Below are 50,733 nucleotides of genomic sequence, written 5' to 3' on the forward strand. Positions count from 1 at the left end.
AGATCGGCGAACGCCTGGGCATCTCCCAGATGCACGTCTCCCGCCTCCTGTCCCGCACCCTGACCCGACTGCGCACCCAACTCCTCGCCGACTGAGACCCGACCGAGGCCCGTGGCACCCGCCGAACGCCGGCGTCGCCGCATGCGCGACCAGGTACGGCGGACCGTCCCACGCACCGCATCGTTCGAGTCGTTCCGATGAAAACGGGCACCATCGCCCCACTGCCGATCCGTCCGCGGACGACCGACACCCTCGGCCATCCCCATCGCCGGAAGGTGCCCCATGAGCACCCGGGAGAACACGCAACACCCCGACGGCGCCGACACCACGGCCCCGGGCGATGCACCGGCCCGCAAGCAGCGCCTGCGCCGGCGGCTGGAGCGCCTGCTGGGCATGGCGGCCACCGAAGGCAACGAACTCGTACCGCTGCGCAACGGTGATGCGATCTTCCCCGCCATGCTCGAAGCGATACGCGGCGCCGAGCACACCATCGACATGATGACCTTCGTGTACTGGCGGGGGCGTATCGCCCGCGACTTCGCCGCCGCGCTCGCCGACCGGGCCAGGGCCGGTGTGCGGGTGAGGCTGCTCCTCGACGGCTTCGGCGCCAAGGAGATCGAACGAGACCTCCTTGACGCCATGGACGACGCCGGCGTACAGGTGGCCTGGTTCCGTAAGCCGTTGTGGCTGTCGCCGTTCAAACAGAACCACCGCTGCCACCGCAAGGCCCTCATCGTCGACGAGCGCACCGCCTTCACCGGCGGCGTCGGCATCGCCGAGGAATGGTGCGGGGACGCCCGCAACCCCGACGAGTGGCGCGACACCCACGTCAAGGTCCGGGGCCCGGCCGTGGACGGAATCGCCGCCGCGTTCGCGCAGAACTGGGCCGAATGCCACGACGAACTCTTCGACGACCGCGACCGCTTCACCGGACACGACCAGGTCGGGAACTCGATCGTCCAGGTCGTGCGCGGCTCGGCCGGCGTCGGATGGCAGGACATGCAGACCCTCATCCGCGTCATGCTCACCTCCGCCGAGCAACGATTCCGCCTGGCCACCGCCTACTTCGCCCCGGACACCTACTTCGTCGACCTGCTGTGCGCCACCGCCCACCGCGGAGTCGAGGTGGAAATCCTGCTCCCCGGCCCCCACACCGACCAGCGTGCCTGCCAACTCGCCGGCCAACACCACTACGGCAGGCTGCTCGACGCGGGCGTGTCCATCCGCCAATACCAGCCGACCATGATGCATGCCAAGGTCATGACCGTGGATGGCGTGGCGTCGCTGATCGGCTCGACCAACTTCAACCGCCGCTCCATGGAGCACGACGAGGAAGTCATGCTCGCCGTCCTGGACGAAGCGTTCACCGCAGAACTGGACCGGGACTACGACGCGGACCTCGAACGCAGCGTGACCATCGACCCGGACCGCTGGCGACGCCGACCCGCCGGACAACGCCTGCGGGAGGCGGCCGTCGTCCCCATCAGACGTTTCCTGTAAGCACCCGAACCGATCGTCCGGGGTGTCCTGGGCGGTACCCGTCCACATGCACAGGGATGGACACCACCACGTCGCGCCGGCCGGCGCCGCACGGCGGGACCACACACGCGAGTCGGCCGGCCCGGGTGCGTCAGTCCCACGAGCGGGCCGCCGACCGCGGCCTGTGGGGTGCGGCGTCCCGGACTCGCTGTCGAGCGACGGCGCGCAGCCGGCGCACCAAGTGCGCGTGATCAACCCTGCGGCAGCGGTAGGTAGTGAACGGTCCACCTGCCGACACCGGCCTGATGCCTCGTTTCTCGTCCGGTGGCGTGCCTGCGCGGCACTCGGGTTGTGGAGCGGCCGGCGATCATCCGCGCGCTCGCCGATCTGGTCCGCGCCCTACGGGGGTGGGGCACGCCGCCGACCCGGCTCGTCGGAGACGGGCACGCCCCACCGTGGCGAGTCCGCCTCCGCTGTTCAGCCGATGACCGGGCCACGGCACTCGGTTTCGCCGGTGTACTTGTGTACCCGTGTGCTTGACGGCAACGGGGCTGGTGCTCAGGCCAGGCGCAGGCGGGCGAAGCTCTCGGCCGAGCGGATCGCCGAGTTGGACGCGTTTGGGCATGCGCTGGACGTGTGGCGGCCGGGGAGGATTGTGGTTACTCACGATGAACCCCCTTCGGCGGCAGTGCGAAGCCCACGCGCGTCCCGCCGCGTTCCCCCGCGACCAGGTCCATCTCGTCACCGAGCGCCGCCCGGTGCTCCACCAGCTACTGCTGGCTGCGCACGTCGAGGGCGATCGCGGCGTCGGCCCGAGTGCGTCCGTACAGGACGCCTCCGACGATGCCGTACGGGGTGAACGAGATCTCGTCGTCGCTCTGTTGCCACAGGATGCGCCCCGATGCCGGTTCCCAGGCGGTGCTTCGTGCACTGTCCGTTTCGGCGCCTTCGCCGCCCAGGCACCACGCTGCCCGTCGGGTCGGCGACCAGGACGGAAAGCGACTTCGGGGAGGGGCCGGTGGCGGTCAGCGCGCCGGTGACCGGGTCGTACAGGCCCACGAGTCGGCCCGAGGGGCGCTTCATCCATGCGATGACCAGTTTGCCGTTCACGGTGCCGACGACTTCGGGTGCGTAGGTGGAGTGAAGTTCCAACGGGTCGGCGTTCGCGGGTGTCGGGATCGTGTCGGTGTCCCATCGCCGCGAGCCCGTCGCGGCGTCGAACGCGACGAGCCTGCGGTGTCGGCTCAGGGTGTCGTCCTGTCCCAGGCCTGGACGGTACGCAGGGAAGTTTCCCTGGAGAGGCCGTCGGAGGGGACGACCCGCTCTCCGCGCACGACGATCGCCGGCTTGCCCAGCCAGGTCTCGCCCGTGACGACGCCGTCCAAGGTCAGGGTCTTGCGCACATTCCCTGTGGTGGTGTCGCGCAACTCGATGACAACTCCCCCGCCGCTTCCGGGATCCGACGAAAACGGTTTGTCGCCGGGAACGCGCCCTGGGTGCGCGAGGGCGATGACGGTTCGGTCGCCCAACGCGAACATCGGCGGACTCGCCCGGGCCGCGTCCCGGTCGGCCGGCTCCCAGGATCACAAGGGCTTGGCCTCGAGACCGGGCAGGGCCGTTCCCTGGTAGGCGGGTTCGGTACGCGCCCCCGGGCGATCGGGCCGGGCGGCTTCGGGCCCGCGCCCGGGAGAAGAGGTACAGGCCGACGATATCGCGACCAACGCGGTGCCGAGCACCGCCGCAGTCACCGCATCGGCGATCCGGTGCGGCCGCCCGTCCAGGCCAATGTGGTGGCGGTGGCCGTGGTGTTGGCGCGCCGCGCCGGGTGGGGCACGGACGATCTCGTCGGGCGGGTGCGCGGGCTGTGGATACGGGCGAGGATGGCCACAGGCGCGGGACGTCCGGTGGGCGGGTTCGACGACCGGCTCGTCCTGGCCGACCTGGAGGTCCACCCGGCGCTCGACGCCGACTGCGCCCGCGACCGGATCGATGCCCTCCCCGCGTACGTGTCACGGGAGTTGGACGGACCGCCGGCGGGGGTCGTGGCCGCGGCGCGAGCCGGGCGCAGCGGTGTCGCGGTCCTCGTGGTGGGATCGTCCACGGGCAAGACCCGCGCATTGTGGCTGAGCGAGGCCCGGCACTACCTGGGCCGGGTGGTCTGCCTCACGCGCCGCGCCGATTATGCGGTGCCGATCGTCCGGTGCCGATCGTTCGGCGACCCGGCCGAGGCCGGGGTCACAGGGTCCACAGGCCCTTGGTGAGGGTGGTGGTGCCGCCGGCCAGGGCGAGCCATTCGGAGGTACGGGCGGCCAGGAGGCGGCCCGGCACGGCGCCGGCGGCGAGGGCGGTGATCGTGGTGGCCCACGCGGGGGCGGTGAGGCGGGGTGGGGTCTTGGCGGCCAGGGAGAAGACGTTGACCACGACGCCGTAGAACTGGGCGTTGGGTACGAACCCGGCCGCCGTCCAACCGCCTTCGGCCCGTCGGTCTCGGGCGGTGAGGATCTCGTCCGCGAGGCGCCGGGGCCGCCCGCTTTCACGGACGAGGACACGGCACCGTCGGGCGGGGCCACGTGCGGCGCCCACAGCAGGTCGTTCGTGCGCAGCGGCGCCTTGTCGCGAGTGCTCATGACCGTTCGACCGCTCCGAACGGCCCGACCCCTCGACCCGCCCGGCCGGCACGACCACGTCGCCGCGTGCCTCCGCTCGCGCCGGTCCCTACGGCCAGACGACCGCGCCGTCACGCACCACCAACGGCTCGGCCTGCCGCGATTCATGGAACCGGGTCCACCCCAGATCGACACCGCCGTCGAAGCGGAGATGACGATCACCGGCCCTGGCCGCCAGCCAACCGAGCAACTCGCCCAGGAGATCGAACTCGTCCGGGTGGATCTCCTGCCGACTGGTCAGGGCCCACCTTCCGTCCCGCCGCCGAAGCAGAACCGACACAAGCGCACCGCCTGCCTTGTACGCCTCACCGTGACTGCCCAGCAAAGGCTCGGGCCGGTCCTCGACGACAGGCGCGCCGTCATCACCCTCGTACACGAACGAAAACCCGGTCACGATGTGAAGCATCTCCGGCTTCGGACCGAGCCCCAAGTGCCATCGGAGCTCGGTGAGCTCGTCCTCGGACAGTTCATCGCGCAGGTCCACGGCGAGCACGAGCTCGAAAATGTCGGCCATGGACGCACACGCTAGCGTCCGCGTGCGACCCCCCACCTACCTCCACCGATCGCTCTACCGACGCGGCGACGTGCCTACCCCCGCGAGCGTGTCGACGACCGCCGCGGGCGCTACGGCCCTCGCGAAAGAACAACTCCGCGCCGGAGGTGTCCCGTCTGTGGTGTGGCGGCACTCGACGCGACGCGACGTCCGATCCGGATCCGCGAACACGACGTTGTGCGCGATCCGGCCGCCGATGACCGTGAGGTACCGCCGGTATCTTCGGAACTGCGTGGTGATCCGGACCCCGGCGGCCGAACGGGCGCCGCCGCGGCGTGCCGGGCGCGCGTCCGCGGGTCCTCACCGCGATTTTGGGGCGAGGAGCCGCCGCAGTGCCGTCGGTGTGTGGCCGAGATATTGGCGCATGGTTCGGCAAAGGTGTGCCTGGTCGGAAAAGCCCAGGTCGGCGGCGAGGGTGGCGAGGCTTTCCTCACCGGCGTCCAGACGGTCGAGGGCGCGGCCGACGCGGACCCGGTTGCGATAGCTGGTCAGGGAGACTCCCAACTCGCGGGTGAAGGCGCGGCTCAGCCGGTAGGGCGAGGCGCCGAGGAGTTCCGCGAGCGGCAGCAGTCCCTCGGAAGCGGGATGGGCCTCACCGATCGCCCGCCGGGCCGCGGCGACGAGCGGCCCCTCGTCCCGGCCGGGGCGTGCGCCGGTCGGGACGGCTCCGTCGACGGCCTGTCCGACGGTGGCGGCGAGCAGTGCGAGAAGTTCCTCCGTCACGGCGTGGTCCACGTCGCCGGTGTGGGCGGAGGCGAGGACGCGGCGGTGGGCCAGGTCGAGGCGGGCGTCCACGTACACGCTCTGCCGAGCCGGGCGGGCGTCCTCACCGGCCAGGGCCGCCCACAGGGTGGGCGTCAGGCTGATCGAGGTGCACTCGTCGCCTCCTTCGGCCGGGTGTGCGAATCGCTCCTCCTCGCCCGGTACGCCGAGATATGCCACGGTCGGGTCGACCTCGGCCGCGGTGCCGGCCGCCTGCCTCCGGAACCGGCCGCGCCGCACGAGCACCAACCGGTAGTCCGCACGCACCTCCGTCTGTGACCAGCGGGTGTGGTCGTCCCGGCACCTGACGGTGGTGACGCGGAAGTCGGGCCGAGTGGCGAGGACCGTGGTGGTGAGCACTGTCGAACGCTACGTCCGAGGTCGGACAGTCGTCCCGCGCAAGGATCTTCAAGACCGGGAACGGGTGTGCCAGGCAAGCTCGGCGATGTCGTACTCGACGCCGCACCACACTCGAGGAGTCGCCATCATGTCCGTTCTCGCGCAGATCAGCACCGTAGTCGTCGATTGTGATGACCCGGTTCGGCTCGCCGAGTTCTACAGCAGGGTCACCGGTTGGGAGATCACCCACAGCGGCGAGGACTTCGCCTCCCTGGGCAACGGGGATCGCCCCGGCCTGGCGTTCGCACGCGTCGAGGGCCACCGGGCCCCCGATTGGCCCCACGATGCCAAGCACGCCCACCTCGACCTCACGGTCGTCGACCTGGAAGAGGCGACCGGCCGAATCCTCGCCCTCGGGGCGTCGAAGCCCGCGTTCCAACCCGGCAAGGACCAGTGGGTCGTCCTCACCGACCCGGAGGGGCATCCGTTCTGCCTGACCACCGGTTCCTGACAGGTCCCCCGCAGAAGAGGCGCACATGGCTCACAAGGCCGCCCCGGTCCCGACGCGCGGGTAGAGCCCTCGCGCCGGGGGCCGGACCGAGGGGTGTCTCGGTCCGCCCCCGGCATTGCGACCACTGGCCGACCAGGCACCTGTCGTGAGGCCATTCCCGTATTTCGGCCCCATCCGGCCTCCGCCCGGGGTGGTTCAGCCCGAACGGGCGAATCCCGGGACCTCGGTGTCCTGCGCGTCCGCACTCGCGGCACGGTGCTCGTACTGGGCGAGTGCCAGGCCCAGGCCGAAGAAGGTGGGCGCCCATTCGCCGACGAAAATGCCCCAGCGGTCGGCGCGTTCAGCGTCCTCGGTCTTGTTGCTGACCAGCCACGACGCGAAGGTCAGGCCGATCGAACCAAGCGCCGCGGTGTACGCGTGCTCGCTTCGCAGGCCCATCTTGTACAGCTTCTTGATGATCACGACATCCTCCGGGATCGGTGGGGTGTGGTGTGGTCATTCGCTGCCCGGGCGGGCGCCGGGATCGTCCGTGGTCGCGACCGGACCGTGTACGGCCGCCGGCATCGGGGTACGTGCCGCGGCCGCGGCGACGGCGCCCGATGCCCGCCCGGACGCGATGGCTTCGCGGGTCGCGTCCTCGCGGGCCGCCTGTTCGGGGTGCCGGGAGCGCCAATAGGGATTGTCGTGCGGAAGGTTGCCGCTGACGCGCCCGTACAGGCCGAAAGTGAGCACCATCAGACCGACGCAGAAGCTGAAGATCACGTTGGGCATACGGAAGGCGAGGATGTTGGCGTCCCTGCCGATCAGCCCGAGATTCACGAAGCCGCTGAGGATGAACGAGGCCCCGACCATGATGTTCAGGGTCGAGGCCAGGTTCCCGCCGATCACCGCACCGGCGATCAAAATCGCGCCGACGACGACGGAGATCGTGCTCAGCGCGCCATTGGTGCTGAGCCCGGCGACCCGGTCGCCGGAGGTGTCGAAGAACGTCAGCTGGTCGGCGAATCCCAGGGCGCCGAACACCAACAGCACCATGCCGGTGAAGCCGGCGCCGAAACGGTAGACATAGGCGAGCCGGTGGTCCACCGGCATCTCGTCGGACAACTTCACAACCGCCTCCAATGTGTGAGGCCCCCTACCGCAATGGTTCGCACCATCCGCAGCTTGCACAAGTTGCATCGTTAATGCATCGTTTTTCGGGACCTCGACCATGGAGGGAGGCTTTCCCGTGTCCGAACCACCGCTGTCCGAACCACCGCCGCCCGCGAGCATCCGCCCCGGCGATCTCGAACAGGAACTGGACCTGACGGCCGGCGCGGCCGCGAGCAGGCTCGGTGTGGCCGCCACCACCCTGCGCTCGTGGGACCGGCGATACCACCTGGGCGCGAGCCGGACCAGCGCCGGCGGGCACCGCCGCTACTCACCCGACGACATGGCCCGCCTCCGGCGCATGTGCGCGCTGGTCGCCGACGGCGTCCCGGTCGCCGACGCCGCCCGCGCGGTCCTCGGCGGCGGAAAGGCCGGCCCGACGAAACAACGCCCGGCCGGGCGGTCCGGGGGAGGTCACACCTTCGCCGTCGGTACCCACGCAAGCCGTCAAGCCCGCGGCCTCGCGCGCGCCGCGATGCGACTGGACGGCGCGGCCGTGCACGACATCCTGGACCGGGAGATCACCGAGCACGGCGTCGCGGCCACATGGGAGAACCTGGCCCAGCCGGTGCTGTACGGAATGGGGCGCAAATGGGAAGGCGGGAGAGGCAATCGGGACCCGAACACGTACGTGGAGGTGGAGCACCTGCTGTCGGAGTGCGTGCTCGCCGCGCTGCACCGCGCGTGTGGCCGCAGCCATACGACCGATGCACGGGGACCGTGCGCGTTCGGCAACCGCGGGGTGCTCCTGGCCTGCACGGACAAGGAACTCCACACCCTTCCCCTGCACGCCCTCAACGCCGCACTGATCGAGCGCGGGATTGCCACGCGCATGTTCGGCGCCGCCCTCCCTGCCGACGCCCTGGGCCGGGCGATCGCCCGTACCCGACCCTCCGCGGTTGTCCTGTGGTCCCAGAACCCCGACACCGCGGACGCGCGTTCCCTCGACCTGCTGCGCGACATCCCCGGCACCACCGTGCTCGCCGCGGGCGCGGGTTGGGGCGCGACGTCGGCCCGCGGCACCGTCCGACTGACCAGCCTCACGCAAGCACTCACCGTCCTGACCCCGACCCCGACCCGCCAACCGCACCGCCCAGCGCCACGACGCTCGACCGGCAGCCACACCACCGAGCCTTCCGGGCCACCGAACGGTGCCCTACGCCGCGACGGCGCCTGACAGTCGCGCCGCCAGTCGACCCGAGCGGCGGCGGAACCGAGGCGGGCCTCGCGCTCCGCGATCCGTCGCGCGGGCGCGGACATGTCGAAGGTCCGGGTACGACGGCCGCGTCGCATGCGAGGCGGCCGTCGTGTGCCGGTCGTGTCGGCGGTCAGCAGATCCGGGGCAGTTGCTCCCCGATCGGCATGTCCAGTACCCGCGTTCCGCCCAGCCCGGTACGCGCCACCACCATCCCCGGGTGCGCCGTGACACACTCGCCGATCACCGCCGCCCCCGTACCCAGCGGATGCGCCCGCATCGCCGCGAGCACCGCGTCGGCGTGCTCGCGGGGAACGAAAGCGACCAACTTGCCCTCGTTGGCCACATACAGCGGATCGAGGCCCAGGATGGCGCACGCGTTGGCCACCTGGGATGGCACCGGGACATCGCGTTCGGTGATCTCCACCCCGACTCGGGCCGCCGCCGCGATCTCGTTGAGCGCGGCCCCCAGACCGCCCCGGGTGGGATCGCGAAGCACGTGCAGGTCCGGGGTGACCGCGAGCATGGCCTCGACCAGACCGCCCAGCGCGGCGCAGTCGCTGCGGATCTCGACATCGAACTCCAGGCCCTCGCGCACGCTCATCACGGCCACTCCGTGGACGCCCATGTCGCCGCTGACGATCACCACGTCCCCCGGGGCGGCGCGCTGCGGGCGCAGATCGACGCCGGCCGGGACCAGGCCGATCCCGGCGGTGTTGAGGTAGATGCCGTCCCCGTGTCCGGCCTCGACCACCTTGGTGTCGCCGGTGGCGATCTCGACGCCGGCGGCTCGGGCCGCGTCGCCGAGCGCTTGGGCGACCCGCGCGACGACCGCCGTCTCGACGCCCTCCTCCAGGATGAACCCGACGGACAGATAGGCCGCCTTGGCGCCGCTCATGGCCAGGTCGTTGACCGTCCCGTTGACCGCGAGATCGCCGATGCCGCCGCCGGGAAAGAACAGCGGTCGAACCACGAACGAGTCGGTGGAGAAAGCCAGCCGGGCCCCGCCGAGGGTAACCACCGCGGAGTCGGCGAGCGAGGCGAGCACGGGCCCCCCGAAGGCGGGGGCGAAGACGTGTTCGACGAGTTCGGCGGACAACGCGCCGCCGCCGCCGTGTCCGGTCACGATCCGCGGATGATCGCGCAACGGGGCCGGACAGGTCCACCCGGAGAAGTCCGGCGCGGAGGGCACAGCGGCTACGCGAGACCCCGCGATGGGAGCGAGGTCGGTGAGTTCAGCCAACGGGGGTCGCCTCCCGGGACGCGGCGTCGGCGGCGTCGAGCCGACGGTAGAGGTAGTAGGCGGCGCACGCGCCCTCGCTGGAGACCATCGTCGCGCCGAGCGGATTGCGCGGGGTACACGTGGTGCCGAACGCCTCGCACTCGTTGGGCTTGAGCAGGCCCTGCAACACCTCACCGCTGCGGCACTCGGCCGGTTCCAGGGTGTCGATCCCGGTCACCTCGAAGCGGTATTCGGCGTCGTAGTCGCGATAGCGTGAGGACAACCGCCACCCGCTGTCCGGGATCACCCCGATGCCGCGCCAGGCCCGGTCGGTCACCTCGAACACGTCGGCCAGCATCGTCTTCGCGGCGGGATTGCCCTGCTCCCGCACCGCCCGGGCGTACGCGTTGTCCACCGTGTGCTCGCCCCGCTCGAGTTGGTGGATCGTACGGCGGATGCCCTCCAGGATGTCCAACGGCTCGAACCCGGTGACCACGATCGGCACACGATGCCGCTCGGCCAGTTCCGGGTACTCCTCCACACCCATCACGCTGCACACGTGCCCGGCCGCCAGGAAGCCCTGTACCCGGCAGTCGGGCGAATTCATGATCGCCTCGATCGCCGGCGGCACCCGCACGTGCGACACCAGCAGGCTGAAGTTGCGGATGCCCAGCCGCTTGGCCTGATACACCGTCATCGCGTTGGGTGGTGCGGTGGTCTCGAAGCCGATGCCGAAGAACACCACCTCCCGGTCGGGGTTGTCCCGGGCGATCGTGAGCGCGTCCAGCGGCGAGTAGACCACTCGCACGTCACCGCCCTCGCTGCGCACCCGGAACAGGTCGCGATCGGTACCCGGCACCCGCAACATGTCGCCGAACGAGCAGAAGATCACCCCCGGGCGTGCAGCGATGGCCAGCGCCTTGTCGATCACCTCCAGCGGCGTCACGCACACCGGACAGCCGGGCCCATGGATCAACTCCACCTCGGTGGGCAGCAGTTGGTCGATGCCGTGCCGAATGATGGTGTGCGTCTGGCCGCCGCAGACCTCCATGATCGACCACGGCCGGGTCACCGTCGCCCGGATCTCGTCCAGCAGTCGTCGACCGATCTCCGGGTTGCGGAACTCGTCCAGGTACTTCATCGCCGGGCCTCCTTCGACACAACACCGGGGATCGGGTCGGGAACGACCACGGCTTCGGGCGGGACGAACTCTCCGGACGCCGCGCCGGCCGTCTCCCAGGGATCGCCGAACTCCTCCTGGAGCAGCCCCAGTCGGTCGAACAGGGCGAGCGTGCGCAGTGCCGACTCCTCGTCCAGCCGTTGCAGGGCGAAGCCCACGTGCACGATGGCGTACTCGCCGACCTTCAGGTCGGGGACATACTCCAGGCACACGTCCTTGACCACGCCGCCGAAGTCGACGAGGCCCATCCGGGTTCCGTCCCGTTCCTCGATCTTCGTCACTTTGCCGGGCACCGCCAGGCACATCGGTCTCTCCTCGTCGTGCGACAACGACCACGCTCGCGCGTCGTCGACTCATGGGTAATCGGGCGCACGCTCACCGGCGGCTCGGCTCGGTCGGCGCCCGCCGAGCGGCCCCGACCAGCACCTGGCCCAGCGCCAGCCCGCCGTCGTTCGGCGGCACCAGGCGATGGCGCAGCACGGTGAAGCCCCTTTCGCACAGCGCCCGTCCGCAGGCGGAGGACATGATCGCGTTGGCGAAGACGCCGCCGGTGAGCGCGACCGGGGTCGGCCCGTACCGCTCCCGTGTGTGCTCGGCCACCGCGACCACCAGATCGACCACCGCGCGGTGAAAGCGCGCCGCGAGCAATTCCGGGTCGCGGCCGGCCCGCAGGTCGGCGATCGCCGCCGCGAACACCGGGCCCGGGTCGGCGATGAGGGGATCGGCCTCGCCGTCGCCCGGAAGCAGCGCGAACGTGTACCCGTGAACCGATCCGGGCCGCCGAACGGCCGCGCCCTCCAACTCGATCGCCGCTTGTGCCTCGTAGCCGGCCAGGTGGCAGACGCCGATCAGCGACGCGAACGCGTCGAAGAGCCGGCCCATGCTGGAGGTGGGCACACAGTTCAGGTCGCGTTCGAGTTGACGCGCCAACACCCGGCGTTCCTCGTCGGAACCGGCCCGCACACAGGGCAGATCCTCGGACCACTCGATCCCGGCGGCGTACAGATGGGCCAGCGCCATCCGGTACGGCCGGGCCACCGCGGCGTCGCCGCCGGCCAACGGCACGTAGCGCAGGTGCGCCACCCGCTGGAAGTCGGCGTAGTCGGCGAGCAGGAACTCGCCGCCCCACACCGCGCCGTCGTCACCGTAGCCGGTCCCGTCGAAGGCGACGCCCAACACCGGTGCGGCGCCGTCCAGTTCGTGTTCGGCCATCGCGGCGGCGATGTGCGCGTGATGGTGTTGGACCAGCCGCACCGGCCGTTGGGCCGCGGCACGCCGGGCCCACCCGGTGGAGCGATAGCCCGGATGGCGATCGGCGACCAGCACTTCGGGACGCACGCCGGTGATCGCGCCCAGGTGTTCGATCGTGTGCTCGAAGGCATCTTGCGTGGCGAGGTCGTCCATGTCGCCGACATGCCCGGACAGCCACGCCTCGCGGCCCTCGGCCAGCGCGAACGTGTTCTTCAGGTCCCCGCCCACCGCGAGCGTCGCGGGCACCTCCACCGGCAGCCGGATCGACAGCGGCGCCCAGCCTCGCGAGCGCCGGACGAACAGTGGTTCGCCGTCCACCATCCGCACCACCGAATCGTCCAGCGGCACCCGGATGGGTCGGTCGTGGGTGAGCCAGCCGTCCGCGAGTGTCGCCAGCCGAGTCAGCGCGTTGTCGTCGTCGGTCACGATCGGCTCGCCGGCCGCGTTGCCGCTGGTGAGTACGAGCAGGCGTGGCCCGGCCCGGTCGTCGAGCAGCCCCAGGAGCAGGTGGTGCAGGGGTGTGTACGGCAACATGAAGCCCAGATCGGGGCAGCGCGGGGCGATCGCCTCCGGCAGCGTGGCTCGGGCCGCGGGGCGCCGCCGCAGCAGCACGATCGGCCGGGCCGCGCCGGTGAGCAACTCCCTCTCCGCGTCCGTGATCGCGGCGTGCGGCTCGATCTCGGCGAGTGTGCGGGCCAGCAGGGCGAACGGTTTGTCGCCGCGCCCCTTGCGCTCGCGCAGCCGCAGCACCGCGTCCTCGTCGCCCGCGTCGCAGGCCAGGTGGTAGCCGCCGATGCCCTTGACCGCCAGGATCGCCCCTTGGGCGAGCATTCGCCGGGCCTCGTCCAGGGTACCGAAGCCGATCGGGGCCCCGTCCGCGTCGACCAGGGACAACCGGGGTCCACAGGCGTGGCACGCGATGGGTTGCGCGTGGAAGCGTCGGTCGCCGGGATCGGTGTACTCGCGGGCGCAGTCGGGGCACATCGGGAAGTCGGCCATCGTGGTGTGCGCGCGGTCGTACGGCAGCGCGGTGACGATGGTGAAGCGCGGGCCGCAATCGGTGCAGGTGATGAACGGGTGCAGGTGACGGCGGTCGGCGGGGTCCTCGAGTTCGGCCAGGCAACGAGCGCACGTGGCGACATCCGGCGGAATCCGGGTGCGGTGCGCGGCGCCCGGCTCGGGCGGCACCGACGCCACGATCGTGAATCCGGTGTCGCCGCCGATCGCGAGTTCCTCGTGGGTGATCGACTCGACCGAGGCCAGCGCGGGTGCCTCGGTGTCGATCCGCCGGCAGAACGCGGCCACCGCGGCCGGCCCGCCCTCGATCTCGACGAGCACGCCGGCACCGGTGTTGGTGACGTGTCCGGCCAGACCCAACTCGGTGGCCAGCGTGTAGACGAACGGCCGAAAGCCCACGCCCTGTACGGTGCCGCGCACGAAGATCCGACGCCGCTGCGCGACCCGGGTCGGCCCGGCGGCGGTCAAGACGGCTCCCGCGCCGGAACCGGCCGCGGGTCGATCTCGTGCGTGTGTCCGTGCCCGTGCCCATGCCCGGGTCCACGACCGGGCCGGTACCCGGGGCCGTTCCCGGTCCCCGGCCCGGTATCGGGCGATCCGTGCGCGTGCGTATGTCCGTCCGCCGCGTGCCGTGCCATGACCGGCGTGTGCACCGCCCCGCCGTCCAGAACCGCGACCGCGCGCGTCAACAGGTCGCCGACACCTTGACCGGTCCTGGTCGAGGTGAGCAGCACCTCGACCCCGGGGTTCACCCGTCGGACGTTGGCCAGGAAGGCGTGTTCGTCGAATTCGACCGCCTCGGCGAGGTCGATCTTGGTCACCACCACCAGGTTCGCCAGACCGAACGCGGACGGATACTTGAGCGGCTTGTCCTCCCCCTCGGTCACCGAAGCGAGCGCGACCCGCAGGCTCTCGCCCAGGTCGTAGGAGGCCGGGCAGACCAGATTGCCGACGTTCTCCACGAACAGCACGCGAGTCTTCGCCGGCAGCCAGCCCGTGAGTTGTCGACGCAACTGCGCGGCCTCCAGGTGGCACAGCCCGTCGGTGAGAATCTGCTTGACCGGCGCCCCGGACCGGGCCAACCGCGTCGCGTCGTTGTCGGTGGCCAGGTCCGCGGTCAACGCCGCGACCGGCACCGCGCGTTCGCCGGCCAGGCGCAACTCCGCCTCCAGCAGGGCGGTCTTGCCGCTGCCGGGGCTGGACAGCAGGTTGACGGCGATCACCCCGCGTGCGGCCAGTTCGGCGCGCAGGTCGTTCGCCCCGCGATCGTTGTGGGCGAGCACGGCCTGCCGCAACTCGTCGACTCGGCACATGTTAAGTCAACCCTCCTGGGTGGCCTGGGCGTATCCGACGGCCTGGACCGAATCCGCCCAGCACACGTCGACGATCTGCAATTCGCGCCCGCACAGCAGTTCGGTGCTCGCGCCCGCGCATTCGGGGCAGCACAGGTCGGGTGGCAGGCCCACCGCCCACTCGACGGCGCATACGCCGCAGCGGGCCCGGCCCGGGACGCCTTCGACCACCAACTCCGCGTCGCGCAGCACCGTCTCGGCGCGCGCGACCTCGAACGCGAAGGCCAGCGCGTCGGGAACCACCCCGGCCAGTTCGCCGACCCGCAGCCGAACGGTCAGCGCGGCCCGCTCCCCGGTTCGCGCGGCGACCGACTCGACCTGCTCGATGACGGCCAACGCAATCGACATCTCGTGCATCGACCCTCTCCCGGGCTCGACGATCCACCGCCGCCGGCCCACCGAGTCGACGGGCCCGCGCTCCATTACAGGCATCGACGGCGCCGCGCACGGGCACCCACGCCGTGTCCGACGCCGCACGTACGCCGTTCGCCGCAGTGCGGGCTCGGTCGAGGGGACGCCTCGCGGGGCGGGCTACATGGCTCGCATCCGCAGGTAGCGTCGAATGTCCGCCCGGTTCGCGAACGCGACAAGCCCGAACAGGGCTACCGCGCCGATCAGAATCCTTCGCACGTCGGCACCTCTCCAGACTCGAGACCGCGCACCGCGTCCGCGGCGGCGGGTCGGACATCGACCGCGTCCGGCGCGTCCGGCGCGCCGGTCGGTGATTCGATGGGCTCCTGCCGGCGCAGCACCCGCAGGATCAGCGCGACCGCCTCGTCCACGGCCGCCGCGACCGGTGGGCTGAGCCCCACCCGCTCGTCCAGGTCGGCCGGTTCGCAGCCGACGACCAGCACCCGCCGCGGCGGGGTGCCGCCGGTGCCCGCGCTCAGCGTGCCCAGCAGCGCGAGAACCGCGTCAGGCCCCATGCGATGGCCGTCCACGAGCGCCGTACCGGTCTCGACCGAGCCCGGCACGGCGGCCTCGATCAGGTACACGGTGCCCGGTTCGCCGCCACGCGCGGTGGCGTCCACCAGGATCAACGTGTCGTAGCCCTCCAGGAGTTGGTAGGCCAGATGCACGCCGCGCACGCCGAAGTCGACCACCTCGGCGCCATCCGGCAACGGGCGCCCGGTCAGCCTGGCGACGGTCTCCACCCCGAAGCCGTCGTCACCGAGGAAGATGTTGCCGACTCCGGCGACGAGCACCCGCTCGACGCCCTCGGCCGGCGGACCGTGACCGATCACGTGTCCTCCAAGACCGTGAGTTCATCCGGTTGGAAATACAGGAACCGGCCCTGGGCCCGCCGGATGTCGGCGCCGGGGTCGCCGTCCACGGTCACCGCGAGGTGCACCGCGCCGTCGACGTCGTGCAGCACCGCCTCGACCAGGGCGTCCCGACCGTGCAGGAACAGGTCCTGGGCGTCGGTACGGCGCGGCCCCGGCCGCAGCCGGACCCGACTGCCGGGACCGATCGAACGCCCGTCGACCGGCACCCGATCCGAGGCGGGATCGAATCCGGCGTCGCTTGCCGGGTCCCACCAGGGCCGGTCGGTTGCCGACGTGCCCGGATCGGACGTGCCCGGATCGATCCGGGTCGTCGGCCCGGCCGACCCGGTGCTCTCGCGCAGCGCCCGCACCGTGCCGTGCAACCGGTCCCACACCTCCGGGGGAAGCGAGTCGACCAGGTCCACGGCGGCGCCCGCGCGGGCGTCGGTGCCGCGTGCCTCGCGCTTCTCCCGCTCGGTCAGGGCCGAGGTGCGCAGCGCGAGGATCTCGTCGATCTCGGTCGCGTCGTAGAGCGCGCCGGGGCTTTCCGGAGCCACCCGCGGGTGATCCTCCAGGATGATCGGCGAGGACAACACCACGTCGTCCCGCTCGCCGGCCAGCACCGGCCAGGTCCGTAGGTTCGCACACGTCGCGACGGCGGCCCGGGCCCATTCGGGCGGATCGGTCACGGACAGGAACGAGCCGGTGTCCAGGCCGAGCAGCACATGCGCCGACACCAGCGCATACGGCAGGGCGGCGTCCCGGTCGGCACCCGCGTCGGGCGTCCACCCACTGGTGTTGGCCACCTCGACGGTCAGCTTGAGTGTGCGGTACGGGCCGGGCACTTCGGTGGTCCGCACCCGGATCTCCCCCTCGACCCGTGCCCGCCGGCGGACCAGTCGCCCGCACACGCGGCCGTCGACTTCGACCGTCTCGGTCTCCTCGCGCTCGGCCCGATCGAACGGCAGCACCAACCCGTCCCCTGCCGACGCCGCGACCGGCAGCACCAGTTCGACCCGCTCCTCGACGCCCTCGTCCCATGGGACGAGCACCCGATCAGGCAGCTCCAGCGCGTCGGCCGCCGTGAACTCGCCGTCGGCGCCGACCTGTTCCACCGTGCGCCGTTGGGCGTGCAGGAAGCGCAGCTCGATCGAGAGGTTCGCCTGCGCGCGGGGCTCGATCAGACACTCGGTGCGCTGGTCGTGATGTTCGCCGCTGCCCTGCCCCCAGGCGGGCGGCACCAGCACGCCGAACTGCCAGCGCATCCGGTTCTTGGCGGCCGAGGCCCGGTACGGGTACAGCACATAGCCCTCGAACAGCACGGCGTCGGCGATCTGCCGCGCGACGGCGAACCGCTCCTGGATCGCGGGTTGGAACAGCGTCATCGTTCGGTCCCCTCGGTGAGGCGGGTGCGGTCCGAGCCGCCGGGGCGATCACGGCGAACACCGAAGGCCCGCACGGGCGCGGTGTCCGGCCCCGCGCTCGCCAGCAGCGCCCGCATCGTGGCCTCCCAGGAGGGCAACGCGTGCCGGGCCCGGTAGGCGAGCAGCGCGTCCATCTCCTCGCGCGGCAGCCGCAACCAGCCGCAGCCGGGGAAGTGCTGCTCGACCATTTCCCGCCATACGGTGACCGGCATGCGATAGGCGGTCTCCTTGTGCCAGGGCACCGGTTCCACCCGGAAGCCACCCGCGCCGGTGAACGCGGTCCCGGAGAAGAGCATCAGCAGCGGCACCTCTCCCTCGTCCAGCGCGTGGAAGTAGCGGGACGAGGCGATGTCCATGTCGTAGGTGCATGGCACCGCCAGATCCACCTCGGTCTCCGCGGTGAAGCCCGGTACGTTCGACGCCACCTGGGCGAACTCGATCGGGTGGAGCGTGCCGCCCCAGCGGGAACGTTCGCCGAACAGCACGCCCAGCCGGGCACCCTCGACCGTCCCGTAGCGACGCCGGGCGGGCTCGATCCGCAACTGGACGCGCAACGCGAGCGCGTGCACCCGGGACCGCTCGGCGGCGGTGATCCGCAGCCGAAAGACCAGCGTGGGGCCCGCCGCGTACCCGTCCGCGCGCACGCCGACGCAGGAGAAGTCCAGCTCGGTCACGGTGCTTCGTCCTCTCCGGGCACCCGCGCGCGCGAACGGACGTCGGCGAGGAACGCGGCCAGGTCTTCACGGGCCTCGGCGCCGCCGTCGAAGCCCCGCCACCGCAGGCGCATCCGGCCGACCAGCTCGTAGCAGACGTCGATCGGGACCAGGAAGCACTCGCTCGACCCGTCGGTGCGGCGCAACAACAGCGCTTCGACGTCGGGACGCAGCAGCTCGGCGAGCCGGCTCTCGCCGAGCACCGCCTGCCACAGCTGTGGGTCCAGATCGCTCTCGGTGGCGCCGGCCGGGCTCGGGTAGAGCGCGATCAGCCGCTCGAGCGCGGCGTTGCGCAGGAAGAACGCCAGGCCGACCGGGATCTGCAGGGCGTCCCAGGCGGCTTCGTCCAGGCTGTGCCCGGGGTCGGCGAGGTAGCGCTCGGGCACCGCCCGATAGCGACCGCCGGCCGCGCCGCGCCGCTCGAAGAGCATGGCGCAGCCCCGGCACGCGCAGGCCAGGACCCGCGCGTCGGTGTCCACGAGGTGGCGGTGTCCGGCACCGACCTCCTGGGCGCACAGCTCGCAGCGTTCCGGGCGCGGCCCGGTCGGGAGGCGGAATCGGCGCAGCCCTTCCGCCGGTCGAGCGGTCGTCGGGAACGGCGCGTTCACCGTGCGGCCCGGGCCGGATCGGCCGGTCGGGTGCCGATCTGAAGCAGCACGGGTTCGGGCGACACGGCCGGGGCGTCCTCGATCTCGATCCGTTCGACCTCGGGTGCGTAGCCGGCCAGGAGCCCTTCCACACCCTCGGGTGAGCCTGCGGCGTTCCCACTCGCGCTCGCGCATCCGCATCCGCCGCTCGTGGCGGTCATCCGCAGTCGCAGGGTCCGGCTGTGCTCGTCGTAGTCGAGGAACTCGGCTCGGTGTTCGGGGTGCGCCGCGAGGCCTCGCGTGACCCGCGTCGGCACGTCGTCGGGGTGCAGGTCGTGCAGGACGAGCAGACCGGTGACCAGTTCGTCGTCGAGCACGGTGCGTCGATCCGCGCCGGCGTCGCGCAGCAGCGCGGCCAGCCGGGCCAGGCCGGTGCCGTAGAAGTCCATCAGGGCGCGGACCAGTTCCTCGGCGCCGACGCGCACATTCGGGTCGGCGCTGTCGCCGAGACGGGTCAGGATCTCCTCGACCCGCAGTCCGGTCTGTTCGGCGTTCATCCGCTCAGTCCGCTCAGCCCGGTGGGCACATGCAGCTTCTGCAGGGTCTTGCCGTCGCCGAGATACATGTGTACACCGCACGGCAGACAGGGGTCGAAGCTGCGCACGGCCCGCATGATGTCGATGCCCTTGAAGTTCTCCGGGGGGTTCTCCTCGAAGATCGGCGTGTTCTGCACCGCGTCCTCGTACGGCCCGGGGGTGCCGAGGGTGTCGCGAACGCTGGCGTTCCACGGGGTCGGCGGGTACGGGTGGTAGTTGGCGATCTTCCCGTCCCGGATCACCATGTGGTGCGAGAGCACGCCGCGCACGGCCTCGGTGAAGCCGACGCCGACCGCCTGCTCGGGCACCTCGAACTTCTCCCACGTTTTGGTCCGGCCCGAGCGCACCTCGTCGAGTGCCTTCTCCGCGAAGTACACCGCCATCGCGGCCATGTACGCCTGGAAGTAGGTGCGCGCCCGGTTGCGCTCCAGGGCGTTGCTCCACTGCGGGATCTTCCATTCGAAGGTGGTTTCGGGCTTGGTCATCGACTTGGGCAGGTTGATCACCACGCTGTGCCCGGTGGCCTTGACGAAGCCGGTGTCGACCAGTCCGTTGAGCGCGGTGGACCACAGTCGGGCGAGCGGGCCGCCGCCGGTGTCCAGGGCGAGGTAGTCGGTGCCGTCGAACCAGCGCGGCGACATGACCCAGCTGTACTTGCCGTCGAAGTCCCGCTTCTGTGGGGCGGGGATGGTGTGTTGGTTCCACGGGTGGCGCGGGTCGACCGGGTTGCCCAGCGGGTCGTGCGTGACGAACGGCTCCCGGCCCTCCCAGTCCTGGTAGTAGGAGCTGCCGAGCAGGATTCGGATGCCCAGGTTGATCTCGGTCAGATCGTTGGTGATCAGCTTGCCGTCGACCACGACGCCGGGGCTGACGTACATGCGCCGGCCCCAGTCGGTCATGTTCCGGTAGGTGAAGTCGCAGTGGTCGGGGTCGTTGAGCGCGCCCCAGCATCCGAGCAACACCCGCCGCCGGCCGACCTCTTCGTAGCCGGGCAGGGCGGCGTAGAAGAAATCGAAGAGGTCGTCGTGCAGCGGGACGACGCGCTTCATGAACTCGACGTAGCGCATCAGTCGGGAGAGGTAGTCGGTGAACAACTGCACCGAGGCGACGGTGCCCACACCGCCCGGGTAGAGCGTGGAGGGGTGTACGTGCCGGCCCTCCATCAAGCAGAACATCTCCCGGGTGTAGCGGCTGACCGCCAGCGCCTCGCGGTAGAACTCGCCCTCGATGGGATTGAGCGAGCGCATGATGTCGGCGATGGTGCGGTAGCCGTGTTCGGCGGCGTGCGGCGCCTCGGTGCGTTCGGCCATGTCCAGTACGCCGGGGTTGGTCTCACGGACCATGCGCTCGCAGTAGTCCACCCCGACCAGGTTCTCCTGGAAGATGTTGTGGTCGAACATGTACTCGGCGGCCTCGCCGAGGTTGATGATCCACTCGGCCAGGTGCGGCGGCTTGACGCCGTAGGCCATGTTCTGCGCGTATACCGAGCAGGTGGCGTGGTTGTCGCCGCAGATGCCGCAGATCCGGCTGGTGATGAAGTGCGCGTCGCGCGGGTCCTTGCCCTGCATGAACACGCTGTAGCCGCGGAAGACCGACGAGGTGCTGTAGCACTCGGCGACCTGCTTCCGCTTGAAGTCGATCTTGGTGTGGATACCCAGGCTGCCGACGATCCGGGTGATCGGGTCCCAGGACATCTCGGTCAGGCCGCTGCCGTCACCGGCCGTCTTGGTCGAGGATGCCATCGTGTGTTGTGCCCTTCTGCGGTGAGGACTGCGGCGTGCTTGGGGCCGGCCGCGGGATCGGGGACTTCGCGAAGGCGATTCGCTCACCAGGGCGGGCGGTAGCCGGTGGTCAGCGCGCGCCCGGTGTGGCGCCACTTGGGTTCCCTGTCCACGGTCTTCGCGGTGATCGAGCGCAGCTTGCGGATCACCACGCCGTACGCACCGCTGGTGGTCGCGGAAATCTTGCCGCCGGGCGGTTCGTCCATGAACGGCATGAACTTGTCCGGAAAGCCCGGCATCGTGCACGCGATGCAGATTCCGCCGACGTTCGGGCAACCGCCGACGCCGTTGATCCAGCCGCGCTTGGGCACGTTGCACTTGACGACCGGGCCCCAGCAGCCGAGCTTCACCAGGCACAGCGGCGAGCCGTACTCGTGGGCGAACTGACCCTGCTCGTAGTAGCCACCGCGGTCGCACCCCTCGTGCACGGTGGCGCCGAACAGCCAGGTCGGGCGCAGTTTGTCGTCCAGTGGGATCATCGGCGCGGACCCGGCGAGTTGGTAGAGCAGGTAGGTCAGCGTCTCGGCGAAGTTGTCCGGCTGGATCGGGCAACCGGGCACACACACGATCGGCAGACCCGCCTTGGACTTCCAGTCCCAGCCCAGGTAGTCGGGAACGCCCATCGCACCGGTGGGGTTGCCGGCCATCGCGTGGATTCCGCCGTACGTGGCGCAGGTGCCGATCGCCACGACGCCGGTGGCCTTGGGCGCGAGCCGGTCCAGCCATTCGCTGGTGGTGATCGGCTGGCCGGTGGCCGGATCGTCGCCGAACCCGCTCCAGTATCCCTCGGTCTTGATCGACTCGTTCGGAATGGATCCCTCGACCACCAGCACGAACGGGTCGAGTTCGCCCCGTTCGGCCTTGAAGAACCATTCGATGAAGGTGTCCGCGCCCTGGACCGGTCCGCACTCGAAGTCGATCAGCGGCCAGTGCACGTCGATCGGCGGCAGTCCGGGCAGCGTGCCGGTGACGATCTCCTCGATCGACGGTTGCATCGCGGCGGTCAGCGCGACGGAGTCGCCGTCGCAGCTGAGGCCGGCGTTGATCCAGAGGATATGGATCGGGGACGGTTCCTCGACCGGCGTGGCGGCGGTCGAGTGCCCTGTGGGGTTCTCGGACGTGGCGCGCATGAGGACACCTCCTCAAAGATTACTTATCCGATATATCGGACTCTCGGATCTTCCTATCAGTCCGACACGTGACGCGCCTCACATCCGGTCCGTTCGGACGAGTCGCGCCGCGTCCGCCCCGCGACAGCGCCGATCCGGAGAGAGCCGATGGGTGCGAGCGTGGCGACGCGTGGCGACCGGCCGCGGGCGAGGAGTCCGCGGACCTGGGCGACACGGTCGCGTCCGTATCGCTCGATCGTGTCGTCCATGTGCCGGTGCGCGATGTGCTGGGCGCGGAGGTGGTGTCGGCGAGGCGGCGGACCGAAGTGGTCGCCGACGTGCGCGCGGTACACCGGACACGGTGCGGGCGGGCCCGGTGGCTCCGGCCGGCGTCGTGCGGGTCCTGAACCCGGACGTGCGCAGCGGACGGCTCGCCGACCTCGCCGGGGCGGGCACGGTCGCGGTCGGGGCCACCTACGCCCGAGCCCGGCCCCTGCGTGTGGGCCGCACGTCGCCGACCCCGGCTCCGCACGGTTCGTATCCTGCCTGACGACCGAAACGAAACGCGGCGTCGCCGGGACGGCCTCCCGGCAACGCCGCACGGTGCCGCGTCCCGTCTCCGGACGGGTACCGGCGACCTCCGCGGTGGTCCGGTTCTGCCGCCGCCAACGGGCCCATCGGATCGGTTGACGCTTCGGCTTCCCTTGGTGGCGGGAGGTGTCCGGGGGAAGCGGTGCCCGGCCGGTCTAGTTTTTTCCTGCGGCTGGAACATGGATCGGTTCGACGGAGGAGACACGATGGCGGCTACGGATTTGGTGCGGAAGGTATCCGTGGGGTCCGTGTATTCCGCGGACGGCACCATCATCGGATACCGCACCGTCGGCACGGGCCCGGCGCTGTTGATCGTGCCCGGCGCGCTGGCCGTCGCCGCCGACTACGACGCTCTGGCGGCCGCGCTCGCCGAGCGGTTCACGGTACACACGGTGGAGCGACGCGGACGCGGCACCAGCGGGCCGCAAGGCGACGCCTACGGCGCGGACGCGGAGGCCGCGGACATCGAGGCCGTGCGCGCGGCGACCGGCGCCCGGTTCGTCGTCGCGCAGAGCTTCGGCGCGTTTGTCACCCTGGAAGCCGCGCTGGCCGGCTCGGCGTTCGAGCGGATGGCGCTGTACGAGCCGGGCGTCTGCGTCGACGGCTCGGTCCCGTTCGGCTGGGCCGACGAGTGCCTCCGCCACCTCGATGCGGGCAACCCCGCCGAGGCGTTCCTCGCGTTCGTCCAGGGCATCAACCCCGAGAGCAGCGGCAAGGCCCCGCGGTGGCTGCTGCGCCTGATCATCCCGCTCGCCATCAAGAAGCCGGAACGGCTACGGAAGTACGCCTTGCTGCGCGGCACGATCCGCGAGCACCGGGAATCCTCGCGCCGTGACGGCGACTACGCCAAGTACGCCGCAATCGGCACGCCCACGCTGCTGATGGCCGGCAAGGGCGTCGGGAACACCGGTGCCGGCCGTACCACCGTCCGCCTCAAGGACGTCCTCCCCGTCTCCGAACTGGCCCTGTATCCCAAGCTCGACCACTTCGGCCCGGAGAACTCCCCCACCACGATCGCCCCGGCACTCACGGCCTTCTTCCTCCCCGACCCACACGCCACCTGACACCGAAGTCGGCACGTACCGCAGTCCCTCGCTCCTTTTTCGAGGCCGGCCGATCCGTGGTCGGGCCGACGCCCGAGAACAGATCCGGCCGCCGACCGTATTCGCGCGCGGTCGGGCGGTGGGTACCAGGAGTCGGCCGGGGCGAGATGGCACGTCGGCCACCCGAGGCGTCCCACCGCGGTTCAGACGTCGGACTCGTGGGCCGAGGCGGTGATCTCAATCCCGAGAGCCTTGGTGATGTGACCGGCCGCCGCCATCACTCGGGCCGTGCCGACCACAGGTGCGATCGCCACGAGGACGTCCTGAACCTGCTCCGGCCGCAGGTCGGTCGCCGCACCGGCCTCGAAATGGGCCACGTAGGACAGCGGAGGGGCGTCCATCGCGACGAGGGCGGCTATGCGGGTGAGGATGAGGGCCTCCGGTGTCAGACCGCATCGCTCCATCGAATCAAGGGTCATGGCGGCCAGGGTGTCCAGGACGGGTGTGTCGTGCGCAGTGGTCATGACGAGCCTCCTCGGCTGATTTGTCATGCCCGAGGTGTGCCGCACGCCCGCCTGGGAGAGCCGACACACGTCGGGCTTCTCGCCTCTCTTCGAGCCTAGAACCGCCTGCTCCCGAAGGCACGTCGGCCAAGGACGCCGAGCAAACACGCGATGTCCCCACGGCGGAACACATGCGAGGACCGGGCACCACCGCTGCCGGACCCCCCCGGCCCGGCCCGGGCGGCGACTGGTTCGAAGCGGGACGACACCGAGACGGCATCGCTGCGAAAGCCGTACGCGGCGCGGCGACCGCTCGGTGCCACGATGGAGTGGGGGCCTTTTCAGCCCGGCGATCCAGGAGGGCGATCATGGGCCGCGACCGTCACTTTCACCGCGAGCACGCAGGCTGCTCGATCACCGTGGGCCTTCGGACGGGCCGGACGCGGGAACTGGAACTCCTCGTGGACGGGAAGGAGGTCGCCGCCGCCCGCGTCCACGGCCACCGCGCCCGGACGCACGTCATGACCGCGACCCTGCCCACCGACCCGCCTCGCGACATCGAGGTCGAAGTGAGGCTCCCGGGCGCCCACGGCGGCGACCCGGTGAGCACTCTGCTTGTGGACGGCGAACGCAGGACGATGCCCGCCCGGGAGATCCCCCGACGATCACGACCGACGGAAGCCTCCTGGTACTCCTGACAGCGTCGGGACACCGATGGGGACGACACGCCTGCCTGGTCGCTGTGGCTGGATCCACGCATTCCGCGACACGAACACGAGCCGCACGAACACCGCCGTCGATCACGCCGACCTCAGCTCTGCCTGGCTGCGAGAAGGCGCCATCCTCGACCCGACGAACTCCGGGCCTCACCCCCGTCACCCGTCCTCCACCCGCCGGCCTACACCGAACCGGCCACCCCCGGTGGGAGCTCGTCGCCGGTGATTCCGCACCGGATCGATACGACAGCGATGTCAGTCCGGAGCGGCAGGCTGCGCCGAGGGGGTGTCGGCTTCCCGGTCGAGCCGTTCCGCGAGGATCATGGACGATCTCCGCCGGCGTCCGTCGCGCCCACGACCACATCATGTCCAACGAGGGCTTCGGGGGCCGGCTCATCTGCGGCAAGCCGTTCTCCGAACAGGCCCCGAGCACTACTCCGACGGCGACCGTCGACGAATTCGTCACCATGCGCCGGACGATCACCGGCTTCGGCGTGGTCGACTTCGGCGCGGTGGGCCGGGACCACACCCTCGATCCGGCCCTGGACGACAACACCGCGGTCGCCGGGCGGCTGCGGGGGCTGACCGCGGCCCTGACCGGAGCCCGGGACGACACCGAACTGGAGATCGTCCTCCGAGTGGCCCTGGAGTGTGCGGACAGCGTGCTCAAACTGGCCTTCCGCGCCGATCCGCAAGGCGACCCCCGGCTGATCGCCGAGTGCAAACGAGTCCTCGACAGCTATCTGAACGACCGAATCCGCACGTCGACAGTCAGTGGTGGAAGGCCACGCGGTCCGCGTCGCGCGGGCGGCCGTCGTGGAGGTGTTCGATCGCTCGGCGCATGTCGTCGGCCAGGAGTTCAATCAGGTCGTGGTCGACGCCGTGGCGGACCAGGACACGCTGGATGACCGTCTCCTGGCGGTCCGGTGGCAGTGGGTAGGAGGGCACCTGCCAACCGCGCATCCGCAGCAGGTCGGACAGGTCGTACAGGCTCCAGCCCGTCGAGTCCGGGTCGGTGAGCGTCCAGGATACGGCGGGCAGGGCACCGACGCCGTCGTAGAGCAGGGTGAAGGGACCCATCTCGGCGACCTGCCGGGCGAGGTGCCGCGCGGTGTCGGCGCAGGCCTGGTAGACCCGGCGGTACCCCTCGCGGCCGAGCCGCAGGAACATGAAGTACTGGCTGACGACCTGCCCGCCGGGGCGGGAGAAGTTCAGCGCGAGGGTCGGCATGTCGCCGCCGAGATAGTCGACGTGAAACACCAGGTCGTCCGGAAGCGCGTCCTGATCCCGCCACAGCGCCCAGCCGACGCCGAGCGGGGCCATGCCGTACTTGTGGCCCGAGGCGTTGATCGAGGCGACCCGCGGCAGGCGGAAGTCCCAGACCAGGTCGCGGTGGAGGAACGGCGCGATGAACCCGCCCGAGGCGGCGTCGACGTGCAGCGGGACGTCGACGCCGGTCTCGGCCTGCATGCGGTCGAGCTCGGCGGCGATCTCCGCGACCGGCTCGTAGGTGCAGGTGTAGGTCACGCCGAGGATCGCGACGACGCCGATGGTGTTCTCGTCGACGTACTCGCGCAGCTGGTGCGCCTGGAGGCCGGTCGCCCCGGACTCCACCGGCACCTGGCGCAGTTCCACGTCGAAGTACCGGGCGAACTTCTCCCAACAGACCTGCACCGGTCCGCAGACCAGGTTGGGTCGGTCGGTGGACTGGCCGGCGGCCTGCCGGCGATTGCGCCAGCGCCACTTCAGGGCGAGACCGCAGAGCATCGCGGCCTCGCTGGAGCCGGTGGTGGAGCAGCCGACCGCGTTGGCCTCCCCGGCTCCGCCGGGTGCGTGCCACAGGTCGGCCAGGATGTTCACGCAGCGCGATTCGATCTCTGCGGTCTGCGGATACTCGTCCTTGTCGACGATGTTCTTGTCCAGGCACAGGTCCATCAGCCGGTGGACCTCGTCGTCCGCCCAGGTGGTGCAGAAGGTGGCCAGGTTCTGCGCGGAGTTGCCGTCCAGCAGCAACTCGTTGCGCAGCAGCTGGAAGACGACGGGGGGCGGTGAGGGCAGGTCGGGCATGGACCTTTTGGACAGGGGCTGTTCGCTCAGCGGTGACGCGAAAATGTCGACGGCCGGATCGGCCGCCGGTTCCTGAACGTTGTGCAGAGCCATCAGAGCACCTCGCGTGTCGGTCCATCGGTCCGCATCGGACACTACGGACAGGTTCGGTGGGGGGCATGCGGGCGTGGGCCATCCGGCGGTGCGACGCGGGCGTTGTCGTCGGGCGGCGGCATCGGGTGCGTCGACGTGCCCGTCGACGCCACCGAAGCTGCGGTCGTGGCCGTCACCGTCGGCGCCACGCCATGAGCGCTCGGCCCCGCGAAACCGGAGCGGAAGTTCAGACTCGGCCACTGAAGCGGGACACGGAGCCGCCCCGCGCCGCGGAGGCGCCGGCGGGACCGCCGTCCGGGGCTGCGAAGGGTCGTGCGGCGGTCGAGAATGGACGAGACGGGTGTCCTCCACACGAGGGAGAAGGCCCCGTGAACGAGGCGATTGACGTCGAGGGCCTCAGCAAGCGATTCGGCGCCGTGACAGCTCTGGAGTCGGTGGACTTCCGTGTCCCCGCCGGAACGGTTTTCGGCCTTTTGGGCCCGAACGGCGCGGGCAAGAGCACCGCGATCCGCATCCTGACCACGATCGTGCGCCCTACGGCCGGCCATGCCGCGGTATTCGGGTACGACGTGGTCCGCGATGCCGGCACAGTCCGGAGTCTGATCGGGCTGGCCGGGCAGTACGCGGCGGTCGACAAGAACCTGACCGGCCGTGAGAACCTGCGCCTGATCGGGCGCCTCACCCACGTCCGGCGCTCGCGTGTCCGGGCCCGAGCGACAGAGCTCGTGGAACGGTTCGACCTCGCGGAGGCCGGTGACCGCCCCGCCCGAACGTACTCCGGCGGCATGCGCAGGCGCCTGGACGTCGCCGCGGCGCTGGTGCCCGACCCGCGCGTGCTCTTCCTCGACGAGCCCACCACGGGACTGGACCCGCAGAGCCGCAACGCGTTGTGGGAGATGATCCGCGGCCTCGTCGCCGACGGGACCACCGTCCTCCTCACCACGCAGTACCTGGAGGAAGCCGACCAACTCGCCTCGCGGGTGGTGGTCATCGACCGGGGGCGGGTCATCGCCGACGACACGCCGGCCGCGCTCAAGGCGCGGCTGGGCAACACGATCATCGAACTCGACGTGGAGGAGGCTCGCCGGGCGGCGCGCGCGGCGGAACTCGTGAGCGCCCGGTTCTCCACCCGCCCGGACGTCGAAGGCACCCGGCTGCGCCTGACGTCGCACGACGGGTCGCGGCCACTGCTGGAGATCCTGCGCCTTCTCGACGCCCACGGTTTGGTGCCCGGTGCCGTGGCGGTCCACGAGTCCAGCCTCGACGACGTGTTTCTGGAACTCACCGGCCGCCGCGCGGGCGATGCCCCGGACTCCGGGCGAACCTCCGGAGAGGGATCGTGAGCGAGCCGGGCGGGTCCCCGACGTATGCCGCCCGGCGCGGCCGGCAAAGGGGGGCCTCAGTGCCGCCGGCGCACGCAGCGCCACCCCTCGTGCGTGCCGCGCAGGACGGACTCGCCGTCGCGTGGCGGAATCTGATCGCCCTGCGCCGCGTGCCGCGTCTGCTGATCTTCTCCACCATCCAGCCGCTGGTCTTCGTGCTGATGTTCCGGTACGTATTCGGCGGCGTCGTGCAACCGGCCCTGCACGGGGTCGCGTACGTCGACTTCCTGATCCCGGGCATTTTCGTGCAAACCGCGGTGTTCGGCGCCATGAACACCGCGATCGGCCTGGCCACCGACATGGACACCGGTCTGATGGAGCGGTTCAGATCCCTGCCCATGGCCCGCTCCGCGGTACTCGTCGGCCGCACCACCGCCGATCTCGCCAGGAACGTCTTCGTCGTGGCGCTGATGGCCGCGGTGGGCTTCGCCATGGGATTCCGGATCCACGCCGGGGTGCCCGCGTTCCTCGGGGCCATCCTCCTGGTCCTGGCCTTCGGCTTCGCGATGTCGTGGATCTTCGCCGTCGTCGGTATGGCGGTCGGCGATCCGGAGACCGCCCAGGCCGCGGCCTTCCCCGTGCTCGCTCCACTGGTGTTCGCGTCGTCGTCGTTCGTCCCGGTGCAAACCATGCCCGGCTGGCTGCAAGCCTTCGCGGAGCACCAACCCGTCTCACGCAACGCCGACGCGGTACGCGCCCTCGTACTCGGTGGCCCGACCGCCACCGATGTCTGGCAGGCGCTGGCGTGGGATGCGGCGATCATCGCCGTCTTCGCGCCGATCGGGGTGTGGCTGTACCGCAGGGAAGCCTAGGCCCAGGGCCTGCCCCGCTCATGCCGTGCTGCGGCATCGGCGCCCGATCGCGCACCCGGCCCACGGCGGCCTTTCCTGCGTGAGGTTTCAGCCAAGCGGCAATAAGAATAACTACCTATAAAAGCAATAAATAGACACTAATGTGATATTTTTGCGACTCATGCATATCAGGTGTTCAAGGAGCCGAGCCGTGCAACACGGATCCGACGGAAAGGCCGGCCCGACCGCGGGTCTTGGCAGCCCCTCGGGCCCGGGAAGCGGGACGGGGACGGCGCGAACCGACAGATTGTGCCTGCTCGCGGCTTTGGACGACCAAGCGACGGACACCGACGTATTGACCGCCGCCGCGCAGCACGCGACCGCGGCGCTCGGTGGATTCGGCGCCATGGGACACCTGAGCGCAAGCGCCTCTCGGGGCTTGCACCTGATCGCGAGCAGCGGACTCCCCCGAGCCGTCACCCGCAACTGGGAGGACATCCGCGTCACCGATTCGGTAGCTCCGGCGCGTGCCTTCCGGAGCGGCGAGTTCGCGTTCGCGTCCACCGCGCACCGCCCCGAACGCAACCCCTCGGACCCGCCTCACCCGTCGCCCGCCGCGGACGTCTCGGCGCGCTCCGCGATGGCGGCCGTACCGCTGCCCGGACCCCACGGACCGCTCGGCGTCCTGTCGGTGCTGCTACCGGTGGCCGACGCGCTCTCCGTCGGGCAACGAACGTTTCTCCGGGAGGTGGGCCGGTGGGCGGCGGAACGGCTGCGCCTGGCCCCGCCCACGCCGGACACCGTCTCCCGCACTCTGCTGGGGACGCCACCGGAGCGCGCTCCCGGACAGGGCCCCGATGTGACCTCCACCGAATTCGAGTTCGAATTCGATGTGCAGGCGAACGAGGTCGTCCTCGACGAGCGGTTGCTCGACGCCGTCGGCATCGAGCGGGAGACATTCGACGGGCGACTCTCGACCTTCGACGACTACGTCCATCCCGATGACCTCCCGTGGGTGGTGGGAGACGTCGAACAGGCGCTCAGGACCCGTGGCCGGGCGGACAGCGAGTACCGGGTCCGCCGCTCGGACGGGACGTATGCCTGGGTGCGCTTCCGCGGCCGGGCGGTCTCGCACCGGGGCAGCGAGCCGACCCGGCTGGTCGGCACCATGTCGTACACCACCGAGACCCATGCCGCGCTGGAATCGGTGGGACGCGCCCTGGCACACATGAGTGACGGTTTCCTGTCCGTGGACCGCGACGGGCGGATCGGATTCGTCAACGTGGCCGCCGAGCGTCTGTTCGGCCGGCCGCGCGACCTGGTGGGGCGGTCGTTGTGGGGCGTCTCCGTCGTGCGGAAGGTGCCCCTGCTGGAGGAGCGGTCCCGCCGAGCCGTCGCCACGGGGGTCCCCGACGGGTTCGAGGTGCCGTGGCCGGGCACCGATCGCTGGTACCACCTACGACTGGTCCCCCTTGCCGACGGACTCACCCTCTACATCACGGATGTCACCGAAAGACGCCTGCGCGAAGCGGAGCGCGCCGCCGCCGAACGCGCCGCCGCCGAGCGCGCCGCCGTGATGACCCGACTGACCCGAGCACTCGCCGAGGCGACCACCACCCGGGACGTGACCACCGCGGTGGCCGAGAGCGTTCTTCCTCCCCTCCACGCGACCGGACTGGTCATCCTGGCCCTGGGCAACGAGCGGCTGGACCTGGTCGGCTCCGTCGGCTATCCGCCGGCGGTCCTCGATCGCCTCCACGGCATGCCCGTCGTCGCCGCCACACCTCTGGGAGAGGTTCTGCGCACCCGCGCACCGAAGTTCATCGAGTCACCCGACGACCTCACCGCCGGCCATCCCGGGCTGGTGGACTGCCCGGTCACCGAAGGGAAGCAGGCGTGGGTCTTCCTTCCGTTGATCGTCTCGGGCCGTGAGATCGGTGTGGTCGTCGTCTCCTTCGACCAGCCGCGACATCTCACCAGGGACGAACGGAGTCTGCTGACCGTGTTCGGCGGCCAACTCGCCCACACGCTCGAGCGGGCCCGCCAGTACGACGTGGCCACGACTCGCGCCCGTGACCTCCAGAATGCCCTCCTGCCACGGGCCCTGCCGCAGCTCCCCGCGATCGCCGCCGCCGCCCGATATCTGCCCGCCGGACACGGTGCGGACATCGGCGGCGACTGGTACGACGTCATTCCGCTGTCCGGCGACCGGGTGGCTCTGGTCATCGGCGACGTCATGGGCCACGGCATGCCCGAGGCCGCCACCATGGGCCGCCTGCGCACCGCCGTGCGCACGCTCTCCGACCTCGAACTGCCTCCGGACGACGTCCTCACCCGACTCGGCGACATCGTCGGCGAACTCGGGGAGGAGTCCTTCGTCACCTGCCTGTACGGCGTCTATGACCCGACCACCCAGATCCTCACGTACGCCAACGCCGGCCATCTCCCGCCCGTGGTCGCCCGCCGCGACGGCACCGCGTCCCTGCTGACGTTCGATCCCGACCCGCCACTGGGGATCGCCGCCCCGCCCTTCGGCGTCCACGACGTGTCCCTGCCCGACGGCAGCTTCGTCGTCCTCTACACCGACGGTCTCGTGGAGACCCCGGGTCTCAACATCGACAGGGGCCTGCGTCACCTCACCGAGACCGTCGCCGCCGCTCTCGCCGACCGTGACGGGCCGGCCCAGGAACCCGACCGGCTGTGCGACGCCGTCACCACGGCCCTGTTGCCGGCGCACCGCCGCACCACCGATGACACCGCCCTCCTCGTCGCCCGCACCCGTTCCCTTCCGCCGGGTGACATCGCCACCTGGGCCCTCCCCGAAGACCCCACGGCCGCGGGCCAAGCCCGGCACCACGTCCACGAGCAGTTCGGGATCTGGCATTTGGGCGAGGAACTGGAAATGGCCACCGAACTCATCGTCAGCGAACTCGTCGGCAATGTCATCCGCCATGCGACCGGTCCGATCCAGCTGCGCCTGTTGCGCAGCCGCACCCTCATCTGCGAGGTCACCGACGGCAGTCTGACCACACCCCATATCCGACACGCCCGCGCGACGGACGAGGGTGGACGCGGCCTCCAACTCGTCGCCGCCATGGCCCAACGATGGGGAACGCGCTACACCCTCACCGGCAAGTGCATCTGGACCGAACAGGCACTCGACGCGTGAACGGCCGACACCTCGCCCAGCCGCGGTCGATGCCGGCCCCGCCGACACCGGGCGGGCGGTTCGCGGTGCGTCGCCGGGGGCGGGGCCGGGGTTCATTCGCGTTGTCACCTCCCCCGGTTCGGGTGGGCCGGTTGCGTCGTGTCACAGGCCGTGGACGCCCCAGCGCGGAACCCGGCGACTCGGCCCACGACGCGGGCGCCGCCGCATACGGCCCCGGGTAGCCTCCGGGCTCAGACTCTGGTCATGGTCGACGTGTATCCGCCTCCGCCGGGGTAGACCCAGTCACCGGTCATCACCGTGTCGTCGGCGTTGAAGGTGCCCCGGAAATACGCCGGACTGCCCTTCGCCCCTGCCCAGATGGTGAGTGTGTCGCCGACGAGTTCGTAGACGTAGTCGAATGTGTTGCCGTTCGAGTCGTAGTACCGCGACACCACGTCCGTGCCGGCGGGCTCGCCGAACGGACGGAGGTTCCCGATCACTTCCAGGCCACTGACCGGCTCACCGAACTGGACGAGTTCGACCTGCTGGCTCAGGAAGAACCCGCCGGGCATCCACTCGTAGCGCACGCTTCCCTCGGCCCCGCCGGTCACCGCCCAGGTACCGACCAGGCGATCCAAAGCCTTGAGCTCGACGCTCGGCTGGTTGCTCTCGGACATGTCGTCCTCCTTCTTGTCGATGGTCGCCGATACCTCGAAGCCGTCGACCCGACCTCGACGCCCGGCGCGTGTGGCGTGGATCACGCCTGAAAGGTGTCGAGACCCGGGATTCGGCACCGAGGTATCCGGCAGGACCCACCAAAGGAGGAGTCATGACGGACACCGCCACCACCGACGCCGTCGCCGCGATACGCCGCTCGGATCACCTGTTCATCGCCGGGGCGCCGACCGGGCCGGTGTTCTGCATGTCCTGGCACGGCATCGTGCACTCGGCCTCGGCCCGTCGTCGCCTACAGCGCTCTGGCCGTCGCCGCGATCGTGTCGACCGTGCGCTGCGCGCGCCGCCGGGCGATCGGCGCGGCTGTGCTGAACGGCGTGATCGCGACGATCCTGCTGTCGCCGATGTCGGAGGACCACATGAGCATCCGGATCGCCGTGAACGGCCTGGTCGCCGTCGGTTGGACGACCGCCCTCGCGCTGACGTTCCGCCGTGTCCACCTGCCCGATGCGACCTACCATCGGCAGGGATGATCGGAAAGGAAACACCATGAAATACCTGCTTCTCGGCTACACCTCGGCCGCCGCCTGGGACGCCGCGACCGCCGATGCCCCGACGGAGGACGCGCTGGCCGCGTTCGCCGCCTACCAGGCGTTCGAGAAGGAACTTCACGCGACCGGCGAACTGGTCGCCACCGAGGGCCTGGGCCACCCCGCGAGTGGCACCACCGTACGCAAGACCCCGGCGGGTGTGACCGCGACCGACGGACCGTTCGCCGAACTCAAGGAGGTCCTGGCCAGCTTCGCCGTCATCGACGTCACCGGCCGGGAACGTGCCCTGGAAATCGCCTCTCGGATCGTGGAGGTCCTGGGCGAGCCGATCGAGATCCGGCCCATCATGGGCGAGGACTTCGCGTCGTGACCGGCAGGCCGTCGCACGACCGGGCGCGGGCGGCGCGCCGCATCCCGCGATGAACGACGGACCCGGCACGACCGCGGATGTCGAACTCCTCCTTCGCGCCGAAGCACCCCAGGTGCTCGGCGCGTTGACGCGGCGTTTCGGCCGCTTCGACCTCGCCGAGGACGCTGTACAGGAGGCACTGCTGACGGCGAGCCGGGCGTGGCCCGTCGACGGCGTGCCGGACGAACCGCGGAGCCGGCTGATCCGGATCGCCCACCGGAGGATGATCGATCTCCTGCGCTCCGAGCAGGCACGGCACCGGCGCGAGCGGAAAGCGGGCATGGCCGAACTCGTCCTGTGCGAGCCGGCCCGCCGAGCCGCCCCCGCCCGGGAGACCGACGACGGCCTCACCCTGCTGCTGCTGTGCTGCCATCCCGTGCTGAGCCCCGACTCCCAGGTGGCACTCACGCTGCGCGCGGTCGCCGGCCTCACGACCGCCGAAATCGCGCACGCCCACGGCACGACCGAGACCACGATGGCGACACGGATCAGCCGCGCCAAACGACGACTGGCCGACGCCGGAGCCCGCTTCACCCTGCCCACCGACACGGACCGGGCCTCCCGGATGAGCGCCGTCATGCGGGTGCTGTACCTCGTGTTCAACGAGGGCTACACCGCCTCGGCGGGAGACGAACTCGCCCGCACCCGGCTGACGAGCGAGGCGATTCGGCTGACCCGGATGCTCGTCGACGCCGTGCCGGACGACGCCGAGGCGACCGGCCTGCTGGCGCTGATGCTGCTCACCGAGTCACGACGGCCGGCCCGCACGGGCGACGACGGCGCGTTGATACCGCTGGACCGGCAGGACCGCTCCCGCTGGGACCGCGATCCGATCCGCGAGGGCACCCGCCTGATCGACGGCGTCTGGCACCGCAGTGAGCCCGGGCCCTATCGGCTTCAGGCGGCGATCGCGGCGCTGCACGCCGCGGCCGCCACGCCGGAGGCGACGGACTGGCCGCAGATCGCGATGCTCTACCTATGGCTGGAACGGCTCGCCCCGACCGCGCCGGTGCGACTGGCTCGGGTGGTCGCCGTCGCGCGCGCGTACGGCCCGGTTCGGGGGCTGGCGCTGCTCGACGACCTCAACCGGCAACACGCGTTGGATCGGGATCCCCTCACTCGCCGACGCGAACGCGCCGTACGCGCCCACCTCGCACACGCCACCGGCGACACGGCGGCTGCGAGGACCCTGTACCGCGAGGCCGCCGCGCTGACCGACAACCGGGTCGAGCGCCGCTACCTGCTCGACGAAGCCGACCGGCTCGACCCCCCACCCGATCGCCCTTCCCCGGGCGGCGCCCGCGACGTGCCGGCGAGCCCGAACGGGACATCCCACCCGCCCGCTGAAACCAACGAGTAGCGTCGGGGTCGGTACGGTGACCCACGCTCCCTTTCCGGCCCCCACCGCTTCGGACCACGCCTACCAACCCTCGTCGCTGCGGAGCCTGTTGCGATATAACGTCAAGAACCGCTCGAAGGACGAGGCGAGCACGGGCAGCGGACCGCCTTGGATCCGAGCGTACGGAACACGTCGCCCCCGGCGACGAGAAGCTCCTCCCCCTCGCCAGGAACATCGCCCTGTACGTCGCCCCGAACGCCTGGCCCCGGATCCCGAAACCCTCGACGCCGCGCACCGGTTCGGCGCCGTCCGATGCCCCGGTCGACAGCACTACTTGGCCCGCCCCCGGTTCAGCAGGGCGACCTGCCTGAATTGTTCATGCAACTGATGGCCGTGACGCACTCGGCGCCGGGGGCGCACCGGAGCTCGCGGAACTCGGATCAGCGAAGACGGCGCGCCTGGGCAATGAGTTCGGGAGACAGGCCCTCACCGGCGCAGGCGTGATCGATCAGAACGGCTCGATAGGGGCTGTCCGGCATCTGTGGTGCGAGTGAGATCAGGGCCTCGAGAGCGTTGGCGTCACCTGAGCCTCGGGCAAGGTAGGCGGCTTCCGCCGCGCGGAGGGTGATCTCGGTCGGACCGTGCTTCAGGCCTTCGCGCGCAGACTCCACGGCACCGGCGAAGTCGCCCTGCTCGGCATGTAGGTCAGCCAGGTCGAGGAAGAGAGACCAGTTGTCGGGCTCGATGGCCAGAGCACGGTGGAAAGCCGCCGCGGCCTGCTGCGGTTGGCCGATCCTGCGCCAGGTTGCGGCCCGGACGACCTCGGTCAACATGATCGACTCGACCGAGTCGGCACGGTCGCACATGGCGAACGACTCGTCGGCAAGTCCGCATGTGCGTAGAAAGATCGCCATTTTGGCCATCGGTTCCGCAGCAGGTGCCCGATCGCAGACCTTGCCGATCAACTCGCGCCAGGGCAGCAGAGCGTCCTGGACCGCCGGCGAGTCCAGAGCCCGGCCGTAGTCCATGGTGCGCATCACCGCCTCGGCCAGCGCCTCCGCCCCCACGCCGTCGGTGAAGCGCGGATCACTGAACCACGGGGCCCTCGCCCATGCGGTGCCGGGCTGCGCACCCGTCACCGAGCCCAAGGCCATCACCGCGTTGTCCATGTCCGCTGCGAGGAAGCTGACATACGACGACGTCAACACCGCAGGCAGAGAGTTCTCTCCCGAGAGCGCGGCGGTCAAGCCCGGCCGCTGTTCCTCCCAGATCTCGCCGAGCACGGCGTATGGTTCCGGGGCCTCGGGCGCTGCCGCGACAGCGCCCGCGACGTAGCGGACGGCTGCCCGGAGGTCGCCTCCGCAATGCGCCATCACCCGGGCCACGCTGACCCCGACAACAGCATCTCGATTCAACGTCATCCGAGGATGGTAAGAGGTCCCGGCTCCGCCTCTTCCCTGTCGACCGGCGGATGCCCGATGGGTTCGGCGCGTTCGGCGGTGTCGACGTCCGGTGTCCGGGTCGGGGTCGTCGAGCAGCGGGAGGAGAAGGTCGGCGTCGGTGGCGATCGCCGTGCGGGCGGCCTCGACCGCCCGGTGGCATCGGCGGTCGCGCGTTCGCGATAGGGGTGGACGCGATCCTCGTGGTTCTACGGGTACTCAGCGTCGGGCGCGGCCGAAGAAGATCCGGTAGAGGATCAGCAGGATCAGCGAGCCGCCGATCGCCGCGACCCACGTCTTGAGGTCGAAGAAGTGCTTCTCGAAGGGGCGGTCGAAGACCTTGGCCGCGATCCATCCGCCCAACGCGGCACCGGCGACCCCGATCAGGATGGTGATCAGGCAGCCCCCGGGGTCACGCCCCGGCAGCAGGAGTTTGGCGATGATGCCCGCGATGAGGCCGAGAATGATCCACGCGATGATGCCCATGGCGGGTCCTGCCCTTCGAGAATGGAAATGAAGCGGTATCACCCGATCGGCCCAGGTACCGACTCGGGCCGCCGAGGTCGGCGGAGCCAACGAGCCGCCGAACCACCGACCGACCCGGGTGTCTACTCCCGCGGTTCCTCGAACGGAGGTTGCCACGGCGGCTGCGCGTAACCGCCGTCCGACCAACCCGCTACTGCCCCGTTCGGTGAGCCGTACACCGGAGGATTCGCGCGCACCTGGTCGGCGTGCGAGTGCGCTCCGAGCGGGCCGCGGGCGTTGGCCGCCCGGTACCACTGGTCCTCGGTCCACCCCCGACTGCGCAGCGGGAATACCAGACGTCCGGACACCGCCCATCCTCACCACAGATGACCAGCCGCAAGCCGTCGCAGGCGTGTTGACGGGCTGCGGATGCCCCCCTCCGCCCGGCCACAACGCCGGTTCACGGCCGCGTTACGGAATACGACCCAACGCGTCGGCTTGGTCGACTCCGCCTCCTGGGGCCTGCGAGTTCGACAGACCTCGCGTACAACTCGCGCCGTGCACGCCGTTGTTCTCGGCACGAATGGGCGTGGGAGACGCGAACGCGGCACAACGTGCCGCTCGCTGGGCGCGTGCGCGCCCGCGATGCGTTCGTACGCCCTGTGGTTGACACGTTTCGTGTTGTTTTCCTTGCAGAACGATCGGCCCTCGGTCGGTCTCGGACTCACACGTGGGCCGGGCGCGCACGCCGGGGTGCGATTGCAAGCCGGTGACCGTCTGCGAGGACGGAGGTACCGTGAGTCGTGAAGGGATTCATTGGGTCCATCGGCGTGCCGGCGGCGTCCAGCTGAGCCGGTTGACCGCCATCGACCTTCTTGCGTCCACGAACATCCAGACCATTCGGGGCCCACGGGTACGCCGTGTCGCGTCTTGGCGCACCGCGCCCACGCGTTGCCCCTCAGCGCTTGGGAGTCCCACATTGCCATGCACGCCATCCACCGACGGCAACTCGTTCCCCAGCCTGGCGCAACACCTCGAGGCCGCCCGCAACCGCGCATTCGTCGGGAGGACCCGTGAGCTGTCGCTGTTTCGACGCGCCCTCGAAGCTGAACCGGGTTCGTTGGCCGTCCTGTTGATCCACGGACTCGCGGGAGTGGGCAAGTCGTCCCTATTACGGCAGTTCGCCGTGGACGCCCGTTCGGTCGGCCGGACCGTGATCGAGATCAACGGCCGCGTCGGCTCGACGCCGGCCGCGTTCGAACTCGCGGCGGCGGACATGTTCGCCAGTGACAACGCGGTGCTGCTGGTCGACGACTTCGAACGATGCCAGGTCCTGGAATCCTGGCTGCGGGACCACTTCCTGCCCCGGCTGCCGGCCGGAGCGCTGACCGTCTTCGCCGGGCGCCGAGCACCCGCACCCGTGTGGGAGACCGATCCCGGGTGGGCCGAAGTGGTGCGCGTGGTGCGGCTGGAGGATCTGTCGCCCGAGGACGCCGCAGCACTACTGGAGTCGCGTGGTGTCCCCCATGGACCGTTGCTCGCGTTCGCCGGCGGTCATCCACTGGCGCTCGCCCTCGCCGCCGAGGTCACCCTTCAAACCGCCCCCTCCGCCGGCGAACTCCCGGCACAGGAGGTGTACTCCAAGCTGGTGGAGTACCTGGTGGGCGACCTGCCGTCCGCCGCGCATCGGCACGCACTGGAGGTCTGCTGCCACGCTCGTGCCACGACCGAGGAGTTGCTGCGGGCGGCGCTGCCGGGAGAAGACGCGGGGAACCTGTTCGCCTGGCTTCGTCGGCTGCCGTCGATGGAAACGGGACCACTGGGCCTGTCCCCGCACGACGTCGTTCGCAACGCCGTGGACGCGGACCTGCGATGGCGTGATCCCCAGTGTTACGCCGCCATGCACAGTCGGATCCGCGATCACCTGCTGAAGCGCGTCGCCGAGGCACGCGGCCCGGATCGAATCACGGCCGTCGCCCCGATCCTGTACCTGTACCGGGGCGGCGGTTTTCTGGGAGACCTCATGACGTGGCGGGGTCGGGGTGAGGTCCACGAGGAGATCTTGCGGCGGAAGGACCATGCGGTTGTCGTTCGAATGGCCGAGCAGGCGGAGGGAAGTCGTTCCGCTGCGATCGTGCGGTTCTGGCTCGCCCGGCAGCCCGAGGCGTTTCGCGTGTACCGAAAGTCCGACTCAGGGGAAATAGCCGGGTTTTCGGCTTGGTTGAGGCTACGGGACGCGAACGAAGAGGAAGTGCACGCGGATCCGGTGACGGCGGCGGTGTGGACCCATGTCCGCGCGGTGGCCGACCTGCGATCCGATGAGCATGTGGGGATCGCACGATTCATGGTCTCGTCCGACCGTGTCCGACGCGCCTCGCCCGTCCGCGATTCGATGTTGCTGAGGATTGCCGCGGAAGCGCTGCTCGTTCGTGGCGCCGCCTGGTCGTTCGTTGTCTCCGCAGATCCCGACGTCTGGACATCGGCTACGGCACATGGCCCGTTCCACCCGGTCGGAACCGAAGTCGGGATCGAACCCGGCACTCACCGAATGTTCGCACAGGATTGGCGGGCCGAGCCGCTGGAATGCGCCCTCGAGCACATCGGGCCGCGCCGCTCCCTGCGTCCGACGGCGGAGTCGGCCGCTTGCACGGCCGTCATGGCCCGCCCCGAGTTCGACGAGGCCGTCCGTGAGGCATTGCGGTGTTGGCATCGCCCCGACGCCCTGGCCCGCAACCCCCTGTCCCGGAGCGGATTGCTCGCCGATGCCGGCGGTTCCCTCCGGGAAGCGCTCGAGCGGGCGATCGACACACTCGGCGAGGACCCGAGGAGCGCGAAGGCGCACCGGGCTCTGACGGTGACGTTCGTGGACGGGGCGCCGACCCAAGAGGCGGCGGCCAGACGCGTGGGGTTGCCGTTCAGCACCTACCGCAGGCATCTCACCCTTGGTATCCGGTACGTCAGCGAACTCCTGTGGCACCAGGTGATGCGGGGCGTGGCCTCCGCCGCGCCGCTCACCGCCCGGCTCTGAGCCCGGGCGGACCCGGAATGAGCAGAAGCGAGCAGGAGATGAGCAGAGAATGGTCTGGTCACCCTCCGGCGAGAAATCCGAGACTGTATTTCGGCATGGGCATGGCAACCCATACCCGGTGGCGACGAAACGTTGGAGACACCAGCACCGCGCACCTGGTCGTATTTCGGCGATTCCGCCGTTCGGCTATCGCACGACGAATGTCTGGATGTCGTCGACTTCTTCACACCGACGTGGCGTTTCGGGACTCCGGCCACCGGCGAGACATCGCCGGCCGTCGGGACGGAAATGAGGGTGACGCACGTAATGGATTCGGTATTCGTCATGCCCGGTACGGTGCCTGCCCCGCGCGCAGGCATCCTGAGCGAACTCCACCATCGCTACGAGACCGTCCGCGAATCGTTGTCGCGCATCGACAAGGCGGCCCGGGAAATGGGATTGTCCGAGATCTCTCCCCGGCTGATCGAGGACAACGGGACGAGCGACCGACACGGCCCCGAGGTGCAGTACCTGGAGATCTACGCGGTCAGCCTCGCGACGCACCACATGCTGGTCGCCGAGGGTGTCCGGCCGGTCGCGATCGTCGGGCAGAGCATCGGGGAGCTGTGGGCCTTGGCGGCGGCGGGGCACCTGGCCGTGGAGGACGCCGCGCGCTTGGCCGTAGCCCGTTCCCAGGCTCTGACCCGACAGGGGTGGGGCGGCAAGATGCTCGCGGTCGGTGTCGACGGCCGCCGGGCGCGGGCGCTCGCCGGGTTGCTCGACCATCCCCACCTGGTACTGGCCTGCGAAAACGCCCCTCGGCAAAGCGTGCTCAGCGGCCCGGAGCCGTTGATCGGGTTCATCGAACGGGTGGCGGACACCCTGGGTTGGCCACATCTGCGCCTGGACGTGCCGCACCCCACGCACACGCCGGCGATGGTCCACGCAGCACGCGACCTGCGAGCGAGCGCGCCGCGCGTGCCGTTCCGCACCGGGCGTTGGCGGGTGTGCTCCCCGTGGTTGGGCCGGGACGTCGGCGACGACGATCCGGTGGACCTGGTCGCGGGCGCCCTCACCGCTCCGGTCCGGATGTTGCAGACGATCCGCGACCTGCACGCGGCAGGCGTCGACGCCTTCGTGGAGTGCGGCGAATGGCCCGTCGTCACCAAATTCGTCGAGGCATCCGTCCCGGGCGTGCGGTGTGTGGTTCCGTTGAGCGAGGGCGATCCGTTCGAGGCGGTGCGGGCATTGGTCGCGGGGTCGTCTCGCGGCGGGCTGTTCCGCGAGCGGGTACCGGCTCCCCCACCCGGCGGCAACGGGGTTGCCGCGCAGGCGATGACAACCGTGTCGGCCGGGTCACTCGCGGCGCTTCCCACCGCGGTCCCGGTGGCCCATCGGCCGTCGGTACCCGCGCCCCCGCCGCCCGTGGTCCACCTGAACCCCGTCGCCGACCCGGTCCCGATGGTTTCGGCGCCTCCGGTTCCTGCGGCGACGACCGCCATCATCCCGGCCGCGAGCGGGCCGGTAGCTCCAGCCGGGGTCGACTACGAGACGGTTCTGACCGAACTACGCGTGCTCTACGGCGACTTCCTGGGGTATCCGCCGGATCTGCTCGGCGAAGACGACGGCCTGGAGTCCGAACTGGGTGTGGAATCGCTCAAGCAGGTGGCCCTGCTCGGGCGGGTGTCCGACCGGTTCGATCTGCCCGATCTGCGGGCGAACACCTCCCTGTTGACGCTCGCCACCCTGCGCCGGATCGCGGAGACCGTGGTCCGAACCAGGTCGGAGGTCGTCGCGCGATGACCGACACCGACCATCTTCGCGGCCGGGTCGCGCTGGTCACCGGTGCGGCGAGGAGCCTCGGCGCGGACATCGTGCGCCGGCTCGCGAGCGACGGCGCCCATGTGATCGTCAACTACTTTCACTCCGTCGAGCAGGCGAAGTCCCTGCAAGCCGAACTCGAACAAGCGGGCCGCAGCTGTGAGTTCATTCGCGCATCGGTAGCCAAGACCGACGAGATCGACCGCATGTTCGATCTGGTGGGCGAGCGCCACGGCGCCCTGGACGTGCTGGTCAACAACGCCGCCGGAGGGGCGTTCCTCCCCCTGCTGGAGATCGACGACACCTATTGGCAGCGGGCGTGGTCCACCAACGTGATGGCGACCTACCATTGTTCGCGCCGGGCGGCCGAACTGATGATGGGACGCGATAACGCGAACATCGTGTGCCTGTCCAGTGTCGGGGCCCACCTGCCGATCCCCGGATACGGCCCCGGTGGTGTCACCAAGGCCGCCTTGGAGTCACTGGTCCGCTACCTGGCCCTGGAGCTGTTCCCCCGGAACATCCGCGTCAATACCGTACAGCTGGGCACCGTGGCGAGCGAGTTCGTCGACAACCTGGACAACCCGCCGGCTGCGCTGGGTGACCCCGCAACGACGAGCGACCTGATGAGTCGTGCCCTCTCGACACCGGAGGCCGCCGGGTTGATCTCTCACCTCCTCCACCCCGACTCCGCCTTCGTCACGGGCCAGACCATCGTGGCCGACGGCGGCATCTCCATCGGCGGAATGCAGGGCGCCCGCCTGCACAGTAAATGGGCGGACCGAGTGGGCGTCCCCGCGCGAGGCCGACCGAATACGCCGACCGCGACGCGGAGCGCGTCCCCCGATAGGCACGAGTCGAACTCCGAACCCCCCGAACCCATCGCCACGCATCGGCCTCCGGTTCCGGTATCGACCCAGGCACCCGTTCAGGCATCGCGGTTCGACCCCGAAGCCATCGCCGTGGTCGGCCTCGGCCTGGTCCTGCCCGGCGCGAACTCCACGGACGAGTTCTGGGACCGACTGCGTGAGGGCACCCTGATCCGCAGCGAACCGTCCGCCTTCGACCTGAAGCACTTCTGGGCACCCACCCGCAAGGACACCGACGCCTTCTACGTCCGCGAAGCCGGCTACGTCCAGAACTTTGTCCCCGACCCCGCCTCGATCGCCGAGCCACACGGCAACGTCGACCACCCCGGTTGGCCGCGCACCAATCGCTGGCTGCGGCATTGCGCCGTCCGGGCTCTGGCGGGTGTGCATCGACGCGCGACCGACCGCTGGTTCGTCGCGACCACCGGCATCCACGACCAGACCGGGCTCGGCCCCCAGGCCGTCGTACTCGGCGACGAGTACCGGCGCATGGTGCGCGAGGCGATCCCCGCCGACCAAGAGGGTGACTGGCTTGCCGAGTTGGCCGACCACGCGATCGACGCGCACTACGCCGGGGACGGCGGCAACCCGCAGGCGTACCTGCCCGCGTCGGTCTCCCGCAACGCGCTGCGCGGGCTGATCCCGGACGACGCGCAACACCTGACCCTCGACTCGGCGTGCGCGAGCGGCCTGTTCGCCCTCGACGCGGCGGTCAAGGCGCTACGCGACGGCTCGTGCGACGTGGCGTTCGCCGGTGGCACCGCGGTGGTCGAGCCGATCGGCTTCACCCTCTTCTGCCGGGCCCAGGGCATCTCGATGAGCGGGAATGTGCGCCCGTTCGACCGGGCGGCCGACGGGACGGTGATCGGCGAGGGCGCAGTGATGCTCGCGTTGAAGCCGTACGCGCGGGCCGTCGCGGACGGCGACCGGGTGCTCGGCGTGGTCCGGGGCAGCGGGCTGGCCGCCGACGGGCGAGGCAAGGGCATTCACGCTCCGGCCATGCGCGGTCAGGAGTCGGCGATCGCCCGGGCCTGGGCCGACGCGGGCGTGGAGGCAGACGACCTGGACTGGATCGTGGCCCACGGCACCGGGACGCCGGTGGGTGATGAGATCGAACTGCGGTCGCTGCTCTCCCGATTGGGGCCGCGGAAGCGGGCGTGCCTGGTGACGTCGAACAAGCAGGTCTTCGGGCACACCGGGGTCCTGGCGGGCCTGGTCTCGGTCGCCCACGCGCTGGTCGCGTTCGAGCGCGAGGCGATCCCCGGGCAGTGTGTGGTCACCGACCCGCATCCGGTGCTCGGCGACGGCGCGCGGCTGACCGTGCCGCTCGTGGACGCGCCCTGGCCCACGGACGACGCTCGACCGCGCGTGGTCGGGGTGTCGGCATTCGGCCTGGGCGGAGCCGACGCTCACGTGGTGCTCTCCGACCGCGCACCGAAGGCGGCGCCCACGGCTCGGCGCGGCGGGGCGGACATCGCCGACACCGAGGATGTGGTCGTCGTCGGTTGGAACACCCATCTGCCCGGCCTGGATCCCGCCGATGTGCCGGCGTGGCTCACCGGTGCCGGCCCGCGCCCGGAAGCAGGCTTCGGGCTGCCCTATCCGCTGCCGTCCCCGCGCCGGGTGCGCATCCCACCGCTGACGATGCGTCACATGGACGCCGCGCACCTGATGACGCTCCAGGCGCTCGGCCCCCTCCTGGACGAACTCGGCGAGCCGGGCAACCACCTGCGGCCCACGACGGCGGTGATCGTCGGATCGTCGCTGCCGACCACGCACAACACCCGGGCCGCGCTGCGCGTGCATGCCACCGAGTGCGCCGCCGCGTTCGACATCCTGCCCGATCCCGCGCAGGCGCAACGCCTGAAGGAATACCTCGCGAAGGGGATGGCGGAGGCCGCCGGGGTGATCCCCGGCGACCTCAACGAGGACGACTTCACCGGCGCCGTCTCCTGCATCCTGTCCGGCCGGGCCGCCAACTACTACGACTTCCGGGGCATGGGCACCAGTGTCTACGCGCACCGGGACTCCGCGCACACCGGCGTCGACGTGGCCCTGCGCCAACTGCGGCACCGGGCCTGCGATCTCGCCCTCGTCGGCGCGGTGTGCCTGCGCCCGATCAGCGGATGGGACCGCCACCTCGCCGGTCTGGTGCCGGACGGTCGATCCATCGCGGAGGGCGCCGCCGTACTGGCGATCGCCCGCCGCTCCACCGCCCGCGAGCACCGCCTGCCGATCCTGGGCACCCTCTCCACCGCGCTCACCGGTGACGATTCGGGCGCCGCCCCCGCACACACGCTGCCCGTACTGACCGACGCCGGGCACACCTACCTCTCGCTCGACGCCCTACTCGCACTGGTGAGGGCCGTCGTCACCCAGACCGCGACCGTCGTGGCGCCCGCGGCCCCAGGGTCACCGCCGATCCGGTTCACCCCACCCGCCGACCCGCACCAACCTCCGGCGGAACGAGCCGACCGCGTGAAGTCGACGCCCGCCACACCCGACCCGGACCTCCCGCAGGAGCAACACACCGAGGACCGTCTCGGCCGCCGCCAGACCATCCGCCTGGTGTCCACGCCCCCGCCCGCGGCGGACGCGGCCATGCCCGCGATCCCACCGGGCACCGTCGTCATCACCGACTCCCCCGACCTGGCCGCCGCGGCCCGCGGCCCGGACGTCGCCACCTGGGCTCCTGCGCCGGGCATCGGCGCCACCACCCACGTTCCACCCGAGCAGGCTTCCGCGGCCCTGGCCGGCTTGCCCTTCATCCCCCGCCACATCCGGATCCTGACCCGCCTGCCCGACGACGACGGCAGCACCGACGGCGACGGCGCCACCGACGCCGAGACGGCCCGGATGGAGGCCCTCCAGGACCTCGCCTTCACCACCGTCCAGGCCGTACTGCCCGCACTGCGCAACGGCGGCTCGCTCGCCGCGCTCCTGCTCGGGGCGATACCGGACGACCTGCCGTGCCCGTCGAGCGCGCTGATCGTCGGACTCGTCCGCTCCGTCCGCGCCGAAATCCGCCAGTGCGGCGGCGTGGCCCTGCTCACCGACGCACCGGACGCCGCGACCGCCCTGGCCCGGCTGGCCCGAGTGGCCGACGCCCAGGTCCCCACCCACACAATGGCCTGCCGCGCGGGCGCCTGGCTGACCATGGCCGTCGTCGACGACACCGCCGCACCGACGCCGACAGAGCGGCACCGGCTACCCGCCGGCGCGGTCGTGGTCGCCTTCGGCGGCGCCCGGGGCATCACCCCCGAGATCATGCACGCGCTGGCCCACGCCGTCGACCGACCCCATGTGTACGTCGTCGGCCGCACCCCGCCCCCGGAGCCCGGCGAAACGCTGCCGGCCCAGGCCGAGTTCATCAGCGCCGAACGCCGCAGACGCCCCGGTGCCACGGTGGGCGAGTTGCGCGCCGAGTACGAAAGGGCCCGAGCGCGCCTGGAGGTGGGCCACACCATGCGCCGGTTGGCCGACCTGTGCGGCACCGACCGCGTGCACCACCGGGTGTGCGACGTCCTCGACGCCGAACGCACCACCGCCGTCCTCGGCGAAGTGCTGGACCGACACGGGCACATCGACCTGCTCGTCAACACCGTCCTGGAACTGCGCTCACGCGCCCTCCATGCCAAGACCCTCGCCGACTTCCGGGCGGTACGCGCCACCAAGGCGACCGGCTACCGCAATCTCAAACGCGCCCTGGCCGGTCATCCGCCCGGCACCTGGGTCAATTTCAGCACTCTCGCGGCGCTCGCGCCCGCCCCCGGGGACGTCGACTACTGCACCGCGAACGAATACCTCGCATACGCGAGCGCCCGGGCCCGGCGGCACGCGCCGCCCGACCGGCACGAGTTCGCGATCCTGTGGAGCGGCTGGCTCGAGGCGGGCGTGGCCAGCAGCATCACCATGCGCGAAACGCTCAAGCGCAACCGCATGGACGCCTACATCGACAACGCGCTGGGCTGCGCCCAGTTCCTCGCCGCCGTCGCCCGCCCACCCACGGGCGGAGTGACGTTCTTCGTCCGGGAGGACGAGCGCACCCTGCTGCACACCCGCGGAATCGCCGCCCACGGCTCGCCCGACGATCTGCCGATGCCCACCCCCGACGTACCACCGCCCGCCGTGCCGGATCCGGCTCTGCGTACGCCCCTGCTCGACGGCGTCCTGTATCGCGGAACGGACTGGATCGTGCTGACCAAGTCCTGGGATCCGCGCACCCTGGCGGAAGGGGACGGCCGCTGGATGCGCCACCACAGGGTCAACGGCGAGTACACGCTGCCCGGCACGTTCACCCTGGAGGCCGCCGCCGGGGCCGCCGCGCTCCTGTGCCCCGAACTCGTGGTTACCGGCTTCCGCGACCTGGTCTGCCGCACCTCGATCACGGTCGGACCCACCGGGCCGGCGCGCACCGTCGCAGTCGAGGCTCGGGTCACCAAACGGCACCGGGACCACACCGAGGTCGCCGTCAGGATGACGACCCATCGCATCGGCCGCAACGGCCGCGTCCTGCGCTTCAACGACCTGCTGTGCGAGACAAGGGTCCGGCTGGCGCGGCGATATCCCGTCCTCGCCCCACCCCCGGACTGCTCCGCCCACCGTGCCGAGCCCGACTTCGTGGTGCCGGTCTATACCCCGGACCCGCCCATCTCGCTCACCGGCCCGTTCGCCGGCACCCGCGACCACGCCCGCGGGCCCGACGGGAACTCCGCCGCGTTCCGCTTCGACCACACCATTTGGGCGCCGGCACTGGGCGAGATGGTCGTGCCCGCCATCCTGCTGGACGCCATGGTGCACTTGCTCCTGCTGCCCCCGCCGGGCGAACTCCCGCCCCGGGTGGGCCCGATGGCCGGTCTCGGCGAGGTCGACCTCTCGGGGCCGGGCAACGACTGCCGGCTCGGCGCCGAGCATCCGACGATCCGACTGCACTGCGACTTCGCCACCGGGATCCTGACCGCCGCGACCGCCGACGGCCGAACACTCGCCCGGATCGCCTCGGCCGGCGCACACGACCCGGACCGCCCCGGCGCACTCGTCCGACCCCTCGCCGACGCCCGCCGATCGACCCTTTCGTGACAGCCGAGGAGACAACGATGTTGTGGCAGGACATCACGATCGCGGGCACGGGTGCGTGGATCCCGACCATCGTCCCGGTACCCGATCCGCGCGAGGCATCGACGTCCGCGCCCCGGCAGGCCGCGCTCAACGGATTCACCACAGCAGCCATCGCAACCGACCGAACTCCCACCCACATGGCCGCCCGCGCCGGCCTCAAGGCGCTGCGCCACGCCGATGTCGCCTCCGCCGACGTCAGCGCGCTGGTGCACGCCAACTTCCAGGACGAGGACCACTACACTCCGGCGACCTACATGCTGCGGGTGCTCGGCGGGCCGGACACCATCGGCTACGAACTGTGCGCGGCCAGCGACGGCGGGGCCGCCGCACTGGTCGCCGCCGCCGAACACCTCACCGCCCGGCCCGCCGCGAAGGCCGCATTGGTCACCGCCGGTGCCCGATTCCCGGAGCAACGCTGGGGCGGTGCCCGGAAGATGGGCTACGTGGCCGGCGACACGGGCGCCGCCGCCGTACTCACCCGAGGCACCGGCTTCGCCCGACTGGCCGCGACCGCCCAGGCCGTGGAACCGCGCCTGGAGGCGTTGACCCGGGCGCGGAAGGAGCACAGTGACGGCAGTCGACCGTTCCCCATCGAGGACAGCGGACTCATGCCGCACATGGACACACTGCAGCGCGCCACCCGCCGCTGCGTCGAAACCGTCCTGGACGAGACCGACACGAAGCCGGCCGACGTCACGCACGTGGTGGCCATCGCGATCGGTTCGATCGTGCTCGACATGGTGCTCGCCGGATCACCGCTCGACCTGCGCTGCGAGGACACCAGTTGGACCTTCGGCCGCCACCTCGGCCATGCCGGCCCATGCGACATCCTGCTCGGCCTCGACCGCCTGTTCCGCTCCGGCGCGCCGCGGGCCGGCGACCGTGTCCTGGCGCTGAGCTTCGGGCTCGGCTTCCGCTGGACCACCGCACTGATCGAGGTCATCCGCGACCCGGACCCCGCGGCATCGGCCGCGCGGGCACACACGGAATGAGGTCGTCCATGCCGGACACCAACACGGCCACCGTCGCGTCCATCCCGCTGGCTCCGCGTGCCCTGCCCCTGTTGGGTCACGCGCTGCCGCTGCTGCGCGATCCGTTGGCGTTCATCACATCCTTGTCGGGCTACCGCGAGATGGTCCGCGTCCGGCTGGGCCCGAGCTCGGCCGTGATGATCTGCGACCCGGGACTGACGCGGCAGGTGTTCCTCAACGACCGCGTCTTCGACAAGGGCGGCGCGATCTACGACCGCATCCGCGAGGTCATCGGCGACGGCCTGTCCACGTGTGCCTATCCCCTCCATCGGCGTCAGCGCCGGCTGTGCCAGCCGTCCTTCCACCCCGCCCGACTCGTCGGATACGGGGCGGTGTTCGCCCGGGCGGCGCAGCTCAAGGCGGATACCTGGCGCGACGGCGACGTCGTCGACATCACCCAGGAAATGATGACGCTGACCACGCGGGCCACCATGGAGACGATGTTCAGCGGCGCCCTGCCGGAGGAGACCATGCAGCGGGCGCTGACCGACACATCCACCGTGGTCAGCGCGTTCTTCCGGCGCATGATGACGCCGGCCCTGTTGCGTGGGTTGCCGACGCCGAAGAAGCGACGGTACGACGAGGCCCGGCACCGGCTGTCGGCCACCATCGAGGAGATCATCGCCGAGCGGCGCGCCGACCCCACCGACCACGCCGACCTGCTCTCCGCACTCGTCGGCGCGGTCGACGAGGAGAGCGAGGGCGGCGAGAAGCAACTCAGCGACACCGAACTGGCCGACGAGGCGCTGACGTTCTTTCTCGGCGGGATGGAGACCACGGCCATCACCCTGGCCTGGGCACTGCACCTGCTCGCGACCAACCCGCACGCACAGCGACGCCTTCAGGCCGAAACCGACGAGGTCCTGGCCGACAACGACGGTTTCCTCGACGTCGGACACCTGCCCTCGCTGGGCCTGGCGAGCCGGGTGGTGACCGAGACCCTGCGGCTGTATCCGCCCGCCTGGATGATGACCCGCACCCTCCGCGAGGACGCCGAACTCGGCGGGGTGCGCCTCAAGGGCGGCAGCACCATCATCCTCAGCCCCTACCTCCTGCACCGCCGATCCGACCTGTACGCCGAGCCGAACCGGTTCGACCCGGACCGCTGGCTCCACGCCCAACCCGACCGCGCCACCTATATCCCCTTCGGCGCCGGGCCCCGCAAGTGCATCGGGGACCAGTTCGCCCTCACCGAGGCCATCCTCGCGCTGACCGCCATCGTCGCCCGCTGGCGCCTGATCCCGGTCGGCGACGAACCGTTCCGACCCAATGTGGAGACCAGTCTCAGTTCGCGCGGCCTGCGCCTGCGCCTGGAGGCGCGCCACCCGGGTGGCGCGGAATCCGCCGAGCCGCGCACCCACGCCTCGCGGTCCGCGTCCACCCCCTCCCCCACGACGCCGGGCACCGGCGGCTGCCCGATCGACCACCAGCTAGGTCGCGTATCGGGTTGTGATCAATCTGTGGGATTCGTCGTCAAGGCGGTCCTGGTCTGGTAGATCGTCTTGGTGTGACGCGAGAGCAACT

At 70.8% G+C, this 50,733-nt stretch carries 44 protein-coding genes and 1 pseudogene; 19 read left to right on the forward strand and 26 right to left on the reverse strand.

Annotation, left to right across the window (positions count from 1 at the left end; translation table 11 throughout):
- Positions 1-95, forward strand: a 95-nt coding sequence (locus ACH4XV_RS45915) for a sigma factor-like helix-turn-helix DNA-binding protein (protein WP_395800230.1), incomplete at its 5' end; no start/stop codon positions are given.
- Positions 96-282: 187 nt separating this feature from the next.
- Complete coding sequence (locus ACH4XV_RS45920; RefSeq protein WP_395800153.1) at positions 283-1,500, forward strand: phosphatidylserine/phosphatidylglycerophosphate/cardiolipin synthase family protein; 1,218 nt, start codon at positions 283-285, stop codon at positions 1,498-1,500.
- 1,223 nt (positions 1,501-2,723) lie between these two features.
- Here ACH4XV_RS45920 and ACH4XV_RS45925 read toward each other — a convergent pair.
- Positions 2,724-3,017 (reverse strand): hypothetical protein, encoded by a 294-nt coding sequence (locus ACH4XV_RS45925; protein ID WP_395800155.1) that lies wholly within the window; start codon positions 3,015-3,017, stop codon positions 2,724-2,726.
- Between the two features lie 225 nt (positions 3,018-3,242).
- On the opposite strand from ACH4XV_RS45925, the gene ACH4XV_RS45930 reads away from it, so the two are divergent.
- Entirely contained in the window at positions 3,243-3,740 is a 498-nt protein-coding gene (locus ACH4XV_RS45930) for a hypothetical protein (RefSeq protein ID WP_395800157.1), read from the forward strand.
- Here the strand turns inward: ACH4XV_RS45930 and ACH4XV_RS45935 are convergent.
- The 3 genes from ACH4XV_RS45935 to ACH4XV_RS45945 form a co-directional block, all read right to left on the reverse strand.
- Positions 3,715-4,062 carry a hypothetical protein gene (locus tag ACH4XV_RS45935; protein WP_395800159.1) on the reverse strand — a complete coding sequence of 116 codons (348 nt, stop codon included), beginning with the start codon at positions 4,060-4,062 and terminating at the stop codon, positions 3,715-3,717. The genes ACH4XV_RS45930 and ACH4XV_RS45935 overlap by 26 nt on opposite strands.
- A 132-nt stretch (positions 4,063-4,194) precedes the next feature.
- Positions 4,195-4,659 carry a hypothetical protein gene (locus tag ACH4XV_RS45940; protein WP_395800161.1) on the reverse strand — a complete coding sequence of 155 codons (465 nt, stop codon included), beginning with the start codon at positions 4,657-4,659 and terminating at the stop codon, positions 4,195-4,197.
- A gap of 339 nt (positions 4,660-4,998) precedes the next feature.
- Positions 4,999-5,820 carry a helix-turn-helix domain-containing protein gene (locus ACH4XV_RS45945; protein ID WP_395800163.1) on the reverse strand — a complete coding sequence of 274 codons (822 nt, stop codon included), beginning with the start codon at positions 5,818-5,820 and terminating at the stop codon, positions 4,999-5,001.
- Positions 5,821-5,947: 127 nt separating this feature from the next.
- Here ACH4XV_RS45945 and ACH4XV_RS45950 point away from each other — a divergent pair, with 127 nt between their 5' ends.
- Positions 5,948-6,310, forward strand: a complete 363-nt coding sequence (locus tag ACH4XV_RS45950; RefSeq protein WP_395800165.1) for a VOC family protein — start codon at positions 5,948-5,950, stop codon at positions 6,308-6,310.
- A 195-nt stretch (positions 6,311-6,505) separates the two neighbouring features.
- Here the strand turns inward: ACH4XV_RS45950 and ACH4XV_RS45955 are convergent, their stop codons facing one another.
- Together ACH4XV_RS45955 and ACH4XV_RS45960 are read right to left on the reverse strand one after the other, a co-directional pair.
- Positions 6,506-6,772 carry a hypothetical protein gene (locus ACH4XV_RS45955; RefSeq protein ID WP_395800167.1) on the reverse strand — a complete coding sequence of 89 codons (267 nt, stop codon included), beginning with the start codon at positions 6,770-6,772 and terminating at the stop codon, positions 6,506-6,508.
- A gap of 33 nt (positions 6,773-6,805) precedes the next feature.
- Positions 6,806-7,420, reverse strand: coding sequence for a DUF4383 domain-containing protein (locus ACH4XV_RS45960; RefSeq protein WP_395800232.1), 615 nt, complete (start codon positions 7,418-7,420; stop codon positions 6,806-6,808).
- A gap of 118 nt (positions 7,421-7,538) precedes the next feature.
- Here ACH4XV_RS45960 and ACH4XV_RS45965 point away from each other — a divergent pair, with 118 nt between their 5' ends.
- Positions 7,539-8,636 (forward strand): MerR family transcriptional regulator, encoded by a 1,098-nt coding sequence (locus ACH4XV_RS45965; RefSeq protein WP_395800168.1) that lies wholly within the window; start codon positions 7,539-7,541, stop codon positions 8,634-8,636.
- Positions 8,637-8,787: 151 nt separating this feature from the next.
- Here ACH4XV_RS45965 and hypE read toward each other — a convergent pair whose 3' ends face one another.
- The 14 genes from hypE to ACH4XV_RS46035 form a co-directional block, all read right to left on the reverse strand.
- The gene (hypE, locus tag ACH4XV_RS45970) at positions 8,788-9,846 is read right to left on the reverse strand and encodes a hydrogenase expression/formation protein HypE (RefSeq protein ID WP_395800170.1); all 1,059 of its coding nucleotides are present in this window, start codon (positions 9,844-9,846) and stop codon (positions 8,788-8,790) included.
- Positions 9,847-9,889: 43 nt separating this feature from the next.
- Positions 9,890-11,017 carry a hydrogenase formation protein HypD gene (gene hypD / locus ACH4XV_RS45975; RefSeq protein WP_395800172.1) on the reverse strand — a complete coding sequence of 376 codons (1,128 nt, stop codon included), beginning with the start codon at positions 11,015-11,017 and terminating at the stop codon, positions 9,890-9,892.
- Positions 11,014-11,361: a HypC/HybG/HupF family hydrogenase formation chaperone gene (locus tag ACH4XV_RS45980; RefSeq protein WP_395800174.1), complete on the reverse strand. Its 348-nt coding sequence runs from the start codon at positions 11,359-11,361 to the stop codon at positions 11,014-11,016. The genes hypD and ACH4XV_RS45980 overlap by 4 nt, the downstream gene beginning before the upstream one ends.
- Positions 11,362-11,431: 70 nt before the next feature.
- Complete coding sequence (hypF, locus tag ACH4XV_RS45985; RefSeq protein WP_395800176.1) at positions 11,432-13,792, reverse strand: carbamoyltransferase HypF; 2,361 nt, start codon at positions 13,790-13,792, stop codon at positions 11,432-11,434.
- Positions 13,789-14,637, reverse strand: a complete 849-nt coding sequence (hypB, locus tag ACH4XV_RS45990) for a hydrogenase nickel incorporation protein HypB (protein ID WP_395800178.1) — start codon at positions 14,635-14,637, stop codon at positions 13,789-13,791. The genes hypF and hypB overlap by 4 nt, the downstream gene beginning before the upstream one ends.
- Positions 14,638-14,643: 6 nt before the next feature.
- Positions 14,644-15,033 (reverse strand): hydrogenase maturation nickel metallochaperone HypA, encoded by a 390-nt coding sequence (locus ACH4XV_RS45995; protein ID WP_395800180.1) that lies wholly within the window; start codon positions 15,031-15,033, stop codon positions 14,644-14,646.
- A gap of 174 nt (positions 15,034-15,207) precedes the next feature.
- Positions 15,208-15,306, reverse strand: a complete 99-nt coding sequence (locus tag ACH4XV_RS46000) for a DUF6893 family small protein (RefSeq protein ID WP_380005843.1) — start codon at positions 15,304-15,306, stop codon at positions 15,208-15,210.
- On the reverse strand, positions 15,291-15,920 hold the full coding sequence (locus ACH4XV_RS46005; protein WP_395800182.1) for a hydrogenase maturation protease: 630 nt from the start codon (positions 15,918-15,920) through the stop codon (positions 15,291-15,293). The genes ACH4XV_RS46000 and ACH4XV_RS46005 overlap by 16 nt, the downstream gene beginning before the upstream one ends.
- Positions 15,917-17,326: a hypothetical protein gene (locus ACH4XV_RS46010; RefSeq protein WP_395800184.1), complete on the reverse strand. Its 1,410-nt coding sequence runs from the start codon at positions 17,324-17,326 to the stop codon at positions 15,917-15,919. Before ACH4XV_RS46010 ends, ACH4XV_RS46005 begins: the two co-directional genes overlap by 4 nt.
- Positions 17,323-18,039 carry a DUF6084 family protein gene (locus ACH4XV_RS46015; protein WP_395800186.1) on the reverse strand — a complete coding sequence of 239 codons (717 nt, stop codon included), beginning with the start codon at positions 18,037-18,039 and terminating at the stop codon, positions 17,323-17,325. Before ACH4XV_RS46015 ends, ACH4XV_RS46010 begins: the two co-directional genes overlap by 4 nt.
- Positions 18,036-18,686, reverse strand: coding sequence for a DUF5947 family protein (locus ACH4XV_RS46020; protein ID WP_395800188.1), 651 nt, complete (start codon positions 18,684-18,686; stop codon positions 18,036-18,038). Before ACH4XV_RS46020 ends, ACH4XV_RS46015 begins: the two co-directional genes overlap by 4 nt.
- Positions 18,683-19,222 carry a hypothetical protein gene (locus tag ACH4XV_RS46025; RefSeq protein ID WP_395800190.1) on the reverse strand — a complete coding sequence of 180 codons (540 nt, stop codon included), beginning with the start codon at positions 19,220-19,222 and terminating at the stop codon, positions 18,683-18,685. Before ACH4XV_RS46025 ends, ACH4XV_RS46020 begins: the two co-directional genes overlap by 4 nt.
- Positions 19,219-21,003: a nickel-dependent hydrogenase large subunit gene (locus ACH4XV_RS46030; protein WP_395800192.1), complete on the reverse strand. Its 1,785-nt coding sequence runs from the start codon at positions 21,001-21,003 to the stop codon at positions 19,219-19,221. The genes ACH4XV_RS46025 and ACH4XV_RS46030 overlap by 4 nt, the downstream gene beginning before the upstream one ends.
- Positions 21,004-21,086: 83 nt before the next feature.
- On the reverse strand, positions 21,087-22,172 hold the full coding sequence (locus ACH4XV_RS46035) for a hydrogenase expression protein HypE (RefSeq protein ID WP_395800194.1): 1,086 nt from the start codon (positions 22,170-22,172) through the stop codon (positions 21,087-21,089).
- An 818-nt stretch (positions 22,173-22,990) separates the two neighbouring features.
- Here ACH4XV_RS46035 and ACH4XV_RS46040 point away from each other — a divergent pair.
- Positions 22,991-23,806 (forward strand): alpha/beta fold hydrolase, encoded by an 816-nt coding sequence (locus ACH4XV_RS46040; protein ID WP_395800196.1) that lies wholly within the window; start codon positions 22,991-22,993, stop codon positions 23,804-23,806.
- Between the two features lie 182 nt (positions 23,807-23,988).
- Here ACH4XV_RS46040 and ACH4XV_RS46045 read toward each other — a convergent pair whose 3' ends face one another.
- Positions 23,989-24,309 carry a carboxymuconolactone decarboxylase gene (locus tag ACH4XV_RS46045; protein ID WP_395800198.1) on the reverse strand — a complete coding sequence of 107 codons (321 nt, stop codon included), beginning with the start codon at positions 24,307-24,309 and terminating at the stop codon, positions 23,989-23,991.
- A 347-nt stretch (positions 24,310-24,656) separates the two neighbouring features.
- Here ACH4XV_RS46045 and ACH4XV_RS46050 point away from each other — a divergent pair, with 347 nt between their 5' ends.
- Positions 24,657-24,986: a hypothetical protein gene (locus ACH4XV_RS46050; RefSeq protein ID WP_395800200.1), complete on the forward strand. Its 330-nt coding sequence runs from the start codon at positions 24,657-24,659 to the stop codon at positions 24,984-24,986.
- Between the two features lie 485 nt (positions 24,987-25,471).
- A pseudogene (locus ACH4XV_RS46055) lies at positions 25,472-25,696 on the forward strand (TetR/AcrR family transcriptional regulator); the annotation flags it as partial.
- A gap of 79 nt (positions 25,697-25,775) precedes the next feature.
- Here ACH4XV_RS46055 and ACH4XV_RS46060 read toward each other — a convergent pair.
- Complete coding sequence (locus ACH4XV_RS46060; RefSeq protein WP_395800202.1) at positions 25,776-27,164, reverse strand: glutamate decarboxylase; 1,389 nt, start codon at positions 27,162-27,164, stop codon at positions 25,776-25,778.
- Between the two features lie 368 nt (positions 27,165-27,532).
- On the opposite strand from ACH4XV_RS46060, the gene ACH4XV_RS46065 reads away from it, so the two are divergent.
- The 3 genes from ACH4XV_RS46065 to ACH4XV_RS46075 all read left to right on the forward strand — a co-directional run bounded on the left by ACH4XV_RS46065 (position 27,533) and on the right by ACH4XV_RS46075 (position 32,506).
- Positions 27,533-28,507 carry an ATP-binding cassette domain-containing protein gene (locus ACH4XV_RS46065; protein WP_395800204.1) on the forward strand — a complete coding sequence of 325 codons (975 nt, stop codon included), beginning with the start codon at positions 27,533-27,535 and terminating at the stop codon, positions 28,505-28,507.
- An 89-nt stretch (positions 28,508-28,596) separates the two neighbouring features.
- A complete protein-coding gene (locus tag ACH4XV_RS46070) occupies positions 28,597-29,358 on the forward strand; it encodes an ABC transporter permease (RefSeq protein WP_395800206.1) in 762 nt (253 codons plus the stop codon).
- A 304-nt stretch (positions 29,359-29,662) separates the two neighbouring features.
- A complete protein-coding gene (locus ACH4XV_RS46075) occupies positions 29,663-32,506 on the forward strand; it encodes a SpoIIE family protein phosphatase (protein WP_395800208.1) in 2,844 nt (947 codons plus the stop codon).
- 230 nt (positions 32,507-32,736) lie between these two features.
- Here ACH4XV_RS46075 and ACH4XV_RS46080 read toward each other — a convergent pair whose 3' ends face one another.
- On the reverse strand, positions 32,737-33,114 hold the full coding sequence (locus tag ACH4XV_RS46080) for a hypothetical protein (protein ID WP_395800234.1): 378 nt from the start codon (positions 33,112-33,114) through the stop codon (positions 32,737-32,739).
- A gap of 366 nt (positions 33,115-33,480) precedes the next feature.
- Between ACH4XV_RS46080 and ACH4XV_RS46085 the strand changes: the two genes are divergently transcribed.
- From ACH4XV_RS46085 to ACH4XV_RS46095, 3 genes are read left to right on the forward strand one after another with little or no spacing between them, the layout of a single operon-like run.
- The gene (locus ACH4XV_RS46085) at positions 33,481-33,693 is read left to right on the forward strand and encodes a hypothetical protein (RefSeq protein WP_395800210.1); all 213 of its coding nucleotides are present in this window, start codon (positions 33,481-33,483) and stop codon (positions 33,691-33,693) included.
- 16 nt (positions 33,694-33,709) lie between these two features.
- Positions 33,710-34,081 carry a YciI family protein gene (locus tag ACH4XV_RS46090; RefSeq protein WP_395800212.1) on the forward strand — a complete coding sequence of 124 codons (372 nt, stop codon included), beginning with the start codon at positions 33,710-33,712 and terminating at the stop codon, positions 34,079-34,081.
- A gap of 49 nt (positions 34,082-34,130) precedes the next feature.
- Positions 34,131-35,480, forward strand: coding sequence for an RNA polymerase sigma factor (locus ACH4XV_RS46095; protein WP_395800214.1), 1,350 nt, complete (start codon positions 34,131-34,133; stop codon positions 35,478-35,480).
- A 419-nt stretch (positions 35,481-35,899) separates the two neighbouring features.
- Here the strand turns inward: ACH4XV_RS46095 and ACH4XV_RS46100 are convergent, their stop codons facing one another.
- From ACH4XV_RS46100 to ACH4XV_RS46110, 3 genes are all read right to left on the reverse strand, one after another.
- A complete protein-coding gene (locus ACH4XV_RS46100; RefSeq protein ID WP_395800216.1) occupies positions 35,900-36,880 on the reverse strand; it encodes a tetratricopeptide repeat protein in 981 nt (326 codons plus the stop codon).
- Between the two features lie 237 nt (positions 36,881-37,117).
- A complete protein-coding gene (locus tag ACH4XV_RS46105; protein WP_395800218.1) occupies positions 37,118-37,384 on the reverse strand; it encodes a GlsB/YeaQ/YmgE family stress response membrane protein in 267 nt (88 codons plus the stop codon).
- Between the two features lie 122 nt (positions 37,385-37,506).
- Positions 37,507-37,731 carry a hypothetical protein gene (locus ACH4XV_RS46110; RefSeq protein WP_395800220.1) on the reverse strand — a complete coding sequence of 75 codons (225 nt, stop codon included), beginning with the start codon at positions 37,729-37,731 and terminating at the stop codon, positions 37,507-37,509.
- A 611-nt stretch (positions 37,732-38,342) separates the two neighbouring features.
- On the opposite strand from ACH4XV_RS46110, the gene ACH4XV_RS46115 reads away from it, so the two are divergent.
- The 5 genes from ACH4XV_RS46115 (at position 38,343) to ACH4XV_RS46135 (ending at position 50,705) form a co-directional block, all read left to right on the forward strand.
- On the forward strand, positions 38,343-40,391 hold the full coding sequence (locus tag ACH4XV_RS46115; RefSeq protein ID WP_395800222.1) for an ATP-binding protein: 2,049 nt from the start codon (positions 38,343-38,345) through the stop codon (positions 40,389-40,391).
- Positions 40,392-40,697: 306 nt separating this feature from the next.
- The gene (locus tag ACH4XV_RS46120; RefSeq protein ID WP_395800223.1) at positions 40,698-42,173 is read left to right on the forward strand and encodes an acyltransferase domain-containing protein; all 1,476 of its coding nucleotides are present in this window, start codon (positions 40,698-40,700) and stop codon (positions 42,171-42,173) included.
- The gene (locus ACH4XV_RS46125; protein WP_395800225.1) at positions 42,170-48,139 is read left to right on the forward strand and encodes an SDR family oxidoreductase; all 5,970 of its coding nucleotides are present in this window, start codon (positions 42,170-42,172) and stop codon (positions 48,137-48,139) included. Before ACH4XV_RS46120 ends, ACH4XV_RS46125 begins: the two co-directional genes overlap by 4 nt.
- 17 nt (positions 48,140-48,156) lie before the next feature.
- The gene (locus ACH4XV_RS46130; RefSeq protein ID WP_395800226.1) at positions 48,157-49,170 is read left to right on the forward strand and encodes a 3-oxoacyl-[acyl-carrier-protein] synthase III C-terminal domain-containing protein; all 1,014 of its coding nucleotides are present in this window, start codon (positions 48,157-48,159) and stop codon (positions 49,168-49,170) included.
- 8 nt (positions 49,171-49,178) lie between these two features.
- Positions 49,179-50,705 (forward strand): cytochrome P450, encoded by a 1,527-nt coding sequence (locus tag ACH4XV_RS46135; RefSeq protein WP_395800228.1) that lies wholly within the window; start codon positions 49,179-49,181, stop codon positions 50,703-50,705.
- Positions 50,706-50,733: the final 28 nt, after the last annotated feature.

This window comes from Embleya sp. NPDC020630, from assembly GCF_044334985.1.
Taxonomy (GTDB): Bacteria; Actinomycetota; Actinomycetes; order Streptomycetales; family Streptomycetaceae; genus Embleya.

What these genes read in the sequence shown, in the direction of transcription:
- ACH4XV_RS45920 (WP_395800153.1), top strand. Translation starts at nt 283, where the DNA reads ATGAGCACCCGGGAGAACACGCAACACCCCGACGGCGCCGACACCACG.
- ACH4XV_RS45925 (WP_395800155.1), bottom strand. Translation starts at nt 3,017, where the DNA reads ATGTTCGCGTTGGGCGACCGAACCGTCATCGCCCTCGCGCACCCAGGG.
- ACH4XV_RS45940 (WP_395800161.1), bottom strand. Translation starts at nt 4,659, where the DNA reads ATGGCCGACATTTTCGAGCTCGTGCTCGCCGTGGACCTGCGCGATGAA.
- ACH4XV_RS45950 (WP_395800165.1), top strand. Translation starts at nt 5,948, where the DNA reads ATGTCCGTTCTCGCGCAGATCAGCACCGTAGTCGTCGATTGTGATGAC.
- hypD (WP_395800172.1), bottom strand. Translation starts at nt 11,017, where the DNA reads ATGAAGTACCTGGACGAGTTCCGCAACCCGGAGATCGGTCGACGACTG.
- ACH4XV_RS45980 (WP_395800174.1), bottom strand. Translation starts at nt 11,361, where the DNA reads ATGTGCCTGGCGGTGCCCGGCAAAGTGACGAAGATCGAGGAACGGGAC.
- hypB (WP_395800178.1), bottom strand. Translation starts at nt 14,637, where the DNA reads ATGTGCCGAGTCGACGAGTTGCGGCAGGCCGTGCTCGCCCACAACGAT.
- ACH4XV_RS45995 (WP_395800180.1), bottom strand. Translation starts at nt 15,033, where the DNA reads ATGCACGAGATGTCGATTGCGTTGGCCGTCATCGAGCAGGTCGAGTCG.
- ACH4XV_RS46010 (WP_395800184.1), bottom strand. Translation starts at nt 17,326, where the DNA reads ATGACGCTGTTCCAACCCGCGATCCAGGAGCGGTTCGCCGTCGCGCGG.
- ACH4XV_RS46025 (WP_395800190.1), bottom strand. Translation starts at nt 19,222, where the DNA reads ATGAACGCCGAACAGACCGGACTGCGGGTCGAGGAGATCCTGACCCGT.
- ACH4XV_RS46030 (WP_395800192.1), bottom strand. Translation starts at nt 21,003, where the DNA reads ATGGCATCCTCGACCAAGACGGCCGGTGACGGCAGCGGCCTGACCGAG.
- ACH4XV_RS46035 (WP_395800194.1), bottom strand. Translation starts at nt 22,172, where the DNA reads ATGCGCGCCACGTCCGAGAACCCCACAGGGCACTCGACCGCCGCCACG.
- ACH4XV_RS46045 (WP_395800198.1), bottom strand. Translation starts at nt 24,309, where the DNA reads ATGACCACTGCGCACGACACACCCGTCCTGGACACCCTGGCCGCCATG.
- ACH4XV_RS46050 (WP_395800200.1), top strand. Translation starts at nt 24,657, where the DNA reads ATGGGCCGCGACCGTCACTTTCACCGCGAGCACGCAGGCTGCTCGATC.
- ACH4XV_RS46060 (WP_395800202.1), bottom strand. Translation starts at nt 27,164, where the DNA reads ATGGCTCTGCACAACGTTCAGGAACCGGCGGCCGATCCGGCCGTCGAC.
- ACH4XV_RS46090 (WP_395800212.1), top strand. Translation starts at nt 33,710, where the DNA reads ATGAAATACCTGCTTCTCGGCTACACCTCGGCCGCCGCCTGGGACGCC.
- ACH4XV_RS46095 (WP_395800214.1), top strand. Translation starts at nt 34,131, where the DNA reads ATGAACGACGGACCCGGCACGACCGCGGATGTCGAACTCCTCCTTCGC.
- ACH4XV_RS46100 (WP_395800216.1), bottom strand. Translation starts at nt 36,880, where the DNA reads ATGACGTTGAATCGAGATGCTGTTGTCGGGGTCAGCGTGGCCCGGGTG.
- ACH4XV_RS46105 (WP_395800218.1), bottom strand. Translation starts at nt 37,384, where the DNA reads ATGGGCATCATCGCGTGGATCATTCTCGGCCTCATCGCGGGCATCATC.
- ACH4XV_RS46120 (WP_395800223.1), top strand. Translation starts at nt 40,698, where the DNA reads ATGGATTCGGTATTCGTCATGCCCGGTACGGTGCCTGCCCCGCGCGCA.
- ACH4XV_RS46125 (WP_395800225.1), top strand. Translation starts at nt 42,170, where the DNA reads ATGACCGACACCGACCATCTTCGCGGCCGGGTCGCGCTGGTCACCGGT.
- ACH4XV_RS46130 (WP_395800226.1), top strand. Translation starts at nt 48,157, where the DNA reads ATGTTGTGGCAGGACATCACGATCGCGGGCACGGGTGCGTGGATCCCG.
- ACH4XV_RS46135 (WP_395800228.1), top strand. Translation starts at nt 49,179, where the DNA reads ATGCCGGACACCAACACGGCCACCGTCGCGTCCATCCCGCTGGCTCCG.